At 71.9% G+C, this 56,990-nt stretch carries 51 protein-coding genes and 1 pseudogene (1 of these 52 cut by a window edge); 39 read left to right on the forward strand and 13 right to left on the reverse strand.

Annotated features, from left to right (window positions below):
• A protein-coding gene (locus tag O7614_RS12870; RefSeq protein WP_278138687.1) for an FAD-dependent monooxygenase crosses the window boundary here: on the forward strand, positions 1 to 311 show its final stretch. Its footprint begins 1,102 nt before the window's first position; only the last 311 of its 1,413 coding nucleotides appear in the window; the start codon falls outside the window, past its left edge; it ends in the stop codon at positions 309 to 311.
• A 109-nt stretch (positions 312 to 420) separates the two neighbouring features.
• Complete coding sequence (locus tag O7614_RS12875) at positions 421 to 2,610, forward strand: FUSC family protein (protein ID WP_278138688.1); 2,190 nt, start codon at positions 421 to 423, stop codon at positions 2,608 to 2,610.
• A 55-nt stretch (positions 2,611 to 2,665) separates the two neighbouring features.
• Here the strand turns inward: O7614_RS12875 and O7614_RS12880 are convergent, their stop codons facing one another.
• On the reverse strand, positions 2,666 to 3,037 hold the full coding sequence (locus tag O7614_RS12880) for an SDR family NAD(P)-dependent oxidoreductase (protein WP_278138689.1): 372 nt from the start codon (positions 3,035 to 3,037) through the stop codon (positions 2,666 to 2,668).
• A 192-nt stretch (positions 3,038 to 3,229) separates the two neighbouring features.
• Between O7614_RS12880 and O7614_RS12885 the strand changes: the two genes are divergently transcribed.
• Positions 3,230 to 4,267: an aminotransferase class V-fold PLP-dependent enzyme gene (locus O7614_RS12885; protein ID WP_278138690.1), complete on the forward strand. Its 1,038-nt coding sequence runs from the start codon at positions 3,230 to 3,232 to the stop codon at positions 4,265 to 4,267.
• 61 nt (positions 4,268 to 4,328) lie between these two features.
• Here the strand turns inward: O7614_RS12885 and O7614_RS12890 are convergent, their stop codons facing one another.
• A complete protein-coding gene (locus O7614_RS12890; protein WP_278138691.1) occupies positions 4,329 to 5,501 on the reverse strand; it encodes an acyl-CoA dehydrogenase family protein in 1,173 nt (390 codons plus the stop codon).
• A gap of 97 nt (positions 5,502 to 5,598) precedes the next feature.
• Here O7614_RS12890 and O7614_RS12895 point away from each other — a divergent pair, with 97 nt between their 5' ends.
• The 3 genes from O7614_RS12895 to O7614_RS12905 all read left to right on the forward strand — a co-directional run bounded on the left by O7614_RS12895 (position 5,599) and on the right by O7614_RS12905 (position 8,944).
• Positions 5,599 to 6,282 carry a TetR/AcrR family transcriptional regulator C-terminal domain-containing protein gene (locus O7614_RS12895; RefSeq protein ID WP_278138692.1) on the forward strand — a complete coding sequence of 228 codons (684 nt, stop codon included), beginning with the start codon at positions 5,599 to 5,601 and terminating at the stop codon, positions 6,280 to 6,282.
• An 80-nt stretch (positions 6,283 to 6,362) separates the two neighbouring features.
• Positions 6,363 to 7,817 carry an aldehyde dehydrogenase family protein gene (locus O7614_RS12900; protein WP_278138693.1) on the forward strand — a complete coding sequence of 485 codons (1,455 nt, stop codon included), beginning with the start codon at positions 6,363 to 6,365 and terminating at the stop codon, positions 7,815 to 7,817.
• Complete coding sequence (locus O7614_RS12905) at positions 7,814 to 8,944, forward strand: zinc-binding dehydrogenase (protein WP_278138694.1); 1,131 nt, start codon at positions 7,814 to 7,816, stop codon at positions 8,942 to 8,944. Before O7614_RS12900 ends, O7614_RS12905 begins: the two co-directional genes overlap by 4 nt.
• 91 nt (positions 8,945 to 9,035) lie before the next feature.
• Here the strand turns inward: O7614_RS12905 and O7614_RS12910 are convergent, their stop codons facing one another.
• Together O7614_RS12910 and O7614_RS12915 are read right to left on the reverse strand one after the other, a co-directional pair.
• Positions 9,036 to 9,785, reverse strand: a complete 750-nt coding sequence (locus O7614_RS12910; RefSeq protein WP_278138695.1) for an SDR family oxidoreductase — start codon at positions 9,783 to 9,785, stop codon at positions 9,036 to 9,038.
• 23 nt (positions 9,786 to 9,808) lie between these two features.
• Complete coding sequence (locus O7614_RS12915) at positions 9,809 to 10,570, reverse strand: SDR family NAD(P)-dependent oxidoreductase (RefSeq protein ID WP_278138696.1); 762 nt, start codon at positions 10,568 to 10,570, stop codon at positions 9,809 to 9,811.
• Positions 10,571 to 10,697: 127 nt separating this feature from the next.
• Here O7614_RS12915 and O7614_RS12920 point away from each other — a divergent pair, with 127 nt between their 5' ends.
• Both O7614_RS12920 and O7614_RS12925 read left to right on the forward strand, forming a co-directional pair.
• On the forward strand, positions 10,698 to 11,285 hold the full coding sequence (locus O7614_RS12920; RefSeq protein WP_278138697.1) for a CGNR zinc finger domain-containing protein: 588 nt from the start codon (positions 10,698 to 10,700) through the stop codon (positions 11,283 to 11,285).
• A 152-nt stretch (positions 11,286 to 11,437) separates the two neighbouring features.
• Positions 11,438 to 11,977: a GNAT family protein gene (locus O7614_RS12925; RefSeq protein WP_278138698.1), complete on the forward strand. Its 540-nt coding sequence runs from the start codon at positions 11,438 to 11,440 to the stop codon at positions 11,975 to 11,977.
• A gap of 39 nt (positions 11,978 to 12,016) precedes the next feature.
• Here the strand turns inward: O7614_RS12925 and O7614_RS12930 are convergent, their stop codons facing one another.
• Positions 12,017 to 12,874, reverse strand: coding sequence for an SPFH domain-containing protein (locus O7614_RS12930; protein WP_278138699.1), 858 nt, complete (start codon positions 12,872 to 12,874; stop codon positions 12,017 to 12,019).
• A 224-nt stretch (positions 12,875 to 13,098) separates the two neighbouring features.
• Here O7614_RS12930 and O7614_RS12935 point away from each other — a divergent pair, with 224 nt between their 5' ends.
• From O7614_RS12935 to O7614_RS12970, 8 genes are all read left to right on the forward strand, one after another.
• A complete protein-coding gene (locus O7614_RS12935) occupies positions 13,099 to 13,860 on the forward strand; it encodes an ABC transporter ATP-binding protein (RefSeq protein WP_278138700.1) in 762 nt (253 codons plus the stop codon).
• Positions 13,847 to 14,539, forward strand: coding sequence for an ABC transporter ATP-binding protein (locus O7614_RS12940; protein WP_278138701.1), 693 nt, complete (start codon positions 13,847 to 13,849; stop codon positions 14,537 to 14,539). Before O7614_RS12935 ends, O7614_RS12940 begins: the two co-directional genes overlap by 14 nt.
• A 51-nt stretch (positions 14,540 to 14,590) precedes the next feature.
• Positions 14,591 to 15,841: an ABC transporter substrate-binding protein gene (locus O7614_RS12945; RefSeq protein WP_278138702.1), complete on the forward strand. Its 1,251-nt coding sequence runs from the start codon at positions 14,591 to 14,593 to the stop codon at positions 15,839 to 15,841.
• A 12-nt stretch (positions 15,842 to 15,853) separates the two neighbouring features.
• The gene (locus tag O7614_RS12950; protein ID WP_278138703.1) at positions 15,854 to 16,735 is read left to right on the forward strand and encodes a branched-chain amino acid ABC transporter permease; all 882 of its coding nucleotides are present in this window, start codon (positions 15,854 to 15,856) and stop codon (positions 16,733 to 16,735) included.
• Entirely contained in the window at positions 16,732 to 17,745 is a 1,014-nt protein-coding gene (locus O7614_RS12955) for a branched-chain amino acid ABC transporter permease (RefSeq protein WP_278138704.1), read from the forward strand. The genes O7614_RS12950 and O7614_RS12955 overlap by 4 nt, the downstream gene beginning before the upstream one ends.
• Positions 17,746 to 17,824: 79 nt before the next feature.
• Complete coding sequence (locus O7614_RS12960; protein ID WP_278138705.1) at positions 17,825 to 18,493, forward strand: transcriptional regulator; 669 nt, start codon at positions 17,825 to 17,827, stop codon at positions 18,491 to 18,493.
• An 81-nt stretch (positions 18,494 to 18,574) separates the two neighbouring features.
• The gene (locus O7614_RS12965) at positions 18,575 to 20,143 is read left to right on the forward strand and encodes an MFS transporter (RefSeq protein ID WP_278138706.1); all 1,569 of its coding nucleotides are present in this window, start codon (positions 18,575 to 18,577) and stop codon (positions 20,141 to 20,143) included.
• Positions 20,144 to 20,154: 11 nt separating this feature from the next.
• The gene (locus tag O7614_RS12970; RefSeq protein ID WP_278138707.1) at positions 20,155 to 20,763 is read left to right on the forward strand and encodes a TetR/AcrR family transcriptional regulator; all 609 of its coding nucleotides are present in this window, start codon (positions 20,155 to 20,157) and stop codon (positions 20,761 to 20,763) included.
• Positions 20,764 to 20,882: 119 nt separating this feature from the next.
• Here O7614_RS12970 and O7614_RS12975 read toward each other — a convergent pair whose 3' ends face one another.
• A complete protein-coding gene (locus O7614_RS12975; RefSeq protein ID WP_278138708.1) occupies positions 20,883 to 22,802 on the reverse strand; it encodes a helix-turn-helix domain-containing protein in 1,920 nt (639 codons plus the stop codon).
• A gap of 14 nt (positions 22,803 to 22,816) precedes the next feature.
• Positions 22,817 to 23,599 carry a 3-hydroxybutyrate dehydrogenase gene (locus O7614_RS12980; protein WP_278138709.1) on the reverse strand — a complete coding sequence of 261 codons (783 nt, stop codon included), beginning with the start codon at positions 23,597 to 23,599 and terminating at the stop codon, positions 22,817 to 22,819.
• A gap of 238 nt (positions 23,600 to 23,837) precedes the next feature.
• On the opposite strand from O7614_RS12980, the gene ruvC reads away from it, so the two are divergent.
• The 8 genes from ruvC (at position 23,838) to O7614_RS13020 (ending at position 33,318) form a co-directional block, all read left to right on the forward strand.
• A complete protein-coding gene (gene ruvC / locus O7614_RS12985; RefSeq protein ID WP_278138710.1) occupies positions 23,838 to 24,365 on the forward strand; it encodes a crossover junction endodeoxyribonuclease RuvC in 528 nt (175 codons plus the stop codon).
• Positions 24,362 to 24,964 (forward strand): Holliday junction branch migration protein RuvA, encoded by a 603-nt coding sequence (gene ruvA / locus O7614_RS12990; protein ID WP_278138711.1) that lies wholly within the window; start codon positions 24,362 to 24,364, stop codon positions 24,962 to 24,964. The genes ruvC and ruvA overlap by 4 nt, the downstream gene beginning before the upstream one ends.
• A 43-nt stretch (positions 24,965 to 25,007) precedes the next feature.
• Positions 25,008 to 26,075, forward strand: a complete 1,068-nt coding sequence (gene ruvB, locus O7614_RS12995) for a Holliday junction branch migration DNA helicase RuvB (RefSeq protein WP_278138712.1) — start codon at positions 25,008 to 25,010, stop codon at positions 26,073 to 26,075.
• A gap of 122 nt (positions 26,076 to 26,197) precedes the next feature.
• Positions 26,198 to 26,554 carry a preprotein translocase subunit YajC gene (yajC, locus tag O7614_RS13000; protein ID WP_278138713.1) on the forward strand — a complete coding sequence of 119 codons (357 nt, stop codon included), beginning with the start codon at positions 26,198 to 26,200 and terminating at the stop codon, positions 26,552 to 26,554.
• Between the two features lie 278 nt (positions 26,555 to 26,832).
• The gene (gene secD / locus O7614_RS13005) at positions 26,833 to 28,746 is read left to right on the forward strand and encodes a protein translocase subunit SecD (RefSeq protein ID WP_278138714.1); all 1,914 of its coding nucleotides are present in this window, start codon (positions 26,833 to 26,835) and stop codon (positions 28,744 to 28,746) included.
• Between the two features lies 1 nt (position 28,747).
• Positions 28,748 to 29,941: a protein translocase subunit SecF gene (gene secF / locus O7614_RS13010; RefSeq protein WP_278138715.1), complete on the forward strand. Its 1,194-nt coding sequence runs from the start codon at positions 28,748 to 28,750 to the stop codon at positions 29,939 to 29,941.
• A gap of 92 nt (positions 29,942 to 30,033) precedes the next feature.
• A complete protein-coding gene (locus O7614_RS13015) occupies positions 30,034 to 30,600 on the forward strand; it encodes an adenine phosphoribosyltransferase (protein WP_278138716.1) in 567 nt (188 codons plus the stop codon).
• Positions 30,601 to 30,798: 198 nt separating this feature from the next.
• Positions 30,799 to 33,318 (forward strand): bifunctional (p)ppGpp synthetase/guanosine-3',5'-bis(diphosphate) 3'-pyrophosphohydrolase, encoded by a 2,520-nt coding sequence (locus O7614_RS13020; RefSeq protein WP_278138717.1) that lies wholly within the window; start codon positions 30,799 to 30,801, stop codon positions 33,316 to 33,318.
• Between the two features lie 58 nt (positions 33,319 to 33,376).
• On the opposite strand, the gene O7614_RS13025 is transcribed toward O7614_RS13020, so the two are convergent.
• Positions 33,377 to 34,216 carry a peptidylprolyl isomerase gene (locus O7614_RS13025; protein WP_278138718.1) on the reverse strand — a complete coding sequence of 280 codons (840 nt, stop codon included), beginning with the start codon at positions 34,214 to 34,216 and terminating at the stop codon, positions 33,377 to 33,379.
• Positions 34,217 to 34,276: 60 nt separating this feature from the next.
• Complete coding sequence (locus O7614_RS13030) at positions 34,277 to 35,155, reverse strand: peptidylprolyl isomerase (protein ID WP_278138719.1); 879 nt, start codon at positions 35,153 to 35,155, stop codon at positions 34,277 to 34,279.
• 272 nt (positions 35,156 to 35,427) lie between these two features.
• On the opposite strand from O7614_RS13030, the gene O7614_RS13035 reads away from it, so the two are divergent.
• The 3 genes from O7614_RS13035 to O7614_RS13045 all read left to right on the forward strand — a co-directional run bounded on the left by O7614_RS13035 (position 35,428) and on the right by O7614_RS13045 (position 38,560).
• Positions 35,428 to 36,147: an MBL fold metallo-hydrolase gene (locus O7614_RS13035; protein WP_278138720.1), complete on the forward strand. Its 720-nt coding sequence runs from the start codon at positions 35,428 to 35,430 to the stop codon at positions 36,145 to 36,147.
• Between the two features lie 71 nt (positions 36,148 to 36,218).
• Positions 36,219 to 37,547, forward strand: a complete 1,329-nt coding sequence (gene hisS / locus O7614_RS13040) for a histidine--tRNA ligase (protein WP_278138721.1) — start codon at positions 36,219 to 36,221, stop codon at positions 37,545 to 37,547.
• Positions 37,548 to 37,618: 71 nt separating this feature from the next.
• Entirely contained in the window at positions 37,619 to 38,560 is a 942-nt protein-coding gene (locus tag O7614_RS13045; RefSeq protein WP_278138722.1) for an acyl-ACP desaturase, read from the forward strand.
• A 131-nt stretch (positions 38,561 to 38,691) separates the two neighbouring features.
• Here O7614_RS13045 and O7614_RS13050 read toward each other — a convergent pair whose 3' ends face one another.
• A complete protein-coding gene (locus O7614_RS13050) occupies positions 38,692 to 39,198 on the reverse strand; it encodes a PaaI family thioesterase (RefSeq protein WP_278138723.1) in 507 nt (168 codons plus the stop codon).
• 55 nt (positions 39,199 to 39,253) lie between these two features.
• Between O7614_RS13050 and O7614_RS13055 the strand changes: the two genes are divergently transcribed.
• Positions 39,254 to 39,730, forward strand: coding sequence for a helix-turn-helix domain-containing protein (locus O7614_RS13055; RefSeq protein ID WP_278138724.1), 477 nt, complete (start codon positions 39,254 to 39,256; stop codon positions 39,728 to 39,730).
• Positions 39,731 to 40,075: 345 nt separating this feature from the next.
• On the forward strand, positions 40,076 to 41,122 hold the full coding sequence (locus tag O7614_RS13060; protein WP_278138725.1) for a S1 family peptidase: 1,047 nt from the start codon (positions 40,076 to 40,078) through the stop codon (positions 41,120 to 41,122).
• Between the two features lie 87 nt (positions 41,123 to 41,209).
• Here the strand turns inward: O7614_RS13060 and O7614_RS13065 are convergent, their stop codons facing one another.
• Complete coding sequence (locus tag O7614_RS13065) at positions 41,210 to 41,833, reverse strand: DUF998 domain-containing protein (protein WP_278138726.1); 624 nt, start codon at positions 41,831 to 41,833, stop codon at positions 41,210 to 41,212.
• Positions 41,834 to 41,953: 120 nt separating this feature from the next.
• Entirely contained in the window at positions 41,954 to 42,688 is a 735-nt protein-coding gene (locus tag O7614_RS13070; RefSeq protein WP_278138727.1) for a DUF998 domain-containing protein, read from the reverse strand.
• A gap of 154 nt (positions 42,689 to 42,842) precedes the next feature.
• Between O7614_RS13070 and aspS the strand changes: the two genes are divergently transcribed.
• The 4 genes and pseudogenes from aspS (at position 42,843) to O7614_RS13090 (ending at position 47,532) form a co-directional block, all read left to right on the forward strand.
• Entirely contained in the window at positions 42,843 to 44,648 is a 1,806-nt protein-coding gene (gene aspS, locus O7614_RS13075; RefSeq protein ID WP_278138728.1) for an aspartate--tRNA ligase, read from the forward strand.
• Between the two features lie 107 nt (positions 44,649 to 44,755).
• Positions 44,756 to 45,566, forward strand: a pseudogene (locus tag O7614_RS13080) (sugar nucleotide-binding protein).
• A 65-nt stretch (positions 45,567 to 45,631) separates the two neighbouring features.
• Positions 45,632 to 46,249 carry a helix-turn-helix domain-containing protein gene (locus O7614_RS13085; protein ID WP_278138729.1) on the forward strand — a complete coding sequence of 206 codons (618 nt, stop codon included), beginning with the start codon at positions 45,632 to 45,634 and terminating at the stop codon, positions 46,247 to 46,249.
• Positions 46,246 to 47,532: an MFS transporter gene (locus O7614_RS13090; RefSeq protein WP_278138730.1), complete on the forward strand. Its 1,287-nt coding sequence runs from the start codon at positions 46,246 to 46,248 to the stop codon at positions 47,530 to 47,532. The genes O7614_RS13085 and O7614_RS13090 overlap by 4 nt, the downstream gene beginning before the upstream one ends.
• 34 nt (positions 47,533 to 47,566) lie before the next feature.
• Here the strand turns inward: O7614_RS13090 and O7614_RS13095 are convergent, their stop codons facing one another.
• On the reverse strand, positions 47,567 to 48,307 hold the full coding sequence (locus O7614_RS13095) for a GNAT family N-acetyltransferase (RefSeq protein WP_278138731.1): 741 nt from the start codon (positions 48,305 to 48,307) through the stop codon (positions 47,567 to 47,569).
• Positions 48,308 to 48,446: 139 nt separating this feature from the next.
• Here O7614_RS13095 and O7614_RS13100 point away from each other — a divergent pair, with 139 nt between their 5' ends.
• From O7614_RS13100 to alaS, 6 genes are all read left to right on the forward strand, one after another.
• The gene (locus O7614_RS13100) at positions 48,447 to 48,659 is read left to right on the forward strand and encodes a hypothetical protein (protein ID WP_030488373.1); all 213 of its coding nucleotides are present in this window, start codon (positions 48,447 to 48,449) and stop codon (positions 48,657 to 48,659) included.
• 74 nt (positions 48,660 to 48,733) lie between these two features.
• Positions 48,734 to 50,272: a replication-associated recombination protein A gene (locus tag O7614_RS13105; RefSeq protein WP_347404348.1), complete on the forward strand. Its 1,539-nt coding sequence runs from the start codon at positions 48,734 to 48,736 to the stop codon at positions 50,270 to 50,272.
• Positions 50,273 to 52,599: 2,327 nt separating this feature from the next.
• A complete protein-coding gene (locus tag O7614_RS13110) occupies positions 52,600 to 53,307 on the forward strand; it encodes a hypothetical protein (RefSeq protein WP_278142242.1) in 708 nt (235 codons plus the stop codon).
• Between the two features lie 149 nt (positions 53,308 to 53,456).
• Positions 53,457 to 53,921, forward strand: a complete 465-nt coding sequence (locus O7614_RS13115) for a DUF948 domain-containing protein (RefSeq protein WP_278138732.1) — start codon at positions 53,457 to 53,459, stop codon at positions 53,919 to 53,921.
• Positions 53,922 to 53,951: 30 nt separating this feature from the next.
• Complete coding sequence (locus O7614_RS13120) at positions 53,952 to 54,257, forward strand: hypothetical protein (protein WP_145783809.1); 306 nt, start codon at positions 53,952 to 53,954, stop codon at positions 54,255 to 54,257.
• Entirely contained in the window at positions 54,254 to 56,932 is a 2,679-nt protein-coding gene (gene alaS / locus O7614_RS13125; RefSeq protein WP_278138733.1) for an alanine--tRNA ligase, read from the forward strand. Before O7614_RS13120 ends, alaS begins: the two co-directional genes overlap by 4 nt.
• Positions 56,933 to 56,990 lie beyond the last annotated feature (58 nt).

Here is a 56,990-nt window from a genome sequence, read left to right on the forward strand (position 1 = left end):
CCGGCCCGAAGCCGCACGACGAGCCGGCGCGGGCGTACTTCGACCAGGTCCGGGTGGTCGTCGACGCCGCCTGGCAAGTCTCCACCACCGCCGACATCGAGCTTCCGCACGTCGACGGGCCGTACCCGCCGGGGTACCGGGTCACCAAGTGGTTCGGTGACCTGCTCTTCCGGGCCTCGCTGACCGATCCGGTGCTCAACGCCCGGCTGGGTCGGGTCACCACCATGCTCGACCATCCGGCGACCCTTGGCCGCCCCGGCACCCTGCTCCGTGCGCTCCGGCTCGGACTGCTCCGCAGCGTTCGACGCTGACTCGTCGGCTCCCGGCGTCGATTCGTCGCGAAACCCGGCGTTCCCGGCAGGCTCCGGGGAGAATCGGTGGCCGGGGGAGGGCTGTCGCGACGGACCCGGGGGAGCAGGCGTGCTCGCAACCAGCCTCCTCGGCCGACTTCGCCGCCGTGACCCGGGGCACGCCGTCCTGCGACGCGCGGCCCGGCTGACGCTCGTCGCGTCCCTCGTCTTCTACGGCTGCCGCTATGGCGCGGGCAGTTCGGTGCTCGCCACGTACGGTCTGTTCGGCACGATCGCCGCCGGGTCGTTCGCACAGCTGCCCGGTCCCGCGCCGCAACGGGCACGGATCCTGGTCACCTCCCTGCCAGCGATCTGGGCGCTGGTCGCGGCGGGTTCACTGTTGGCCTGGAGCACGTGGGCGGCGGCGGGCGGAATGCTGGTCATCGGGTTCGCCGTGGCGTTCGCCGGGGTCGTCAACCCGCGACTGGTGGGGTGGGCCAGCGCGTTCCACCTCTTCTACATCCTGGCGTCCTTCCCGCCGTACCAGCCGGGCACCCTGCCGGAACGTCTCGGCGGCGTCACCCTCGCCATCGTGCTCCTCGCCGCGGCGGAGGTGCTCCTCTGGCCCGACCCGACGCCGGTCTCCTACCGGCAGCGACTCGCCGAGGCAGCCGACGGCGTCGCGGCATTCCTCGACACCGCCGCCCGCGCGCTGACCGAGCCGCACTCCGGCGACGCCGACCGGGACGCGCGACGCGGGCGGGCGTACGACGTGGTCGGCCCACTCGATCTGGGTCGCAACCCTCCGGCGTGGGCACCCACCGCGGCCGGTGCCCAGGACCGTGCGTTGCGGATCTGCGCGGCGGCGTTGCGGGACGTGCTGGCCGAGGCGGACCGGCTGGCGGCGGACGCCCCACCGGAGCCGATCCCGGACCTGGCGGCCGCGCGACTGCTACGCGTCGGCGCGGACACGACCCGGGCCGCCGGCCGCAGCCTGACACCGGGCGGCGCACCCGTGCACCTCGGTGGTCTGGACGCCGCGATCGGGCGGGCCGAGGCGACGTACCCCGCCGGCGAGGGCGACGGCCCCGACGCGGCGGACGTACCCCGGTTGTGCCGGGACGCCGCCGCGCTGGGCCTCGCCGACCAGGTGCGGGTCTTCGCCGTCGGCGCCCGGCTGGCCACCGGGTCCCGGCTGGACGGCGAGGACGCCTCCTCGGGGCTTTTCGAGTACGCCCGACACAGCCCGTGGAGGCTGTACTGGTGGCAGTTCCGCTCGCACCTGGCGCCGCGCTCCGCCCACCTGCACAGCTCGCTGCGGCTGGCCGTGGCGCTCGCCGTCGCCCGGGTGGCGGCCGGAGTGTTGCAGCTGACCCACGGCTTCTGGGTGCTGCTGGCCACGCTCACGGTCCTGCGTACCTCGGCCGCCGACACCCGCACCGCGCTGCGGCCGGCCGTGCTGGGCACGATCGTCGGTGCGGTCGTCAGCGGCGGGGTGATGCTGGTGGTCGACCAGCCGATCGTCTACGCCGTCGTCCTGCCGGCCACGTTGATCCTGGCCTTCGGCGTCGGGCGGCTGCTCGGGCCGGTCTGGCAACAGGCGCTGTTCACCGTGCTGCTGACGGTCGTCTTCGCCCAGCTCCACCCGGAAGGGTGGCGGCTCGCCGAGGCGCGCCTCGTCGATGTACTGCTCGGCGCGGTGATCGGGGTGCTCGCCGGTGTGGCCATGTGGCCGCGCGGCGCGAGCCACGACCTGCGGCACAACGCTGCCCGTTACCTTGCGGCCAGCGCGGACGCGGTCGAGCAGACCGTCGAGGCGGTGCTCGACGGCGCGTCGGCTCCCGACCGCGCCCTCGACCGGGTCCGGCGGCGGATGGTCCTGATCGACTCGTCCTACTGCCAGTACCACTCCGAGCGGCACGACCCGAACCGACGGCAGGTCGACTGGGACGCCGTCCTGAGCGCCGGGCACCACGTGGTGCCCGGCGCCGGGTCGCTGCTGCGGCGCAACCCGCCCGGCTGCCTCGCCGGCTGGCCCGCGGCGGCGGCGCTGTTGCGGGACACCGCCGGGCACCTGCGCTCGGCGTACGACGATCTGGCCGAGGAGGTGGCGGACGGGCGGCCTTCCGGCCCGCCGCCTGCCGCGACCACCTGTGCCGAGGAGTTGGACCGGATCCGTCCGCTGCTGCGTGAGGCAGACCCTCAGCTGGTCCGGCACCTGGTCGAAGTCGACAGGTGGCTCGCCGGTCTCGCCGACAGTGTCGCCAGGATCCGCCGGCCGGCTGGTGGCGGGCCGACCGTTCGCCGCGACAGGCCGTGACGAGCCACGTCGTCGCCGCTCGCCGCTTTGCAGCAAGGTCAGGGTCTGACCGCAATCACCACGGCACCGGACCGTTGTCGTCGAAGAAGCCGCCGGTCTCCCCGTCGTCGTCGACGGTGGCCCAGTAAACGGAGGCGCGCGCGCCCTCGTCGGTGGTCTTCACGCCCTTGAAGTCGTTCAGGTCGGTGGCGACGTAGCCCGGTGTCACCGAATTGATCTTCACGTGCGCCAGTTCGGGGTCGTCGAGGAAGGCGTTGGCGTACTTCACGGTCAGCATGTTCACCGCGGTCTTGGTGGCGGAGTAGGCGAACGACTCGTGCGAGCGGGCGAACATCGAGCCCTTTTCAGTAGCCTTCGCGAAGATCGCCGAGTCGCTGGCGAGGTTGACGATTCGCGCTGACGGTGACTTACGCAGAAGGGGCAACATGGCATGGATCCTGCGCATGATCTCCGGCGTCAGCACCGTCTCGTACGTCGACGACGCCCAGCGCGAACGCGTCCTCGGGCTGACTATCGACGGACTGCGAGCGACACCTGCCAGGTGAGCTTGGCAGGGCTGAGGCCGCCGGTCGCCGATTGGCCGTGCCGGTTGCACACCGGCCCGCCTACCGTCGACGACATGGAGATCGAGCAGGCGCAGCAGTTGTGGAAGCCGGAGCCCGGTTGGTTGAACACCGCCTCCTACGGGTTGCCGCCCGAGCCGGCGTGGACGGTGTTGCAGGAGGCGCTCGCCCAGTGGCGGGTCGGCAGCACCTCGTGGGAGGGCTGGGGCGACTCGGTGCGGCGCTCCCGTGCCGCGTTCGCCGGCCTGATCGGCGTGCCGGAGGGTGACGTGGCGGTCGGCGCCTCCGTCTCGCAGATGCTCGCGCCGGTGGCGGCGGCGTTGCCCGCCGGGGCGACAGTGGTGGTCCCGGACGTCGAGTTCACCTCCAACCTGTTTCCCTGGCTCGTTCAGGAGGAGCGGGGCATCTCCGTACGCGTGGTGCCGTCGGAGTCGCTGGTCGACGCCATCGACGCCGACACCGACCTGGTGGCGTTCAGCCTGGTGCAGTCGGCCGACGGCGCGGTCGCCGCGTACGACGACATCGTGGCCGCGGCCCGCGCGCACGACGCGTTGGTGGTGGTGGACGCGACCCAGGCGTGCGGCTGGCTGCCGTTCGACGGGCGCCTGGCCGACGTGGTGGCGGTGGGCGGCTACAAGTGGTTGATGAATCCGCGCGGGACCGCCTTCTCCTACCTGGCCCCGGAGCTGCGCGAACGACTGCGCCCCGACGCCGCCGGCTGGTACGCGGGCCGCGACCCGCACGCCTCCTACTACGGCCTGCCGTTGCGACTGGCCGACGACGCCCGCCGGTTCGACATCTCACCGGCCTGGTTCAGCTGGGTGGGGGCGGCACCCGCCCTGGAGGTCGTCAGCCAGATCGGCGTGCCGGCGATCCAGGCGCACAACGTGGCGCTGGCCAACCGCTTCCTGACCGGGCTGGGCCAGCCGCCGGGACAGAGCGCCATCGTCACCGTGGACGTGCCCGACGCGGAACAGCGCCTCGCGGCGGCCGGCATCCGGGCGGCGGTACGCGCCGGACGGGTCCGGGCCTCCTTCCACGTCTACTCCACGGAGGCCGATGTGGACGCCGCGCTGACGGCGTTGACCGGCTGACCCGGGTGCCGAGGACGGCGGGCGCGCCGCCGGCCGTCCTCGGCGCCGTCCGGCACCCGGCTCAGGCCAGGTGGCCGCCGATCTTCGTGTAGCCGCGCAGCAGGTCCCGGGAGATGATCAGGCGCTGCATCTCGTCGGTGCCCTCGAAGATCCGGTAGAGCCGGACCTGTCGGTACCAGCGCTCGATGGGCAGCTCACGGGTGTAGCCCATGCCGCCGTGGATCTGGAGCACCCGGTCGACCACCCGGTTGACCATTCCGGCGCCGTAGAGCTTGCCCATCGACGACGCGTGCCGCGGGTCGAGGCCCTGGTCGACCGTCCACGCGGAACGCAGCACCAGCCAGCGGGCCGCCTCCAGCTCGGTCTCCGAGTCGGCGATCATCCACTGGATGGCCTGGTTCGAGCCGATCTTCGTGCCGAAGGTCTCCCGGGTGTTGGCGTAGTCGATCGCCATCTGCAGCACCCGTTCGGCGATGCCGATGGCGTGCGACGGGATGGTGTAGCGGCCCTTGCCGATCCACTCCATGCCGAGGGTGAAGCCCTGCCCGATCTCGCCGAGGATGTTGCGGTGCGGCACGCGTACGCCGTCGAAGATGAGCGACGCCGGCCCGCCCTCGCCCATGGTCTGGATGAACTCCGAGCGCCAGCCCATCGACCGGTCCACCAGGAACGCGGTGGCCCCGCCGTTGCGGGCACCCTTCTCCCGGTCGGTCACCGCGACCACGATGGCGAAGTCGGCGTCGTGCCCACCGGTGATGAAGGTCTTCTCGCCGTCGAGGATCCAGTCGTCTCCGTCGCGGCGGGCGGACAGCCGGATGTTCGCGGCGTCCGACCCGGCACCGGGCTCGGTGATCGCGAAACAGGATCGCCGCTCGCCCTCGATGGTCGGGATGAGGAACTCCTGCTTCTGCTCCTCGGTGGCGTGGAACAGGATGTTGTCCGCCTCGCCGCCGAAGCGGAACGGCACGAACGTGTGGCCCAGCTCCGTCCAGATCAACGACTGGAGCACCGCCGGCAGGTCCATCCCGCCGTACTCTTCCGGGGTGGCCAGGCCCCAGAAGCCGAACTTGCGCGCCTTGAGTTGTAGCTCGCGCACCTCGGAGTGGTCCAGGCCCGGTTGGTGTGCCCGTTCCCGGCGGAGCACCTCCGCCTCCAGCGGCATCACCTCACGGCGGATGAACGATCGGACGGTGTCCCGTACCGCCCGCTCCTCGTCGGTCAGCGAAAAGTCCACGGTGGTCCTCCTGGCGTCGGCGCAGCCGGTCACCTTTAAACTAGCGGTGCAAGTTTTCCCGCGTCCAGACCTGACGGCCGAGACCTCAAGGAGCGCAGTGCCCCGACCCCGCCAGCCCCGGCTCACCCGGCAGCTGATCGTCGAGACCGCCACCGCGCTCATCGACGCCGAGGGCCTGCCCGCCTTCTCCACCCGCCGGCTCGCCGCCGAGCTGGGCGTCCGCGGCCCGTCGCTCTACAACCATTTCGGCACGAAGGACGAGATCCTCGACGCGGTCGCCGACACGGTCACCGGGGCCGTCGACACCGGAGGCTTCGCCAGCCGGGACTGGGTCGCGGCGCTGCGCGACTGGGCCTGGTCGTACCGGCGGGCGCTCACCGCGCACCCGAACATCGTGCCGTACCTGGCGCAGGGTCCCGGTCGTCGACCGGCCGCCCTGGCCATGGCCGACGCGGTCTACGGCGGGCTGGTCCGCGCCGGCTGGCCGCCGGCCCGGGCCACCCACATCGGCGCGGCCCTGCGTTACTTCGTGGCCGGGTCGGCCCTCGGCTCGTTCGCCCGCGGCTTCGTGGAGGACCCGGAGCTGTACGCCGCGCACTACCCGCACCTGCGCGACGCGCACCGCCTCGCCGAGCACCAGCAGAGCGTGGACGAGGGCGCCTTCGCCCTCGGCCTGGACGCACTGCTGCACGGGCTGGCCGCCGAGTACGCCCGCACCGTCGGCACGGCCGACCATGCCCGCACCGTCGGCACGGTGGAGTCCGTCCGGCCCAAGGGGTAGCGTCCAAACTCCCAGCGCTAGTTTCATCGCCCATCGCGACCCCGTCGCCATCGCCCATCGCCCACCCCCGAAGGGACGACATGGACCTCGCCGCGCCGCCGTCGCAGTTACCCGACGCCCTGCGCCTCCGGCGCCACCTGCACCTCGGCGGTGAGTGGACGTCGCCCGCCGGCACCGATCTGATCGACGTGGAGAATCCGAGCACCGGAGAGCTGGTCGGTCAGGTGCCCGCCGGCACGGCCGCGGACGTGGACCGCGCGGTCGCCGCGGCCCGTGCCGCGTTTCCCGGCTGGTCGGCCACCGTCCCCGCCGAGCGGTCCGCCCACCTGGACCGGCTGCACGCCGCGCTCGCCGCGCGCGCCGACGACCTCGCCCGCACCATCGCCGTCGAGCTGGGCGCACCGCTCAAGCTCGCCACCCGGGTGCAGGTCGGGTTGCCGCTGACCGTCCTGCGCGACCATGTCACGCTCGCCGCCCGCCCACCGGTCGAGGAGAGCATCGGCAACTCCCTCGTCGTCCGCGAGCCGATCGGCGTGGTCGGCGCGATCACCCCGTGGAACTACCCCCTGCACCAGGTGATGGCCAAGTTGGCCCCCGCGCTGGCCGCCGGCTGCACGGTGGTGCTCAAGCCCAGTGAGTTGACCCCGCTGACCGCGTACCTGCTCTTCGACGCGGTCACCGAGGCCGGGTTACCGCCGGGGGTGCTCAACCTGGTCACCGGCACCGGGCCGGTGGTCGGCGAGGCCCTGGCCGGGCATCCCGACGTCGACCTGGTGTCGTTCACCGGCTCCACCGCCACCGGCGCCCGGATCATGCGGCTCGCCGCCGACCGGATCGCCCGGGTGTCCCTGGAGCTGGGCGGCAAGTCCGCCAACGTGATCCTCGCCGACGCCGACCTGGCCACCGCGGTCAAGGTGGGCGTCGGCAACGCCCTGCTCAACTCCGGGCAGACCTGTACCGCGTGGACCCGGATGCTGGTGCACCGCGACCGGTACGACGAAGCGCTCGACCTGATCGCCACGGCGGTGGCCGGCTACCGCCTCGGTGACCCGTTCGACCCGGCCACCCGCCTCGGCCCACTGGTCTCCGCAGCCCAGGCGCAACGGGTCCGTGGCCACGTCGACCAGGCCCTGGCCGACGGTGCCCGGCTGGTCGCCGGCGGCCCGGACGCTTCGGTGCCGTCGCAGGGGCACTTCGTCGCGCCGACCGTCTTCGCCGACGTGCACCCGGACAGCGCACTCGCCCAGGAGGAGGTCTTCGGCCCGGTGCTCGCCGTTCTCCCGTTCGCCGACACCGACGAGGCGGTCGCCGTCGCCAACAACTCGCGCTACGGGCTGGCCGGCGCGGTCTGGTCCGCCGACACCGACGCGGCGCTCGCGGTGGCCCGCCGGCTGCGTACCGGAGCGGTGGACATCAACGGTGCGCCGTTCAACCCGCTCGCCCCGTTCGGCGGTTACAAGCAGTCCGGACTCGGCCGCGAGTTGGGTGTGCACGGTCTCGCGGAGTTCTGCGAGCTGAAGGCGATCCAGCGATGAGCGTCCCGGAGGAGTCCCCGGCCGTGCCGACCGGGGGCCCCGGGCCGGTCACCGTCCGCGCGCTGGTCGCGCGGGGGTCCGGCGCCGCGCTGCGGATCGAGCGGGTACGCCTGCCCGCTCCCGGCCCCGGCGAGGTGCGGGTGACGATCACGGCGGCCGGTGTCTGCCACTCCGACCTGTCGATGGTCAACGGCACCATCGCCGCGAGGTTCCCGCTGGTGCTCGGGCACGAGGCGACCGGCGTGGTGGCCGAGGTCGGGCCGGGCAGCCGGCTGGCCGTCGGCACCCCGGTGGTGCTCAACTGGGCGCCGGCCTGCCGGGCCTGCTGGTGGTGCCGGCGCGGCGAGCCGTGGCTCTGCGCCGACACCACGGCTCCGACGGTGCCGCGCGGCGAGACCGACGACGGCCTACCGCTGCACCTGACCCTCGGCCTCGGTGCGCTCGCCGAGGCGGTGGTCGTGCCCGAGAACGCCGTCATCCCCGTCCCCGCCGGTCTGCCGCCCGAGCGCGCCGCGCTGCTCGGCTGCGCGGTGCTCACCGGTGTCGGCGCGGTCCACAACACCGCCCGTGTGGCCGCCGGCGAGTCGGTCGCGGTGGTCGGCCTCGGCGGGGTCGGCCTCGCCGTGCTGGCCGCCGCTCGCCGGGCCGGCGCCACGACGATCCTGGCCGTCGACGTCGCCGAGGCCAAGCGGGATCTCGCCCTCGCCGCCGGTGCGACCGACTTCCTGCTCGCCGACGACCGGCTCTCCAAGGAGGTACGGGCGCGCACCGAGGGTCGGGGCGTCGACCACGCCTTCGAGTGCGTCGGTCGCGCCACCACCATCCGGGCGGCCTGGCGGCTCACCCGGCGCGGGGGAGCGGTGACCGTGGTCGGCATGGGTGCCAAGGACGACATGGTCAGCCTCGGCGCGCTGGACATCTTCCACTCCGCGCGGACGCTGCGCTCCTCGGTGTACGGCTCGTCCGACCCGGAGCGTGAGGTGCCGGAGCTGGCTGCCGAACTCGCCGCCGGTGCGCTGGATCTGGGCGTGCTGGTCAGCGGCACCGTCTCGTTGGACGAGGCACCCACGGCGTTCGATCGGCTGGCCCGGGGCGAGGGCGCCCGCTGGGTGGTCACCCTGGATTGACCCCGGGGTGCTGGTCGGCGGACATCGCCCGATCAGGGCACTTGACCAAGGTGCCCAGGGTCGACATCCGCGTCGACCCTGGGCAGTTGGGCTACGAGAGCCGTGCGACGGCGCGGTCCGGCAGGTGCCGGAGAATCGACGTCAGTGGCCGCCACGGGATGTTCGGCACGAACGCTTTCGCCGGTTCTCGTTCGATGGCGGCGGCGAGGAGTCGGGTGCCGCGCTCCTCGTCGATGATGAAGGGCAGATTCTCCACGCCCTCGTTCATCTCCGTCCGGATATAGCCGGGATGGAGAGTGGTCACGGTGATCGGCTGGTCGAGCACGTCGATCCGCATCGCTTCACCGAGCGATGCCACCGCCGACTTGGAGGCGGCGTAGGCGGCCATGTTGCCGGGTGCCCCCCGGAACGCGGCAGCCGAGGACATGAGCACCAGGTGGCCGTGTCCCTGTCTGCGCATGGCGCGCATGGCGCTTTCGCATTGGGCGAGAGCCCCCAGCACGTTCGTCCGCAGGACGGCGGCGTTCGCGGCGAAGTTGCCGTCGCCGATGCGGCTGCCGAAGCCCACGCCGGCATTGACGATGACCCGGTCGAGTGCGCCGAGCTCGTCGGCGACCTGGACGAACTCGCGTTCGACCGCTTCGGCGTCGGTGACATCGAGGGCTCGGATGAGGACCGTGACGTTCGGAAACCGCCGGGACAGGTCGTCGCGGATGTCCTTCAGCCGGTCGGTACGTCGGGCGAACAACGCAAGGTTCCGACCACGAGCGGCGAACTCGTAGGCCAGGCCACGCCCGAGGCCTGAACTGGCACCGGTGATGATGGTGTTGTGCCGGGTCATCCGTGCGCCCGGTGTGTGGGCGCTCACCACTGACTTCCGTCGGGTCGGACCAACAGCTCGCTCACGACCACGCGCGCCTGCCGAGTCACGACGAAGGTGATCGTGTCCGCGATGTCCTCGGCGTGCAGGAGTGTCGCGTCCGCCCACGAGTCCCTGCTCGCCTCGAGCACTTCCGGCCGGATATGGGTGAACAGATCGGTGGCAACCGGGCCTGGCTCGATCACCGAGACCCGCACGTGTCGGCCGCTGACTTCCTGGCGCAGCGCCTCACTGAAGGCACCGACGCCCTGCTTGGTCAGGCTGTAGACGGCCGATCCGGCCACGGGGAAGCGGCCCGCGAGCGAGCTGACGTTGACGATGTCGGCGGTGCCGCGAGTGCCTTCGGCGGCGGTGAGCAGGTGCGGCAGTGCGGCGTGGGTCGTGTAGAGCAGACCCTGCAGGTTGATGGCGATCATGCGGTCCCATTCCTCGACCGGGGCGCTCTCGGCGGGGCCGAGCAGCATGATGCCGGCGTTGTTGACGAGGGTGTCCACTCCGCCGAAGGTCCCGACCGTCTGCTCCACCGCGGCGGTGGCCTGGAGTCGGTCGGTGATGTCCGCCTCGATCGCGATCGCGGTGCCGCCAGTGGCCCGGATGCGCTCCACGAGGTCGTCGAGGCGGTCCTTACGTCGAGCTACCAGCGCGACGTTCGCCCCCTGGGAGGCGAGCGCCAGCGCGGTGGCCGCGCCGATGCCACCACTGGCTCCGGTGATGAGGGCGGTTCTGTCGGTCAACGACACGTTCATTGGGTTTCTCCGTTGCTTGTTCGTTCACGGCCACGCCAGCCTGACACCACCGTAGTCGCTTTGACTATGTCGTGTGACATTGCCATCATGGTTACGGTGGTGTCGTTTTCGGCGTTACGATTGCTCCGTGACGGCTGAAGACACCTCAGGCAGCACGCGACGCCTCGGAGTGGCACTGGCTCCTGGCGGTCTGTGCGTGGTCCAGGATCTGTTGAACTCCACGGGCGTACCGGTCGCGCCGACGCTCGAGCTGCTCGATGACGAGACCGTCGCGCAGAGCTGGCTCGATGATTCGTTGCGAACCTGGGGTGAGCAGACCGGTCAGCCCCCGCCTCGGATCTCGCTTGCCCGCGAGGACCTCGCGCCGCTTCGCGCCCTCCGCGACCACGTCCGTAGCTGGTTGACGAACGATGCCGACGATCAGACACGGCATCCGCTGGTCGCCGACGTCTCGTACTGCAACGGCCGTTTGACGTACGCACCCGGTGGCGGCGGCGCGAAAGCCGTCGCCTCGCTGGTCTACCTCGAAGCGGTGCTCGCCTCGCACACCGGCACGTTGGCTCGGCTCAAGACGTGCATGAACCCGGACTGCGGCGCGGCGTTCTACGACATGTCGCGCAACAGCACCCGCGTCTGGCACGACATGAGGACCTGCGGCAACACGATGAATCTGCGCGCTTCCCGGGCCCGCAGGCGCGCCACCCCGGCATCCTGACCCTCCGTGCCAGCGTGCGCCCTCGTGCACGGAACCGGTGGTGCCGCTCCCATCGATGCCCGGCCACGGTACGTCTCCACCGATTGCGCGCCCGCCAGCGTCCCGGCCGAAACCGGGTCGTGGGTCTGCGTGGCGGCTGTTAGCGTCGCGGGATGTTCGCCACCGAGCGGGTCCGACTGCGCCCGCCCACTCCCGATGACGCGCCGAACATGTTCCGGCTGTACGGGGATCCCGAGTTGCACCTGATTACCGACGGCGAGCCGTTCGTGCCGTGCCACGTCGGCCAGATCCGGGCCCGGCTGGAAAAGAGGGTGACCGACCCGCCCGACGGGCAGACCAGTGTGTCGCTGGTGGCCGAAGCGGTGGCCGACGGCACGTTCCTCGGTGCCAGCGTGCTGTGGGGGATCAACTCGTTCAACCAGTACGCCCACCTCGGCATCTCACTGCTCCCCGAGGCACGTGGCCAGGGGTACGGGAGCGAGGTGATCCGGCTGCTCTGTCGGTACGGCTTCCGCAATCGCAACCTGCGCCGTCTGGAGTTGGAGACGCTGGCCAGCAACACGGCCATGCGGCGGACCGCGGAGGCATGCGGCTTCACGCACGAAGGCACCCAGCGGGAGCGCGAGTACGACGGCGACGGCTTCGTGGACATGGTGATCTACGGTCTGCTCCGGCGCGACTGGACGCCGTAGCCGGCCGGCTACGGCGTCCAGTCGCATCAGGCTCCCAGGTCACTTGCCGGTGACGATGCCCGGGTTGATGCACAGACCCGGGTTCGCGCCGTTCTTCTCCGCGATCTCCAGGCAGCGTGTCACCTTGTCGACCTTCGCGTTGGTCTCGGTGATCTGCTTGGAGATCTCGGCGTTCTTGCGGTCCTGCTCCAGGTTGCGGGTCTGGGCCAGCTTGTCCTGGAACGCCTTGATGTTGCCCTCGGTCTTGTCGTCGTGGTTCACCCGCGTGATGGTCACCGAGAGGATGTCCACGTCGGTGGCGAGCCGGGTCTCCGCGCTGGTCTTGATGTTCGCGGCGAACGGTTTCAGGTCGACGTTGAGGTCACCGGTCCGGTCGTCGATCTTTTCGAGGGGGTTGTACGCGGCGAACGCGTCGTTGACGGCGCTGTCGAGCTGCACACCCACCCGTTGACCCCGGAAGCTGTCGAAGTCTCCCTTGTAGTCCATGAACTGCTTCGGCGCGTTCTCCGGCTTGACCTGCCACTCCACGAGCACCTCGACGCAGGCGTCGGCGAGGGTGCCGGTGCGCACCCGTACGCAGTTGTCGCCGCCGATGTGGTCGTACTTCTGCCGGCCCGCGTCCCACTCGCCGACCTTCTGCCACGGCGCCACCCACTTCAGGCCCGAGCCGGTCACCTCGCCGGTGGGCTTGCCGAAGCTGGTGACGATGCCGACCGAGCGGATGGGCACCGAGTGGGCGCTGGTGGTGACACCGACCAGCAGGGTGAGGGTGAGGAAGACGAGCGCCGCGAGGGCGGCCATCCGCTTCAACGGTCGCGCGGGGGTGACCAGAGCCAGGACGGCGCTGACCGCCAGGGCGACGGCGAAGACGATCGCCATGGTGAAGCCGACGGGCATGGGGTGGGGACCTTCCGCTGGGCTGTGTGGATCATCAACCTAGGAGACCCGGTCAAGCTGGCGGCGCGCGGGAGTGGAGTCCGCGCACGTCCTCCGCCCGCCGAATGTGGAGGCCATCGACATGGCTCGACGCGCGCGGCCCCCCGTAGGTTTCGTCCACGCGACGGGCCTGTGACCACGGTCACCGCACCGACCGTCGCCGCGACCCTGCGGAGGATGAGGCGATGGCCGGGCAAGCGCTCCTGTCGGCCCGCGGGCTGACCCGCGACTTCCGCGGCTTCCGCGCGGTCGACGATGTCGACCTCGACGTCGCACCGGAGAGCGTGCACGCGCTCGTCGGCCCGAACGGTGCGGGCAAGACCACCCTGTTCAACCTGCTCACCGGCTTCCTGCCACCCAGCGGCGGCCGGATCGAGTTGGCCGGGCGGGACGTCACCGGGCTGCCCCCGGAGCGGGTGGCCCGGCTCGGTGTGGCCCGCTCGTTCCAGATCACCAGCCTTTTCCCGCAGTTGTCCGCCCGGGAGCACGTCGCGCTGGCGTTGCAGTCGTCCAGTGGGTTGGGCTGGCGGTTCTGGCGTTCGGCGACGCTGATGGACCGCTACACCGAGCGGGCTGACGAGTTGCTGGCCATGGTGGGGCTGGCCGACTTGGCGCAGGCCCCGTCGGCGGCCCTCGCGTACGGCCGGAAGCGGGCCCTGGAGTTGGCCATCGCCCTGGCACTGGACCCGAAGGTGCTGCTGCTCGACGAGCCGACCGCCGGGATGGGCCTGGAGGACGTCGACCGCACCGTCGAGCTGATCGGCCGGGTCCGCCAGGGCCGGACCGTGGTGATGGTCGAGCACAACATGAGCGTGGTCGGCCGTCTCGCCGACACCGTCACCGTGCTCCAGGCCGGCAGGGTTCTCGTCGAGGGCCCCTACGAGCAGGTTCGCGCCGACGAGCGTGTGATCACCGCCTACCTGGGAGCCACCGATGCTGAGCGTTGAGAACCTGTCCGCCTTCTACGGCGAGGCGCAGGTGCTGCGGGACGTCAGCCTGCAGGTCTCCGCCGGTGAGGTGGTCACCCTGGTGGGGCGCAACGGCGCCGGCAAGTCCACCCTGCTGCGCTGCCTGATGGGGTTGCACCCCGGCCAGCGGGGCACGGTCGAGCTGGACGGTCGCGACATCACCAGGTTGCCCGCGCACAGGCGGGCCCGCCTGGGGCTGGGCTGGGTGCCGGACGACCGGGGCAGCTACGCCACCCTGACCGTCACCGAGAACCTCACCCTGCCACCGACGGTCGGCCCCGACCCGTGGTCGCTGGAGCGGGTGTACGAGGCGTTTCCCGCCCTGCACACCCGGCGCGACTCGGCGGCCACGATGCTCTCCGGCGGCGAGCAGCAGATGCTCGCGCTGGCCCGGGTGCTGCGGATGGGCGCCCGGCTGTTGCTCTGCGACGAGCCCACCGAAGGGCTGTCGCCACTGCTGGTGCAGCAGGTCGGCGACCTGCTGCGCGAGGCCAAGCGGCACGGGGTGACGGTGCTGCTGGTGGAGCAGAACCTGCACTTCGCCACGGGTGTCGCCGACCGGCACTACCTGCTGGCCGAGGGACGTGTCGCCGAGGCGATGGACAACTCCGAGGTGCGCTCGCGCGAACGCGAACTGCTCGCGTACCTCGGAATCTGAATGTTCTCAACGACGACCCGCGCGACGACGCGTGGGATGGATGGAGTGGGCATGCGCAGGACGGTGGGTGTGGCCGTGGCGTCAGCCGCGGTGGTGCTGGTCGCCGGTTGTGGCGGCGGTGGCCCCCAGTCGGGTGGCGACGAGAAGCTGACCGGCGACAAGATCGTGCTGGGCGTGCTCAACGACCAGTCCGGGGCGTACTCGGAGTTGTCCGGGAAGAACTCGGTGGCGGCGGTGGAGATGGCCATCGCCGACTTCACCGCGAAGTACGGCGACAAGGCGGTGACCAAGAACATCACAGTGGAGACCGCCGACCACCAGAACAAGCCGGACGTGGCCAACTCGAAGGCCCAGGAGATGTACGACCGCAAGGGCGTCGACCTGATCCTGGACGTGCCCACCTCGTCGGCGGCGCTGAAGGTCGCCGACGTGGCGAAGGAGAAGAAGAAGCTCTACTTCAACATCGGCGCGGCGACCACCGACCTGACCGGAAAGAGCTGCAACAAGTACACCTTCCACTACGCGTACGACACGTACATGCTGGCCAACGGCACCGGGAAGACCACCACCGAGCAGATCGGCAAGAACTGGTACATCCTCTACCCGAACTACGCCTTCGGTCAGGACATGGAGAAGAGCTTCTCCACCGCGATCACGGCGGCCGGCGGCACGGTGGTCGGCAGGGACGGCGCGCCGTTCCCGAACACCAGCGGCGACTTCTCCACCTTCCTGCTCAAGGCGCCGAACCTGAACCCGAAGCCGGACGTGCTGGGCACCATGCAGGCCGGCGCGGAACTGGTCAACGTGGTGAAGCAGTACAACGAGTTCAAGCTGCGCGACAAGGGCGTCGGCCTCGCGGTGGGGCTGATGTTCCTCACCGACATCCACTCGCTCACTCCGGCCGCGCTGGCCGGCACCACGTACACCGACGCCTGGTACTGGAACTTCGACGCCAAGAACCGGGAGTTCGCCGACCGGTTCCAGCAGAAGGCCGGCACCCGCCCGACGTTCGCGCACGCCGCCAACTACTCGGCCGCGTTGCAGTACCTGGAGGCGGTGCAGGCCGCCGGCACCGACGACGCGGACGCGGTGGTGAAGGGCCTGGAGGGCAAGACGGTCGAGGACGTCTTCCTGCGCAACGGCAAGATCCGCGCCGAGGACCACCGGGTGGTGCACGACGCGTACCTGGCGCAGGTGAAGCCGCAGTCCGAGGTCACCGAACCGTGGGACTACGTGAAGGTGCTCAAGACGATCCCGGCTGCGGAGGCGTTCCGCGCGCCCTCGGCGGACTGCAAGCTGTGAGCGTGTGACGCGGTGAGCGGATTCGCGCAGAACACGTTCAACGGGTTGGTGAGCGGGGCGTTCTACGCCCTGCTCGCCCTCGGGCTCGCGGTCATCTTCGGCATGCTGCGGGTGGTCAACTTCGCGCACGGCGCGTTCTACATGCTCGGCGCGTTCGGGGCGTACGTGCTGCTCACCGAGGCGGGGGTGCCGTTCTGGGCGGCACTGGTGATCATGCCGGTGGGGCTGGGGCTGCTCGGCATGGCGCTGGAACGCGCGGTGATCCACCGGCTGACCAGGCTGGACCCGCTCTACAACTTCCTGCTCACCTTCGGGCTGACACTGATCCTGCAGGACCTGGTGAAGCTGCGCTACGGCGTGCAGTCCAGCCCGTACCAGACCCCGTCGCTGTTGAGCGGGTCGGTGAACTTCGGGATCTTCGACTTCCCGACGTACCGCGTGTTCATCCTCGGCTTCGCGGTGCTGCTCTGCGTCGTGGTGTGGTGGGTGCTGACCCGGACCCGGATCGGCATGGTGGTCCGGGCGTCCACCGAGCGACCCGATCTGACCCGCGCCTTCGGCATCGACGTCGGGCGTTGGGTGACGCCGGTCTTCGGCTTCGGGATCGGGCTGGCCGGCCTCGCCGGCGTGCTGGCCGCGCCGATGCGAGCGGTCAACCCGCTGATGGGGGCCGACCTGATCATCGTGGTGTTCGCGGTGGTGGTGATCGGTGGACTGGGCTCGATCTTCGGTTCGGTGGCCGCCGGCTTCGGCATCGGCCTGGTGCAGGCGTGGGGTGAGGCGTACCTGTCCGCCTTCCCCATCGTCTCCCAGACCATCGTCTTCGTGGTGATGGCCGGCGTACTGCTCTGGCGTCCGGCCGGCCTGTTCGGTCGTGAGGAGGCTCCCGCATGACCAGCACCGTCGACACTCCCGCCGACGCGTCCCACCCGGCTCCGCCGTCCGGGCTGACCGCCGTGGCCCGGGCCCCCGCCTGGGCGCGGTACGCCCTGCTCGCCGTCGGGCTGGTCGTGGCCCTGTGGCTGCCCAACGGCCTCTACCCGGCGGTCGCGGTGGACATCCTCTGCTGGGCGTTGTTCGCCGTCGCGGTGGACCTGCTGCTCGGCTTCACCGGGCTGATGTCCTTCGGGCACGCCGCGTTCTGGGGCACCTCGGCGTACGTCACCGGGTTGGTGGCCATCCACGCGGGCCTGCCGTTTCCGCTGGCCGTGCTGGCCGGGGCGCTCGCCGCGGCGGCGCTGGCGGTGCCGATCGGCTACCTGGCGGTCAAGCGGACCGGCATCTACTTCGCCATGGTGACCCTGGCCTTCGCGCAGATGGTCTACTACGTCGCCAACGAGTGGCGGTCGGTGACGCAGGGTGAGAACGGGTTGCAGGGGGTGCCCCGTTCGTTCTTCGGCCTGGATCTGACCGACGACTACTACTTCTACTACGCGATCCTGCCGATCGTGCTGCTCGGGTTGGCCGCCGCCTGGCGGATCGTGCACTCGCCGTTCGGGCGGGTGTTGGTCGGCATCCGGGACAACCCGGCCCGGGCCCGGGCGCTGGGCTACCCGGTGCATCGCTACAAGCTCACCGCGTTCGTGCTCTCCGGCTTCATCGCCGGCCTCGGCGGTGGGCTCTTCGCGGTCGGCCACCGGTTCGTCTCGTTGGACGTGCTGCACTGGACCACCTCCGGCAAGGCCGTCATCGTGGTGGTGCTCGGCGGGATCGGCACCCTCTGGGGTGGGGTGCTCGGTGCCGGCATCGTGGTCCGGCTGGAGGACTGGCTGTCGTTCTCCGGCTTCGAGGCGATCGGGCTGGTGACCGGCGGCATCTTCGTCCTGGTGGTGGTGCTGTTCCGCCGGGGCATCTGGGGCAGCGTCGCCGCGCTGGTCCAGCGGCTGGCGGTTCGCCGCCGGTAAATCCCGCGGCGGCGCATCCGCCGCGCGCCCTTCCAGCGAATCCCCGGGTGGAGAAACCATCTACCCGGGGGTACGTCTGGTGCTGACCGATCCGATGCCCGTCGAGGCTGTGGAGATCGCGCACAAGCAGGTGTCGTTGGCGGCCGAGGACCTGGACAGCAACGGTGTGGCCTCCTTGCTGCTGGAGTTGGCCGAGGCGTGGGGCGTGCCGGCGTTCTGGGAGCAGGTCTGCCGTCCGCTGCTGGCCCGGCTGTCGGGGCGTAGCGCCGCCGAGGTCGTCGTCGAGCACGCCCTCTGCGAGGGGATCCGGGTCGGGTTGGACGTCTACCGCCGGGAACCGGGTCGATCACTGCCCAGCGGGGTGCTGCTGGCCGGCGCCGAGAAGGAGGCGCACAGCCTCGGCCTCCAGGCGTTGGCCGCCGCGCTGCGCGAGCAGGGCCGCGGCTGTCTGAATCTCGGCCCGGCGCTGCCCTGGCCGGCGCTGACCAGCGCGGTGCACCGGGCACGGCCGCACACCGTCGTGCTCTGGTCGCAGACGCCGGTCACCGGCCGCGCGTACCGCCTGGTGCGCTTCGCCAGGGACTTCCCGCGCCTGCGGGTGTACGGCGCGGGGCCGGGCTGGATCGAGCCGTTCGCCACGCCGTCGGCGCGTCTCGACTCGCTGTCGGACGCGGTCGCCGCCTGTCTGGCAGTGCCACCGAGGCGTGATGCCCACCACATACGATACGGATCGGTGCCGTATCGTTAATGCGGGTCGTAGGCTGACCCACGTTACGAGTCTGACCCGTATCGTATTGCGTCGCGGGTGAAGCGTGGGGGGAAACCAGGCATGGAGCTGCACAACAACACGGGCCACCCGAGGAGGTGGGCGATCCTGGGGGTGCTGGTGATCAGCCTCCTCGTGGTCGTCCTCGACAACACGATCCTCAACGTGGCCCTGCGCACCCTGGCCGACCCGGTGCACGGCCTCGGTGCCAGCCAGGGCGAGCTGGAGTGGGCCATCAACTCCTACACGCTGGTCTTCGCCGGGCTGCTGTTCACCTTCGGAGTTCTCGGCGACCGCGCCGGCCGTAAGCGCTTCCTGATGATCGGTCTGGCGCTGTTCGGCCTGGCGTCGCTGCTCTCCGCGTACGCCCAGAGCCCTGGCCAGCTCATCGCGGCCCGCGCCCTGATGGGCGTCGGCGGCGCGGCCATCATGCCGGTGACGCTGTCGATCATCTCCAACGTCTTCGACCCGCGCGAGCGTGGTCGGGCCATCGGTGTCTGGGCCGGCGCGGTCGGTCTCGCCGTGGCCATCGGCCCGATCCTCGGCGGAGCGCTGCTGGAGCACTTCTGGTGGGGCTCGGTCTTCCTGATCAACGTGCCGGTGGTCGTCGCCGGCGTGGTCCTGGTGGCCCTGCTGGTCCCCGAGTCACGCGACCCGCGGCCGGGCCGGGTCGACCTGCTCGGCGTCCTGCTCTCCGTGGTCGGCCTGGTCGCCCTGTCCTACGGCATCATCGACGGCGGCGAGCACGGCTTCGACCGCCCGCTGGCCTGGGGCTCGATCCTCGGCGGCATCGCGGTGCTGGCCTGGTTCGTGCAGCACGAGCGGCGTAGCGACCACCCGTCGCTGGACGTCCGGCTGTTCAAGGTGCCCCGGTTCGCCGCGCCGGTCGCCATCGTCGGCCTGGTGTTCTTCGCCGCGATGGGCTCGATGTTCTTCGGATCGTTCTACCTTCAACTGGTGCGCGGCTACAGCCCGCTGCAGACCGGTCTGCTCTTCCTGCCCTTCGCCGGCGCTCAGCTGATCTTCGCGCCGCGCAGCGCCGCGATGGTCCGCCGCTACGGCGGCCGTGCCGTCGCCACCGTGGGGCTGGCGCTGACCGTGATCTCGCTCGCCGCGTTCGTCTTCATCGGCGCCTCCACACCGATCTGGATCGTGCTGCTCGTCTTCCTGATCCAGGGGGCCGGGATGGCCAACATCATGCCGCCGGCCACCGAGTCGATCATGTCGGCGCTACCCCGCGAGAAGGCCGGCGTCGGCTCCGCGGTCAGCAACACCATCCGTCAGGTGGCCGGCGCGCTCGGCGTCGCGGTCCTCGGCTCGGTGCTCTCCGCGGTCTACCGCAGCGACATCGGCGACGCGTTGACCGGCCTGCCCACGCCGGCCCGCGACGCGGCCAACGAGTCGATCTCCGGGGCGTACGCGGCGGCGGGCCAGCTCGGCCCGGCGGCGCCGGCGCTGATCTCGGCGGCCAACGATGCCTTCGTCACCGCCATGCACTGGGCGGCCGGGCTCTCCGGGGTCATCGCCGCACTCGGAATCATCGTGGTGCTGCGCTGGATGCCCGGCAAGGAGGACACCGGCCTCGCCCCGGCGGCCCCCGTTGCCGAGCCCGAGTTGGCCGGCACGGCATAGGTTCGGGGAGAATGTCGGACATGACGTCCACTGCCGATGCTCCGCGGTCGCCCGGGCGACCGCGGAGCATCCGCGCCGACGAGGCGATCATCGAGGCCACCCTGGACCTGCTTGCCGAGGGCAGCACCATCGAGGCGCTCTCGATCGAGGCCATCGCCTCCCGTGCCGGGGTCGGCAAGGCCACCATCTACCGCCGCTGGGCCGGCAAGGACGCGCTGCTGGTCGACGCGCTGCGCCGGCTCAAGGGCGTCCTGGCCCAGCCGGCCGGTCACTCCGTCCGCGACGACCTGGTGTTGCTGGTCGGCGCGATCGGCAAGAACGTCGACCCGCGCGCCGAGAAGATCATGCCGTGCCTGGCGTCCGCCGTGAACCGCAGCGCCGACCAGTTCCAGCTCTACCAGAACATCATCTCGCCCCGACGGAAGCTGATGCGCGAGGTGCTGCGACGCGGTATCGACGAGGGCGTGCTCCGCGCCGACATCGACGTGGAGGTGACGATGGCACTGCTCACCGGGCCCATGCTGATCCAGCGGGTGCTGCAGTGGAATCCGGACCTGGACGAACACACGCTGCCCGAGCGGGTCGTCGACGCCGTGCTGGAGGGCATCCGCGCCCGCTGACCCCGGCGTACCGGGCCGGGCGCGGCCTTCCACGTCCGGCCCGGGGCTTCGGCGTGGTCCGCCGGGTGTGGCGGCCACGTGTCGGGCGCGCAGGCTCGGCGGCCTGGGCCGGGCCCCGGTCAGCCGGCCGGGGCGCGCAGCCGGTGCAGGCGCAGCGCGAGCTGCACCTCCAGCGCCCGCTCGGGCCGTTGCCAGTCGGTGCCGAGCAGCTGCCCCACCCGCTCCAACCGCTGGGTCACCGTGTTGACGTGCACGTGCAGTTGCTCGGCGGCCCGGGCCAAGCTGCCACCCACCCCGAAGTACGCCTCCAGCGTCTTCACCAGAGCCGTGCCCCGTCGGGCGTCGTAGTCGACCACCGGCCCGACCGTCGCGCTGAGGAACTGGGCCACGTCCTTCTCGCCCCGATCACCGACCGTCCCCAGCAGCAGCCCGACGAAGCCCAGCTCCACGGTGCTCGCGCCCTGACCGGCGCGGCCCAGCGCGCCCAGCGCGGTCAGACACCGGTCCGCCTCGTGGAACGTGGCGGCCAGCGCCCCCGGCCCGTTCGACGGGCCACTCGCCCCGGCGGTCACCGGTCGTCCGGTCACCCGGGACAGATCCCGTGCGACCGAGCGAGCGCTGCCGCCCGCATCCGACCCCGGCAGCATCAGCACCACCCGACCGTCGCGCGCCGCGGCCAGCCCGCCGCGCGCCGACGCGTACGTGGTGGCCCACGACAGCACCCGCTGCCGAGCCGAGCCGGTCGCGGCGATCGCGTCGTCGCCCACCGCCACCAGCACGTGCGGCGCGTCCAGGTCCACCCCGAGCCGGCGGGCCCGGCTGCGTAACGCGTCGGTGTCCCGCAGCGGGCGGGCGATCAGGTCGTCCAGCAGCTCACCACGGACCCGCCCCTCCGCCTCCGCCACCGTCCGGCGGAACAGCAGCAACAGCGCGGTCACCAGCGCGGCGCGCTCCAGGATCCGCTGATCGGCGTCGACCAGCTCGTCGTCCGGGCGCAGCACGAGCGCACCCAGATTCTCCGCGCCCGCCACCACCGCCGCGTACCAGAGCGGGCCGCGGCGCACGCTGCGTCCCTCGGTGCGCGACGCCGCCACCGCCTCGACGATGTCCGCCCGCTCCGGCTCGTCGATCTCGCCAACCCGGGCCAGCAGACGACCCTCGGCGTCCAGCGCCAGCAGCGCTCCACCCAGCACCTCGGTCACCGCGGCCGCCACGTCCTCCACACCGCCGCCGCGCAGCACCAGCGCCGTCATCCGGTCGTGGGCCGCCGCGGCCCGCTCCACCGAGCTGCTGTGCGCCCGGATGGTGGTGTTCGCCGCCGACAGCTCGGCCAACGCCGAGCGGGTCTCGGTCAGCAGCCGGGCGGTGTCGATCGCCACCGCGGCGTGCGCGGCGAGGGAGACCAGCAGCGCCACCTCCTCCCGGACGAATGGCCGGGCCGAACGGTTCGCCGCGTAGAGCACACCGATCGAGGTGGAGCCGAGCCGTAGCGGCACCCCGAGGATCGCCACGAGCCCCTCCTCGCCGACCCCGGCGTCGATCTCGCCGGTGTGGTGGAAGCGCGCGTCCTCGCCGTAGTTGGCGGTGACGTACGGAGCGCCGGACTGGGCCACCAGACCACCGAGGCCGGCGCCCATCGGCAGGCGGAGCCGCTGGAAGCGGGCCGAGACCGACCCGTCGGTCACCCGCATGTAGGTGTCACCGCGCTCGTCGTCGTTCAACGTCATGTACGCCACGTCCGCGCCGAGCAGATTGCGGGCCCGGTGCACGATCGCCCGCAGCACGTCGTCCAGGTCGCGTAGCCCGGCCAGGTCGCTGACCGTGTCGTACAGGCCGGACAACTCGGTCTCCCGGCGGCGCCGACGCTCCAACAACGCGCGAACCCGCAACGCCACCGACTTGGCCTGCTCCAGCTCGGCCAGCCGGTCCGGTGGCAGCCCGGCGGCGCGCGCGGCCACCAACGGTCCCTCGAACTCGACCGCCGCGGCCTCCCGAGCGAGCAGTTCCAGGAACTCCACCGGCGATGACATGGTCGACATTGTGCTCGGGGCCACTAGTTGGCCGTCCAGCCCCCGTCGAGGGCGATCGACGCGCCGGTGATGAACGCCGCCGGCGGCGAGCAGAGGTACGCCAGCAGCTCGGCCACCTCCTCCGGTTCGATCAGTCGCTTGATCGCCGCCCGGGCCAGCATGATCTTCTCGATCACCTCGGTCTCGTCGATGCCGTGGCTGACCGCCTGGTCGGCGATCTGGCTCTCCACCAGGGCCGTGCGCACGTACGCCGGGTTGATGCAGTTGGCCGTCACCCCGTGCGCGGCGCCCTCCAGCGCGACCACCTTCGACAGCCCTTCCAGGGCGTGCTTGGCCGAGACGTAGGCCGCCTTGTACGGCGACGCGCGCAACCCGTGCACCGAGGAGATGTTGACGACGCGACCCCACCCCCTGGCGTACATGTGCGGCAGCGCCCGGCGGATCAGCAGGAACGGTGCCTCCACCATCACCCGCTGGATGTACTCGAAGCGTTCGACGGGAAAATCCTGCAGCGGCGCGACGTGCTGTAGCCCGGCGTTGTTGACCACGATGTCGACGTCAACGTCGAGACGGTCCACCGCCGCGGCGTCGGACAGGTCCACACCCTCGGCCCGGCCGCCCGCCTCGGCGGCCACCGCCTTCGCCGCCTCCAGGTTGCGGTCCACCACGAGGACCTTCGCACCGGCCGCACCCAGCCGCAGGGCACACGCTCGCCCGATGCCGCTGCCACCCCCGGTGACCAGGGCGGTCCGACCGGCGAGGTCGACGTGTACGACGTGGGGGACCGCCACGGGTTCTGCCGTCATGGCGCAAGAAGTTACGAGCTGTGTCCTCCCCGGCACATGGGCCGGCGACACATACTCCAGGCCGAAGCTGTGTGGCCCACCCGTGGGCCGGGGGCGTGGGGCGTGGGGCGTGGGGCGTGGGGCGTGGGGCAGCGGGCGTGAGGCGTGGGGCGTGCGGGGCGTGTCCCGTGCGATCGTCGTGGGCGCGACGGCTAGGGTGTCGAACACACGTACTGCTGACGGCTGGGGAGGGGGCGGCGTGCGCGTGCTCGGTGTCGACCCGGGGTTGACCCGGTGCGGTGTGGGCGTGGTCGAGGGTGTGCCGGGACGGCCCTGCACTCTGATCGCGTACTACGTGGTCTACACCGATCCGGCTGACGAGCTGCCACTGCGCCTGCTGCACCTGGACCGGTCGCTGAACAAGTTGGTCGCCGAGCACCAACCGGAGAGCGTGGCCGTCGAGCGGGTGTTCAGTCAGCACAACGTGCGGACGGTGATGGGCACCGCGCAGGCCAGCGGCGTCGCCGTGTTGGCCGGGGCGCGCGCCGGGCTGCCCGTGCAGACGTACACCCCGAGTGAGGTGAAGGCGGCCGTGACCGGGTCCGGTCAGGCCGACAAGGCGCAGATGACCGCCATGGTGACCCGGTTGCTGCGGCTGGCCGAGCCACCGAAACCGGCCGACGCCGCCGACGCGCTGGCGCTGGCGATCTGCCATGTCTGGCGCGGCGGGACCCGCTCCAAGTTGGCGGCGGCGGCCGATCGGGCACGACGAGGAGGAGCACGATGATCGCCAGCGTGCGCGGCACGGTGACCGCGACGGGTCCGGACCAGGCCGTGATCGAGGTCGGCGGTGTCGGTCTGGCCGTGCACTGCGCCCCGGGCACCCTCGCCGAGCTGCGGGTCGGCCAGGTCGCCCGCCTCGCCACCAGCCTCATCGTGCGGGAAGACTCGCTGACCCTCTACGGCTTCGCCGACGACGACGCCAAGTCGCTGTTCGAGTTGCTCCAGACCGCCAGCGGGGTGGGCCCGCGCCTGGCCCAGGCGGTGCTGGCCGTGCACACCCCCGACGCGGTACGCAAGGCGATCGCCAACGCCGACACGGCGGCGCTGACCCGCGTACCCGGGATTGGCAAGAAGGGCGCGGAACGTCTGGTGCTGGAGTTGCGTGACCGGATCGGCCCGGTGCCGATCGGTGCCGACGGTGCGGCCGGCGTGACCGGCGGCGCCTGGCCGGAGCAGGTCCGGCAGGCACTCGTCGGGCTGGGCTGGACGGCCGGTCAGGCCGACCAGGCGGTGGCCGCCGTGGCGGAGACCATCGACGGTCCGACGCCGCCGGTGCCGGTCCTGCTCAAGCAGGCCATCCGCCTGCTGGGTCGTACCCGATGAGCCCTCGGCCGCGACGCACGGCGGCGCGAACGGAGAGGGCGCGATGAGCGAGACCGACGGGCTCGTCTCGGCGTACGTCAACGATGCCGACCGGGACGCGGAGGCCACGGTCCGGCCGAGGCGGCTGGCCGAGTTCATCGCCCAGGATCGGGTGCGCGACCAGCTCGACCTGTTGTTGCAGGGCGCGATGCGGCGGGGTTCGCCGCCGGATCACATTCTGCTCTCCGGCCCTCCGGGGCTGGGCAAGACGAGCCTGGCCAACATCGTCGCCGCCGAGTTGGGTGCGGGCATCCGGGTGACCAGCGGCCCGGCGATCGAGCGTTCCGGTGATCTGGCGGCCATCCTGACCAGCCTGGCCGAGGGCGACGTGCTCTTCATCGACGAGATCCACCGCATCGCGCGGCCGGCCGAGGAGTTGCTCTACAGCGCGATGGAGGACTTCCGGGTCGACGTGGTGGTCGGCAAGGGCCCGGGGGCGACGGCGATCCCGCTCGACGTCGAGCCGTTCACCCTGGTCGGTGCGACGACCCGCTCGGGTCTGTTGACCGGGCCGATGCGGGACCGCTTCGGTTTCGTCGCGCACCTGGACTTCTACGCCCCGGCGGATCTGGAGACGCTGCTGCACCGTTCGGCGCGGATTCTGGGTGTGCCGATCACGGCCGACGGTGCGTCCGAGATCGCCGGGCGGTCCCGGGGCACCCCCCGGATCGCCAACCGGCTGCTGCGCCGGGTCCGCGACTACGCCGAGGTCCGGGCCGACGGCGTGGTCACCCTGGGCACCGCCCGGAAGGCCCTGACGGTGTACGACGTGGACGCGCTGGGGCTGGACCGGCTGGACCGGGCGGTGCTGACCGCGCTGGTCGACTCGTTCCGAGGCGGCCCGGTGGGGTTGTCGACGCTCGCCGTGGCGGTGGGGGAGCAGCCGGACACGGTGGAGGAGGTCTGCGAGCCGTTCCTGGTCCGGGCCGGTCTGCTGGCGCGTACGCCCCGGGGGCGGGTGGCCACCGAGGCGGCTTGGCGGCATCTGGGGCGAACTCCGCCGAATGGTACATTTGGCGCAGATAGTCCGCCGGTGCCCGATCTGTTCTCGTTGGATGCCGATCAGCCGTGATGTGAACGTGATCTGTGCCGCATTCGGTGTTCTCAGGTGCAGGGTTTAGACTTCGCCGCGGTCTGTACAGGACGTGAGAATCCGCCTCCGCTCCGGCACCCCCGGTGCCGGGACGGCGGCCAATGGGAAGGTCAGTAACCGTGCATTACGCAGCAGCGGGTGGCGGGGCCGGCGGTATCACGCCGATCCTGATGATCGCCCTGCTCTTCGGTGTCATGTACTTCATGATGATCCGGCCCCAGCAGAAGCGCCGCAAGGAAGCGGAGGCGATGCAGTCCGGCCTCGGCCCCGGCGACGAGGTCGTGACCATCGGTGGGCTCTACGGCACGGTCACCGGCATCGAGGACGACACCGTCCTGATCGAGGTCGCACCGGGCGTGCAGACCCGCTACGCCCGTCCGGCCATCGCCCGGGTCGTCACCCGCGCGGAGCTGCCGAGCGAGCCGGTCGCCGAGGACGCGGACACCGCCAAGGACTGACCGCCTCCTTCCGGTGTGCGGGGTCCGGCGTACGGCCGGCCCACCCGGCCTCCGGGCCGCTGTGCCCGGACGGGGCAGCGGACGAGACGTGAAAACTGGATAGTTGGGTCGACGCCGGGCGTCGGCACGATCCCGTTACCGTCGGCGGTTCGCGCCGGGGTGCCCGGTCCTCGTGTCGGCATCTCGTCGACTCAAGGCAGACCCGTCGGGCGGATCACCGGCCCGACACCGCCGTCGCTGCGTAGAGCGGCGCGACCGTACAGGGAGACAGGACAGCCGTGGCACCACCTCAGGGACAGATGCGCCCCGGGCGGCAGCTCGCCGTGCTCGGGTTCATCTTCGTCGTCCTCTATCTTTTGGTGTTCTTCTCGGGTGCCAGCGGCAGCCTGAAGGACCGGCTCGAGCCCCGGCTCGGTCTGGACCTCATCGGCGGGACCCGGGTGACGCTGGAGGCGACCAACACCGTCGACGGCAAGCCTCCGACGGCGGAGAACCTCGAGGAGGCCCGCCAGATCATCGAGAGCCGCGTCAACGCGTTCGGCGTGGCCGAGGCCGAGGTGGTCACCGAGGGCAACCGGAACATCGTCATCTCCCTGCCCGGTGAGAACCGGGACCTGACCGACGTGGGCAGCGCCGCCGAGTTGCGCTTCCGCAAGGTGCTCAAGGCCGCCGACGGCAGCGGGACGGCCGCCGTGCCGCCGCCGGCCGCCACGCCGGTTCCGTCCGGCAGCGCCGTGCCGACCCCGTCCGGCAGCGTGGCCCCGACCCCGTCGGGCAGCGGAGCGCCGAAGGCGACCTCCTCGCCCAGCGGCGGTCAGGGCGGGATGGCCCCGGCCTCGCCGAGCGCCACGCCGACCCCGTCGGCGTCCGCCTCACCGACTGCCGCCGCCACCCCCACGGCGAGCGCCAGCACCGAGCCGGTGCCGGCCAGCATCGAGGAGCAGCGCAAGGCCGTCGAGCAGAAGGTGGGCGCGGCGTCCTGGCAGGCCGCCAACGGTCTGCAGGCCCCGGCCGACCTCGCGTCGGACCCGTCGCTGGCCGACAAGCTCAAGCCGTTCGGCACGCTGACGCCGCAAGAGGTGGCCGTGCTGCCGGCGCAGATGCAGTTCAACGTGCCGACGATCGGCTGCGAGCAGCTCGACAAGCGCCCCCCGGCGTCGATCTCCGACCCGAAGCAGCAGGTGGTCTCCTGTGAGGACGGCGCGTCGAAGTACCTGCTCGACCAGGCCAAGGTGCTCGGCACCGACGTGTCCGACGCCGACGCGGTGCTCGACCAGACCAACGCCTGGGTGGTCAGCCTGGACTTCACGGGCGATGGCCAGGGCAAGTGGACCGCGCTGACCCGTGAGGCGTTCAACAACGAGGGCCAGGCCTGCGACGCGACCGCCCTGGGCCAGGAGGGCAAGTGCCGGGTGGCCGTCGTGCTGGACAACGAGATCGTCTCCTCCCCGGAGATCCAGGGCGTGCTGACCAGCAACTCCCAGATCACCGGCACCTTCACCCAGAAGGACGCCAGCACCCTTGCCGGTCAGCTCCGCTACGGCGCGCTGCCGGTGACCTTCGAGCAGCAGGAGGCGCAGAACGTCACCGCCACGCTGGGCGCCAGCCACCTGCGCGCTGGTCTGCTCGCGGCCGGTATCGGCATGCTGCTGGTCATCGTCTACGCGTTCTTCTACTACCGGCTGCTCGGCTCGGTGATCTTCCTGAGCCTCATCCTCTCCGCGCTGCTGGTCTTCGGCGCGCTGGTGGTACTGGGCCGGCAGATCGGCTTCACCCTCACCCTCGCCGGCATCGCCGGCATGATCGTCTCACTCGGTGTGGCGGCGGACTCGTTCGTCATCTACTTCGAACGACTGAAAGACGAGATCCGGGAGGGGCGTAGCCCACGCAGCGCGGTCCCCCGCGCCTGGATCCGGGCGCGCCGCACGATCATCTCGGCCAACGCGATCACCCTGCTCTCCGCGGTGGTGCTCTACGTGGTCTCGGTGGGCACGGTCAAGGGCTTCGCGTTCGCGCTCGGCCTGGCCACCGTGCTGGACCTCGTGGTGGTCTTCCTCTTCCGGCACCCGATCATGACGATGTTCGCCCGGACCCGGGCGTTCCTGTCCCCGCGGGTCAGCGGTCTGGGCCGGGCACTTCCGGCCCGCAACCAGCCGACTCAGCCCCGCAACCCGCGCGCCAAGGAGGCCTGAGATGGCTCAAAACGGTCTGGCGAGCCGCCTCTACAACGGCGAGGCCGGTCTCAACATCGTCGGCCGGCGCAAGCTCTGGTTCGGCGTCGCCGGGGTCCTGGTCCTCATCGCGATCCTCAGTGTCTCGATTCGTGGATTCAGCCTGGGCATCGAGTTCGCCGGTGGCAACTCGTTCCAGGTACCGGCCAGCGTCGGCACCCTGGACGACGCCGAGCGGGAGGTCAACTCGGCCCTCGCCGCCCAGAACACCGGCGTCGAGGTGGCCACTACCCAGAGGGTCGGCGGCACCGGTGGTGACACCTACGAGCTGCGCACGCCGCAGCTCACCGTCGAGCAGGCCAACTCGGTCAAGGCCCAGATCGCCGAGGACCTCGGCATCAACGCCGACGAGATCAGCAGCAACCAGGTCAGCGAGGCGTGGGGCAGCCAGGTCACCGAGCGGGCCGTGCTCGGTCTGGTGATCTTCATCGCGCTGGTGATGGTCTACCTGATCCTGCGCTTCGAGTGGCGGATGGCCGTGGCTGCGGTCGCGTCGCTGATCACGAACCTGATCCTGACCGCCGGCATCTACTCGCTGGTCGGCTTCGAGGTCACCCCGTCGACGATCATCGGCTTCCTCACGATCCTGGGCTTCGCGCTCTACGACGTGGTGGTGGTCTTCGACAAGGTTCAGGAGAACACCCGAGGCATCACCGCGAACAACAACCAGACGTACGGCGAGGCGGCCAACCTGGCCGTCAACCAGAGCCTGATGCGGTCGTTGAACACCTCGGTGGTCGCCCTGCTGCCGGTCGGCGGTCTGCTCTTCATCGGTGCCGGCCTGCTCGGCGCCGGCACGCTGAAGGACCTCGGTCTGGTGCTGTTCGTCGGTATGGCGGTGGCGTTCCTGACCTCCATCCTGGTGGCCACGCCGCTGCTGGCGCTGCTGAAGAACTACGACCCGCGGATCCAGGCGCACAACAAGCGCGTCCTGGTCCGACGGGGCTCGATCGCCCGGGGCGATGTCACCGGCAAGGGCGCCGCGAGCCCGGCCCAGTCCGACGCGGCCGACGAGCCGCTCGACCCGGATGCCGCCGCGCTGGCGGGCGCCGCCCCGAAGGTGGGCGCACGGCCGGCGGGCAAGCGGCCAACCGGAGCCCGGGGCGGTCGACCTGGTGGCGGCGGCAACCGGCCGGGTGGCGCCAAGCGGCGCTGACCTGAACGGAAACACCCGAACGGCGTCCGGCATGCTGTGCAAGCGAGCAGCACTGCCGGACGCCGTCGTCATTGAAGGAGAGCGAAACAGCCGTGACGGAGACCCACAGCACCGAGGCGCGCGGGGACAGCGGCCCGGAGACCGCCCGACTGGTCGCCAGCCGGGTGCTGGACGTGCCCGACTTCCCGAAGCCCGGCGTCCTGTTCAAGGACCTGATGCCGCTGTTCGCCGACGGGAAGGTCTTCCGTGAGGTGGTCGACGGGATCGTCGCCTACCACGGGCGGGACGCCTTCGACGTGGTGGTCGGCATCGAGGCGCGCGGCTTCGTCGTCGCCGCGGCCGTCGCGTACGCGGCCGGCGTCGGCGTGGTGCCGGTACGTAAGGCGGGCAAGCTGCCCCGACCGGCCCACTCGGTCTCCTACTCGTTGGAGTACGGCGAGGCCACCCTGGAGGTGCACGAGGACGCCTTCACGGCCGGGCACCGGGTGCTGGTCGTGGACGACGTGCTGGCCACCGGCGGCACCGCCGAGGCGACGCTGGATCTGGTCGAGCGGGCCGGCGGAACCGTCACGGGCTTCACCGTGCTGTTGGAACTCGGATTCCTGGGTGGGCGGGAGCGGCTGGCGCAGCGTCCCGTCCATGCCCTGCTGACCGTTTGAGCCTCTCGACACGCCGGTGACCGTTTGATGCCAGCTCCGTCGAGGTGGAGCTGGTGCCGACCGTCCGGCGGAGCGGCAGGGGGCCGTCCGTGCGGGTAGCATTGCCCTTTGCTGAGCCCGGCGGCGTACGTCCGGCGAGGCGAGACCAGACCGGCCGATGTTCGGTCGGTGCGTTTCCGGCGAGCGGTGAGGAGGCCGGTGTCCCACGATGTCGTCCCTCCGGCGGAGGGCACGGTGCACCCGACAGGCGACGCTGACGGCTCGGTGACCGACCGGACAGGCGAGGTGCCGGCCCGGGTGACGGGCAGCGGCAACGGCTCCAGGGCTGTGGGCGAGAGCACGGCCCGTCCGATCAGCGCCCCGCCCAGTGCCGAGGCGTCGCCCGGCGCCGACGGTGTGGTGGTGCCGTTCCCGACGGACGCGGGCATCGACCCGTCGCCGAGCGGGGGCTTCGGGCTGTCCAACGCACCCACCGGCCGGCGGGTCCGGGCCCGGCTGGCCCGGTTCAACGCGCCGTGGCAGACCTCGCAGGTCAGTGAGGTGCTGGAGCCGCTCATCGCGAGCCACCGGGACAACCACCCCAAGGCCGACGCCCGGCTGCTCCAGCGCGCCTTCGACACGGCCGCGCGGTGGCACTCGGGGCAGTACCGCAAGTCCGGCGACCCGTACATCACCCACCCCCTCGCCGTGGCGACCATCCTCGGCAACCTGGGGATGGACACCACCACGTTGGTCGCCGCGCTGCTGCACGACACCATCGAGGACACCGAATACACCCTCGACCAGATGCGCGCCGACTTCGGCGGCGAGGTCGCCCTGCTGGTCGACGGCGTCACGAAGCTCGACAAGGTCAAGTTGGGTGACGCGGCCAAGGCCGAGACGATCCGCAAGATGGTCGTGGCGATGGCCAAGGACCCCCGGGTGCTGGTGATCAAGCTGGCCGACCGGCTGCACAACATGCGTACCCTGACCTTCCTGCCCCGCCCCAAGCAGGAGCAGAAGGCCAAGGAGACGCTGGAGATCCTGGCGCCGCTCGCCCACCGGCTCGGCATGAACACGATCAAGTGGGAGCTGGAGGACCTCTCCTTCGGCACGCTGTTCCCGAAGCGCTACGAGGAGATCAACCGGCTGATCGGGGAGCACCAGCCGCAGCGCGAGGCGCTGCTGCGACAGGTGACGCAGAAGGTGCAGACCGACCTGAAGGCCGCCAAGATCAAGGCGGAGACCACCGGTCGGCCGAAGCACCTCTACTCGATCTACCAGAAGATGATCGTGCGGGGTCGCGACTTCAACGACATCTACGACCTGGTCGGCGTACGGATCCTGGTCGACACGGTTCGCGACTGCTACGCGGCGCTGGGTGTGATCCACGCCAACTGGCAGCCGGTGCCGGGCCGGTTCAAGGACTACATCGCGATGCCCAAGTTCAACATGTACCAGTCGTTGCACACGACGGTCATCGGGCCCACCGGCAAGCCGGTGGAGATGCAGATCCGCACGTACGCGATGCACCGCACCGCCGAGTTCGGCATCGCCGCGCACTGGAAGTACAAGGAGCACAAGGGCACCCAGATCGTCGGCCCGCCGGCGCACATCGACGAGATGACCTGGCTGCGGCAGCTGCTCGACTGGCAGCGTGAGGCGGCCGACCCGAGCGAGTTCCTGGACGCGCTGCGCTTCGACCTGTCCAGCCAGGAGGTGTACGTCTTCACCCCGAAGGGTGACGTCATCCCGCTGCCGACCGGCTCGACGCCGGTGGACTTCGCGTACGCGGTGCACACCGAGGTCGGGCACAAGTGCATCGGCGCGCGGGTCAACGGCAAGCTGGTGCCCCTGGAGTCGACGCTGTCCAACGGCGACGTGATCGAGATCTTCACCTCCAAGTCGGAGACCGCCGGCCCGACCCAGGACTGGCTCGGCTTCGTCAAGAGCCCGCGCGCGCGTACGAAGATCCGGCAGTACTTCAACAAGGAGCGGCGCGAGGAGGCGATCGAGGCCGGCAAGGACGCGATCGTCAAGGCGATGCGCAAGCAGGGCATGCCCCTGCAGCGGATGCTCACCTCCGACGCGTTGATGTCGATCGCCCGGGACCTGCACCTGGCCGACGTGGCGTCGCTGTACGCGGCGGTCGGCGACAGTCAGGTCTCCGCGCAGTCGGTGGTGCAGAAGCTGATGGCCGCGTACGGGGGCGAGGAGGGCGCGGCGGAGGACATCGCCGAGACCGCCGTCGCCACCCGGCCGCCGCGCAGCCGGCAGAGCAGCAGCGACCCGGGTGTCGTGGTCCGCGGCGTCAGCGACGTCTGGATCAAGTTGGCCCGCTGCTGCACCCCGGTCCCACCGGACTCGGTGTTCGGTTTCGTCACCCGCTCCGGCGGGGTGAGCGTGCACCGCGACGACTGCGCCAACGCCGAGGACCTGCGGGCGCAGGCCGAGCGGGTGGTCGAGGTGAGTTGGAAGCTCACCTCCGCCTCGACGTTCCTGGTCGCGATCCAGGTCGAGGCGTTGGACCGGCACAAGCTGCTGGCCGACGTCACCCGGGTGCTCTCCGACGAGCGGGTCAACATCCTCTCCGCCACCGTCACCACGACCCGCGACCGGGTGGCGGTGAGCCGGTTCAGCTTCGAGATGGCCGACCCGAAGCACCTGGGCCACCTGCTGGCCACGGTCCGCAAGGTCGACGGTGTCTTCGACGCGTACCGGGTGACCTCCGGCGCCTGACGCGTAAACGGAAGCGCCCGCCGGCTCAGCCGGCGGGCGCTTCGTCGTGGCGCGGGTGTCAGCCCTGCGGGTTGCTCATCGTGAGGTCCTTGATGATGACCTCCTTCTTCGGGTGACCACCGCCGGCCTGCTGGGCGAACGCCCCGTCGTCACCGGCCTTGGCCACGTCCTTGACGATGTCCAGACCACCGGTGATGGTGCCGAGCACCGTGTACGCCGGGTCCAGCGGGGAGTCGCCGTAGACGATGAAGAACTGGCTGCCGGTGCTGCCCGGCTGGCCGGAGTTGGCCATCGCGATGACACCCTCCGGGTACGGAGGGCGCTTGTCGGTGGGCAGGTTCTCCTCGGGCATGCGGTAGCTCGGGCCGCCCTGGCCGTCGGTCTCCCGCCAGCCGTTGCCGGTGGCGCTGGGGTCGCCGCACTGCAACACCTTGATGCCCTCGGTCACCAGGCGGTGGCACTTGGTGTTGTCGAAGAAGTTCTTCTCCGCGAGGTAGGTGAAGCTGCCCGCCGTGCACGGCACCAGCGAACGGTCGACCTTGGCGGTGATCGGACCGAGGTTGGTGTCGATCGTCATGGTCTGCACACCGGTGCCGGACTGCTCGTTGCTCGGCACCCCGACGTCCTTGATCTGCGGCGGCCGCTGCTCCGTGGGAAGTGCGTTGAACACACACTCGGACGCCCCGGGCGCGGCGGTGTCGGTGGCGGGCTTGTCGTCGTCACCGCCCAGGCTCACCGCCAGCCAGACGGTGCCGGCGACCACGAGCACCAGCGCGACACCGGCGCTGATGATCGCCTGCGTCTGCCGGCGCTTGCGGGCCTTGGCCGAGCGCTCGGCCATCTCCTTCTCGAGCCGGGCGCGTGCCGCCGCGCGCTGCCGCTCTCTGGTGGACGTCACGCCTGGATCCTCCTGGCTGTCTGCTGCTGAGTGCCGAGTGGGGTGGGTGGTGGCGACCGGTCAGCCGGCGCTCGGGCTGCTGACCGGAGCGCCGCTGGCCGGCGGTGCCGCACCGGTGACCGGCTCACCGACCGTGAGGCTCTGGATCGTCACGTCGGTGCTGGGCTTGACCTTGGCCCCGGTCCCATTGTCCACGGTCGGGAGGGCGCCGATCTTCTCCACCACGTCCAGCCCGCCCGTCACCCGGCCGATCACCGGGAACTTCGGGTCGGTGGTGGTGAAGTCCTTGAAGAAGAGCAGGAACTGGCTGCCGTTGCTGCCCGGCGGGTTGGAGATCATCGCCACGGTGCCCTTCGGGTACGTCGGCGGTTGGTCGGGGGCCGGGCTGGCCGACGGGGACGCCGACGGCACGGTCGGCAGTTCCTCGTCGTAGAACGAGTAGGTCGGCCCACCGAGGCCGGTGCCGCTGGGGTCGCCGCAGCGCAACGCGCCCTCCGCGGTGATCTCGTGGCACTTGGTGTTGTCGTAGAACGACCGGCTCGCCAGGTGGGCGATGCTCGCCGCCGCGCACGGGGAGTTGGTCAGGCTCAGCTCGGCGGTGATCGGCGCGCCCTGGTTGGTCGTCACGGTCATCGTCCGGGTGCCGTCGGTGGGCAGGTCCTTGGTCGGCGGCGTGCCGACGTCCTTGAGGTTGGCGTTGGCCGTCGCGTCCTGCGGCGTCCAGATGCAGGTCTCCGCCGCGGCGGTGTTCTGCTCCGGCTCGGAGTCGAACGCCCCGAGCGCCCAGGCCGAGCCGGCCACGACCAGCACGAGGATCAGAGCGGCCCCGACTCCGGCCTGGATCTGCCGACGGCGCCGCGTGGCGGCGGCCCGGCGAGCCAACTGCCGGTCGAGCTTGGCCCGCGCCAGTTTGCGCTGCCGGTCCCTGCTGGAAGCCACCCGTGCTCCCCTTTCCTCTACCTGGTCGTCGCCGGCGGCCGGGCGTCCCGGCCCGTCCGGGCGTCACGTGTGTCGCGCCACACGCCCGCCAGAGTGTACGGCTAGCGACTGGGAATGTGGTGTACGAGGTTCCACCCCATCCCGAGCAGCGCTTACCGGGAGTTGTCACTGTGCCCGGCGGGGCCCCTGGGGCGGACGCCGACAAAGTCCATCGCCATGCCCGTTAGGCTGCTGGGCAGGACGACGACTGCTCGACGGAGAGGACAGCGCCCGTGCTCGTGGCCGGCTTTCCCGCGGACGCCTTCGGCACCAACTGCTACGTGGTCGCCACCGCGCCGGGGGAGCAGTGCGTGGTGGTCGACCCCGGCATCGGGGTGCTCGACCAGCTCGACGCGCTGCTCGCCGAGCACCGCCTGCACCCGGCCGCCGTGCTGCTCACCCACGGCCACCTCGACCACACCTTCTCGGTCGCGCCGGTCTGCGGCGCGCGGGGCATCACCGCCTACGTGCACCCCGGTGACCGGGAGATGCTGGCCGACCCGGCCAAGGGGCTCTCCAGCGACCTGACGTCGCTCTTCGGTGGCCGGCTGAGCTACACCGACCCGGAGGACGTGGCGGAGCTGACCGACGGCGCCACCCTCACCCTCGCCGGTCTGGAGATCGCCGTCGACCATGCCCCGGGCCATACCGGCGGGTCGGTGCTGTTCCGGCTACCGGGCGCCGGGTCGGGCTGGGAGGCTGACGAGTTGTGCCTCTCCGGTGACGTCCTCTTCGCCGGGTCGATCGGCCGCACCGACCTGCCGGGCGGAAGCATGCCAGCCATGCTCACCAGCCTGCGCGACAAGATCCTTCCGCTGGCCGACGACACGGTCGTGCTGCCCGGCCACGGGCCCGCCACCACCATCGGCCGCGAGCGCGTCAGCAACCCGTACCTCGTCGAGGTGGCGCAGGTCGGCGGCGGCCGACCGGCGGCGCCCACCCGGGGCCTCTAGACCTTCTCCGCGCCGCGCGCGGACCCACGACACCACCGCGCCGCGGGCGCGGCACCGCAAGGAGTACGCCGATGAGCAAGCCCACGCCCATCTCCGGGTTCCCGGAGTGGACCCCCGGCCAGCGGATGATCGAGCAGTTCGTGCTGGACCGGATCCGGGCCACCTTCGAGCTGTACGGCTTCGCGCCGCTGGAGACCCGCGCGGTGGAGCCGCTGGACCAGTTGCTGCGCAAGGGCGAGACCTCGAAGGAGGTCTACGTGATCCGGCGGTTGCACGCCGACGCGGAGGGCGCGGGCGGCGACGACCAGCTCGGCCTGCACTTCGACCTGACCGTGCCGTTCGCCCGGTACGTGCTGGAGAACGCCGGCAAGCTGGCCTTCCCGTTCCGTCGCTACCAGATCCAGAAGGTGTGGCGGGGTGAGCGGCCGCAGGAGGGCCGCTACCGGGAGTTCGTCCAGGCCGACATCGACATCGTCGACCGGGACACCCTGGCCCCGCACCACGAGGCGGAGATGCCCCTGGTCATCGGGGACGCGCTGCGGTCGTTGCCGATCCCGCCGGTGACGATCCAGGTGAACAACCGCAAGATCTGCGAGGGCTTCTACCGGGGCATCGGGCTGACCGACCCGGAGGCGGCGCTGCGCGCGGTCGACAAGCTCGACAAGATCGGCCCGGCGAAGGTGGCCGAGCTGTTGGCGCAGACAGCCGGGGCGAGCGAGGCGCAGGCCAAGGCGTGCCTGGCGCTGGCCGAGATCTCCGCTCCGGACGCCTCGTTCGCGGACGCCGTGCGCGCCCTCGGCGTGAGCGACCCGCTGCTCGACGAGGGCATCGACGAGCTGGTCCGGGTGGTGGAGACCGCCGCCGAGCACTCGCCCGGCCTCTGCGTCGCGGACCTGCGCATCGCCCGTGGTCTGGACTACTACACCGGCACCGTCTACGAGACGCAGCTGCGCGGCTACGAGCGGTTCGGCTCGATCTGCTCCGGCGGCCGGTACGACAACCTGGCCAGCGCGGGCGCCGTCTCGTACCCCGGGGTGGGGATCTCGATCGGGGTGACCCGGCTGCTCGGGCTGCTCTTCGGCGCGGGGGAGCTGTCGGTCTCCCGGGAGGTGCCGACCGCCGTGCTCGTCGCGGTGACCAACGAGGAGCAGCGGACGGCCAGCAACCGGGTCGCCGAGGCGTTGCGGCGGCGCGGCGTGCCGACCGAGGTGTCGCCGAGCGCCGCGAAGTTCGGTAAGCAGATCCGCTACGCCGAGCGGCGCGGCATCCCGTACGTCTGGTTCCCCGGTGTCGACTCAGCGCCCGACGAGGTGAAGGACATCCGCTCGGGTGAGCAGGTCACGGCCGGTGCGCAGGAGTGGATGCCACCTCTGGAGGACCTGAAGCCGACGGTCGGCTGAGTGTCTCCACTGGCGCTAACGGCCGCGGGGACCTACGGTAGCGTAAGTTACGCCACCGTAGGGAGTTTCTCGTGACCGTCAGCACCACACTGAGTCAGACCGCACTGCTCGTCGAGTTGGAGCCGGTGGTTGCCCGCAACCTGGACCGGCACCTCTCGCTGGCCAAGGAGTGGTTCCCGCACGAGTACGTGCCGTGGAGCGAGGGGCGCACCTTCGACGGGCCGCTCGGCGGCGAGGCGTGGTCACCGACCGACTCGACGATCCCGGACGTGGCCCGCACCGCGCTGATCGTGAACCTGCTGACCGAGGACAACCTGCCCTCGTACCACCACGAGATCGCCACCCTGTTCGGCCGTGACGGCGCGTGGGGCACCTGGGTGCACCGGTGGACCGCGGAGGAGGGCCGGCACGGGGTCGCGATCCGCGACTACCTGACCGTCACCCGCGCCGTCGACCCGGTGGCGTTGGAGCGGGCCCGGATGACGCACATGTCGGAGGGCTACACCAACGCCCACGGCGACGAGGTGCTGCACTCGCTGGCGTACGTCTCGTTCCAGGAGTTGGCCACCCGGATCTCGCACCGCAACACCGGCAAGGCCACCGGCGATCCCGCCTGCGAGGCGTTGTTGGCCCGGGTGGCCGCCGACGAGAACCTGCACATGGTCTTCTACCGCAACCTGCTCGCCGCCGCGTTCGAGCTGGCTCCGAGTCAGGCCATGCGCGCCGTCGCCGACGTGGTGGCCGACTTCCAGATGCCGGGCAGCGGCATCGACGGCTTCGCCCGCAAGTCCGTGGCGATCGCCCTGGCCGGCATCTACGACCTGCGCCAGCACCGCGACGAGGTGTTGCAGCCGGTGCTGCGTCAGTGGGACGTCTTCAACGTGACCGGCCTCGACGCCGACGGTGAAGCCGCCCGCGAGCAGCTCGCCGCCCAGCTGGCGAACCTGGACCGCGCCGCGAGCCGCTTCGAGGAGAAGCGCGACGCCCGAGCCTCCCGCCTAGCCCTCCGCTAACCCCAACCCCGCCCCCACCCCCACCCCCGGTCCCGCCCCGTTGATCATGAAGTTATTGCCACTCGCGTCGGCGTGTCATGGCGATAACTTCATGATCAACGCGTTTCCGGGGTGGGGTGGGGTGGGGTGGGTCAGGTTTGGGGGAGGAGGAGGCAGGTGCTGGTGGCGTGGGCTATCAGGCGGGCGTTCGCGTCGGTGATGCGGGCCTCGGCCAGAGCCGTGCGCCGGCCGCGTTGCAACACCGTTCCCTCGCAGCGCAGCGTGCCGCTCTCGACGGTGACCGGGCGCAGGAACTTCACGTTGAGATCCAGCGAGGTGTAGCCGACGCCGGCGGGCAGGGTGGTGTGCACGGCGCACCCGGCGGCGGTGTCCAGCAGGGTCGAGAGCACGCCGCCGTGGACGGTGCCGAGTGGGTTGTAGTGGAACTCCTGCGGGGTCAGCTCGACGACTACCCGACCCTCGTCGGCCTCCATCCGGGTCATGTCCAGAAGGTGCATCACCGGCGGCGCGGCCAGTTCGCCGGCGATCATCGCCCGGAGCATGTCGAGGCCGCCGCGTCGGCCGACCTGGGCCGCGTTGACCGACGGGTCCGCCCAGGTGAAGGTACGGCTGCGCGCTGGTTCCTGCGTCTGCGTCATGGACGCAGACTGGCAGCCGGTTGCTGAGTCTGTCAACGAGATCTAGCCTGGTCCGATGCGACCTCCGGCTCTGGACTGGTCAGTGGAGAACTGCACCATCGCCCGCGCGATGGAGGTCCTCGGTGAGCGGTGGACGCTCGTGGTCCTCCGCGAGGTGTTCACCGGCGTACGCCGCTTCGACGACATGCGGGTACGCACCGGCATTCCGCGCCAGGTGCTGACCAACCGGCTCGCCAGCCTGGTGGAGCAGGGCGTGCTGAGTCGCGAGCCGTACCGGGAGCCCGGCAGTCGGCTGCGTCACGAGTACCGGCTGACGGAGAAGGGGCTGGATCTGTGGCCCGTGCTGGTCGCCGTCCTGGGATGGGGTGACCGGTACCTCGCCGACGCGGAGGGCCCGCCGCTCAGCGTCACCCACCGCGACTGCGGGGCCGAGGTCCGCGCCGAGCTGCGCTGCGCCGACGGGCACGATGTCGCCCGGCCACGCGACGTGATGCCCAGCCCGGGTCCCGGCGCCCGTCGCCGCGTCCCCTGACGCCGCGCCCCGCACCCCTGGCCTAGGTAGGCCGTCCGTCGGCGGCGCTCATCGTCGGGCGCGCGGCGCGCGCGACCCCCGGCGCGGTTTCGCATCGATGACCGTGCGCGCCAAAGCAGACCGGATGTCGGTTGGGTGTGACGGTGCCTGTTCGCCAGCATGTCGGGGGTGTTGCGGCCAGGTGGCCGATCAAGGTCGGTGAATCCAGGCGAATTCAAGCCTTGTTAATGATCTTAAGTATGTGAATACTTCAGTCTCAGTCGGCCGGTTTCCCCAGATCGGCCGGGTTGCCCTCGGGTCAGCCGCCCCCGGCCAGACCCGCTCCCCCGCCCAGGAGGTTGTTACATGCGACCCACGAGGTCCTCATTCCGTGTTGCGGCTACAGTCGCCGTTTCCGGAACGCTGGTCGTCGGCACGCTCATCGGCGCGCCGGCTCAAGCCGCTCCCGCCGCGTCGCCCGACACCGCCGCCGCGATCTCCGCGGAACTCGGCGACCGCTCCGCCGGCTCGTACATCGATGCCAGCGGCAAGTCCGTCGTCACGGTGACCGACGCCGCCGCCGCCAGCAAGGCGAGCAAGGCCGGCGCCGTCGTCCGTTACGTCACCCGCGGCGCCGCCGAGCTCAACCGGGCCACCGCCGACCTGGAGCGCTCCGCCAAGATCCCGGGCACCGCCTGGTGGAGCGACCCGGTCACCAACCAGGTCGTCGTCTCCGTCGACAGCACCGTCACCGGTGCCAAGCTGGAGCGGGTCAAGGCCGCCGCCGCGCGGGCCAACGGCGCGGTCCGGGTCGAGGCCGAGGCCGGCGTGCTGAGCACCCGGATCTCCGGCGGCCAGGCCATCTACGCCGGCGGGGGCGGGCGCTGCTCGCTCGGCTTCAACGTGCGCAGTGGCAGCACCTACTACTTCCTGACGGCCGGGCACTGCACCAACATCTCGGCCAGCTGGTACTCGAACTCCGCCCAGACCGCGCTGCTCGGCACCCGTGCCGGCACCAGCTTCCCGGGCAACGACTACGGCATCGTGCGGCACAACAACTCGGCCAACGCCGCCGGCAACGTCTACCTCTACAACGGCAGCTACCGGGACATCACCGGCGCCGGCAACGCCTCCGTCGGCCAGTCGGTGCAGCGCTCCGGCAGCACCACCGGCCTGCGCAGCGGCTCGGTGAACGCGACCAACGCCACGGTGAACTACGCCGAGGGCTCGGTCTCCGGTCTGATCCGCACCAACGTCTGCGCCGAACCGGGCGACAGCGGCGGCTCGCTCTTCGCCGGCAGCACCGCGCTGGGCCTGACCTCCGGTGGTAGTGGCAACTGCCGCACCGGTGGCACTACCTACTTCCAGCCGGTCACCGAGGCGCTCAGCCGCTACGGCGTCAGCGTCTTCTGATCCACGCACCGCTCGCGGGCCGCCGGAACACTCCGGCGGCCCGCGTCGCGTTGACGGCCACCGAACCCCGCCGACACCGGACGACGGTCAGCCGGGCCCGGACGGCCCCGGTCGTCGCCGGGACACCAGCACGGCGGCCAGCGGTACGCCCGCCTCGGCGGCCGCCGCCAGCCGCTCGGTCAGCCCGATCCATGGACCGTCGGTGAAGAACTCGACGGCGAACCAGCCGACCAGCCCGAGGAGGACCACCGCCACCGCGAGCGCCAGCCCGCGTACGAGTGCCGGCGGGTGGCGGCGCTCCCGGTCGAGGGACGGCCTCGCGCGACGGGGAACCGCCAGGGCCGGCCAGACGGCCAACGCCCCGAACGCCACACCGGCGGCCACGGCGTGCGTCGTCGAGTCACCGTCCGGGTTCTGCGGGAACGCGACCAGGACCAGTGTCGCCAGCCCACCCAGCGCGAGCAGCGCTCGGCCCGCCGGCGCGGCGCTGACCAGGCCGAGAGCGGTCGTGAGGTGACAGAGACCCAGGCCGGCCAGCCCGAGCGTCATGATCCAGCGATGGTCCGCACCCGTGGCGGCCAGCGCGCTGATGGTCTGCCGCACCGGATCGAACCCGTCGGACCGGGCGGCCTGCGCCACTGTCCAGCCGCCGACGAGGAACAGCGGCGCGCCACCGGCCGACAGCAGGGTCCAACGGGGAACGGCGGGCATCGGGCGATCGTAGCGATGCGACCGGCGCGGTCCCCGGGACCCGCGCTCGGGCCGACCGGCCGTGTGCGGGGCCGCCCAGCGGAAGGCGGCGGCGACGAGGAGATCAGGCGGGGCGACGACTCACGGCAGCCGGTCGGGCCGCCCGGGAGCCGGCCCGTCGGGTGGCCCGAGCGGATCCGGGGGTACGACGCCGATCGTCGGCAGGTCCGGGCCGACGCGGACGGCGCCGCCGGTCGACCAGGCGAGGTGCGCCCGCCGGGCGGAGAGGACCGCCAGCAGCGGCCAGAGGGAGACCGCGACCGCCGTGACCCGCTCGGCCAGCCCGGTGCGGGATCCGCTGGTCACCTCGAACGCGCACCAGCCGAAGAGCGCGAGCAGCACGAGCGTGGCGCTCAGCCCCACCCCCCGGCGGAACGCCCAGGGCGGCTCCGGTCGGGTGGGGTGCCCGGCGTGGTGGCCGCGCGGCAGTCGCAGTGCCGAGCCGGCCGGCCAGAGCACCAGGGCGAGGACGGCCACCGTCGCCGCGATGCCGTGGCTGAGCGAGCCGCCGACCGGTGGCCGGGGAAAGGCGACCAGCGCGATGGTGGCCACCCCACCGATCGCGAGCAGGAAGCGGCTGGGCAGCCCGGCGGCGTGCAGGACGACGGCGACCGACAGGTAACAACAGCCGAGCAGCACCAGGGCCACCACCATGATCCAGGCGTCGGTGGCGTCCTGCCCGGCCAGCTCGCTGATGGTGTCCCGGACCGGGTCGTACCCGACGGGCTGCCGGGCCTCCGCCACCGTCCAACCGGCCACCAGCAGCACGGGTGCCGCCGCCGCCGTGGCGACGGCCCAGTTCGGTACGGGCCGCATTTCGCCACGTTAACCGGCGCGGCTGCCGGAGGGGTCCGGTTCGCCGGTCCACCCCACCAGCGAATCGTGCCGGCCTGCCGGGTGCCCGGAGGTGGGGCGGCCACCCCTGACAGAATGCCGGTGAGGACTGTTCCACGATGAGGAGTTGCCAGCCGTGATCCGTACCCACAATGCCGGAAGCCTGCGCGCCGCGGACGCCGGCTCGACGGTGACGCTCGCCGGCTGGGTGGCCCGCCGGCGCGACCACGGCGGGGTCATCTTCGTCGACCTGCGCGACGGTTCCGGTGTTGTCCAGGTGGTGTTCCGCGAGGAGGATGCGCACGCGCTGCGCAACGAGTTCTGCGTGAAGGTCGTCGGCGAGGTGACCCGCCGGCCGGACGGCAACGAGAACCCGGAGCTGCCCACCGGTGAGGTCGAGGTGACCGCCGCCGAGTTGGAGGTGCTCTCCGAGGCGGCTCCGCTGCCGCTGCCGGTGGACGACCAGATCGAGGCCGGCGACGACATCCGGCTCCGGTACCGCTACCTGGACCTGCGCCGCAGCGGCCCGGCGAACGCGCTGCGACTGCGCTCGCGGGCCAGCCAGCTCGCCCGGGGCGTGCTGCACGAGCGGGACTTCCTGGAGATCGAGACGCCGACGCTGACCCGCTCGACGCCCGAGGGTGCCCGCGACTTCCTGGTCCCGGTGCGACTCCAGCCAGGCAGCTGGTACGCGCTGCCGCAGTCGCCGCAGCTGTTCAAGCAGCTCCTGATGGTCGGCGGCATGGAGCGGTACTACCAGATCGCCCGCTGCTACCGCGACGAGGACTTCCGCGCCGACCGGCAGCCCGAGTTCACCCAGCTCGACATCGAGATGTCGTTCGTCACCGAGGACGACGTGATCGACCTCGGTGAGGCGATCGTCTCGGCGCTCTGGAAGGACCTGGCCGGTCACGAGATCAGCCAGCCGATCCCACGGATCACCTGGCACGACGCGATGGCCCGGTACGGCTCGGACAAGCCGGACCTGCGCTACGGCGTCGAGCTGACCGAGCTGACCGACTACCTGCGGGGCACCGAGTTCCGGGTCTTCGCCGGGGCGATCGACGCGGGCGGCTACGTCGGCGCGGTGGTGATGCCGGGCGGCGCGGCGCAGAGCCGCAAGGAGCTGGACGGCTGGCAGGACTGGGCCAAGGCGCGGGGCGCCCGGGGCCTGGCGTACGTGGTGCTGGACGCCGAGACCGGCGAGGCGCGCGGCCCGGTGGCGAAGAACCTGTCCGCCGAGCACCTGGGCGGGCTCGCCGACGCGGTCGGCGCCAAGCCGGGCGACGCGGTCTTCTTCGCCGCGAGCGCCACCACCCGCGAGGCGCAGGAGCTGCTCGGGGCGGCCCGCGTCGAGATCGCCAAGCGGGCCGGGCTTGTCGACGAGAGCGCCTGGGCGTTCTGCTGGGTGGTCGACGCGCCGATGTTCGAGCGCACCGACGAGGGCGGCTGGACGGCCGTGCACCACCCGTTCACCTCGCCGAACGCGGAGTGGGTGGACCGGTTCGAGGAGGCTCCGGACCGGGCCCTGGCGTACGCGTACGACATCGTTTGCAACGGCAACGAGATCGGCGGCGGGTCGATCCGTATCCACCGGGGCGACGTGCAGAAGCGGGTCTTCGACCTGCTCGGCATCACGCCCGAGGAGGCGCAGGACAAGTTCGGCTTCCTGCTGGAGGCGTTCAAGTACGGCGCCCCGCCGCACGGCGGCATCGCCTTCGGCTGGGACCGGGTCTGCATGCTGCTCGCCGGTGCGGACTCGATCCGCGAGGTCATCGCGTTCCCGAAGACCCGTGGTGGCTTCGACCCGCTGACCAGCGCCCCGACCCCGATCACCGCCCAGCAGCGGGCCGAGGCCGGCATCGACGCCAAGCCCAAGCCGGCGGCGGCGGCCCACACCGGCACCGCGGGCCCGGCCGCCCCGGTAGCCGACCCGGTCTGACCCGCAGCTCTCCCCTCTCGCCTTGTTGATCATGGGGTTGGCGGGCCCACGCGTTCGCGTGTCGCTCGTTAACCTCATGATCGACCTAGGCGGGGGAGTGGGCCGGGATGCGGGTGCTTGTTGTCGGGGGTAGTGGGTTTCTGGGGCGGGCGGCGTGTCGGCGGGGCGTTCGCGCTGGGTTCTCCATGGTCGGGACGTTTCACTCCGGTGAGCTCTCCGTGCGGGGCGTCGACGCGCGCCGGCTGGACGTGACCGACCGCGCCGCGGTGCGCGCCCTGGTCGCCGAGGTGCGCCCGGACGCCGTGGTCGCGACCCCCTACAGGTACGGGGACTGGGCGGTCACCGCCGACGGGGCCGCCAACGTGGCGGTCGCCGCCGCCGAGACGGGTGCCCGGCTGGTGCACGTGTCCAGTGACGCGCTGCACGCCGGCCGGCCCACGCCCTACGCCGACGACGATCCGCCCACTCCGGTGCACGCGTACGGTGCCGCGAAGGCCGCAGCCGAGACCGCCGTGCGGGCGATCGACCCCGGCGCGGCAGTGGTACGCACCTCGCTGATCCTGGGCGAGGGCAGCAAACAGATCCAGCTCTGCCGGGACGCGCTCGCCGGCCGGGCGGTCCTCTTCTCCGACGAGCTACGCTGCCCGGTCGACGTCATCGACCTCGCCGACGCCGTACTGGAGTTGGTCGTCTCCTCGTACGCCGGGCTGCTCAACGTGGCCGGTCCCGACGCGGTGAGCCGGGCCGAGCTGGGTCTGCTGGTCGCTGAGCGGTTCGGCCTGGACGCAGCCGGGCTCACGACCACCACCGGGGCCTCCACGGGACTGTCGCGCCCCCTCGACGTACGCCTGGACTCCGCGCGCGGCGGGCCTGCTGCGGACGCGTCTGCGTGGAGTGCGCGAACTACTGGCATCGTGAACCGCATGCACACTTCCTGTGCATAACTCTTGTGCATGAGAAGTGTGCAGAGATAGTGTGCAGTCATGGCGAACGACGAAGCGACCCTGCGGCCGACGCCGCGTGAGGTGCGGATCGACAAACGGCAGGTTCGGGTGCTGGCGCATCCGCTGCGGATGCGGCTGGTCGGGGCTCTGCGGGTGAACGGCCCCGCCACCGCCACCACCCTGGCGGAGCTGCTCGGCACCAACACCGGCGCGACCAGCTACCACCTGCGCCAACTCGCCGAGGTCGGGCTGGTCGTCGAGGATCCGGACCGGGGCAGCGGCCGGCAGCGCTGGTGGCGGGCCGCACACGACGTCACCAGCTGGGAGCCGAGCGACTTCGACGACGACCCCGATGCCCGGGCCGCGATCGAGTGGATCCAGGGCGCCCAGGTCCGCCTTCTGGTCGAACACGCCGACCGCTGGTTCGCCACCCAGCACGAGTGGTCCCCCGCGTGGCGGGACGCCTTCGGTATGGGCGACATCTTCATGACCATCCCGCCGGCCCGGCTGGAAGCCCTCAAGGCCGAGGTGTGGCAGGTGCTGGAGCGGTACCACCGGGAGGCCGAGCCGGTCGACACAGCCGAGCCCGCCGACCCGCAGGCCCGCCCGGTGCAGGTGTTCCTGGCGGCCTACCCGCTGCTGGACGGCCCCCGATGAGCGCGCTGACCGTACGCCAGGTGCGGCATCGCTACCTCACCCTCTACGGCCTGCGCTGGTTGCCCACGGGTCTGATGATCCCGGTCATGATCCTGCTGATGCAGGAGCGCGGCCTGTCGCTGCCGCAGATCGGCTTGGTCTTCACCGCACAGGGCCTGCTGGTCCTGGCGCTGGAACTGCCCACCGGCGGTTTCGCCGACGCCCTCGGTCGCCGTCCGGTGCTGATCGTCGCCGGGGCGCTCAGCCTGGTCTCGTTGTCGTTGTTCGCGGTGGCCGACTCGTTCTGGATGTTCTTCCTGGTCTACGCCGTGCAGGGCGTCTACCGGGCGCTGGACAGCGGCCCGCTGGAGTCCTGGTACGTCGATGCCACGCTGGCCGCCGACCCGACCGCCGAGTACGAGCGGGGCCTCGGGCACGCGGGCGCCGTCTCCGGCGCGGCGATCGGTGGCGGCGCGCTGCTCAGCGGTGGCCTGGTCGCACTGGGCCCGATGGGGCCGATCAGCGCGCTCACCGTGCCCGTGCTGGCCGCGATCGTCGCGCAGGCGGCCGCGCTGCTCACGTTGCTCGCCCTGCTTGTCGAGCAGCGGCCGGCCACCGGGTTCGCGGCCGTACGGGCCTCGGTGGTGCAGGCGCCCCGGATGATCGGCCAGGCCGTCGGGCTGCTGCGTCGTTCCCGGGTGCTGCTGGCGCTGGTGGCCGTCGAGCTGTTCTGGGGCTTCGGCATGGTCACCTTCGAGTCGCTGCTGCCGGTACGACTCGCCGAGGTGATCGGCGACCCGGAACGTGCCGCCGCGCTGCTCGGACCGGCGAACTCGGCCGCCTGGCTCGCCTCGGCCGCCGGCGCGGCGCTGACCCCGCTGCTGCTGCGCTGGTTCGGCGCGGCACCCAGTGCGGCCCTGCTGCGCATTCTCCAGGGCGTGACGGTGGTCGGGATGGGACTGTTCGCCGGGCCGGTCGGCGTGCTGGTGGCGTACCTGGCCTGCTACGCCGTGCACGGCGCGTCCAACCCGCTGCACACTGGCCTGCTGCACCGGCAGGTCGACGGCCCGTACCGGACCAGTGTGCTCTCGCTGAACTCGATGATGGCGCAGCCGGCCGCCGCGCTCGGCGGGGTGGTGCTGACCGCGCTGGCCGCCGCCATCAGCGTCAGTGCCGCGATGGTGGTCGGCGCGGTGGTGCTGGCCGTCGCCGCGCCGCTCTACCTACCCGCCTGGCTAGCTGGCCGTCGGGCCGCCCCGGCCGTCGAGCCGACAGCGGTTCCGGTTCCGGCCGCCGACCGTTAGCGAAGACCCCTCGCCTGACCGGCCGGACCGCCGGTCAGGCGAGGCGGATCGAGCTGAGTGGGAGGGTGCTGGTGAAGCCGAGCCGACGATAGAGCCGCGCCGCACCGACGTTGTGCGTGTAGACACCGAGGCCCACTGTGTCGTGGCGCGCCAGCAGCGCCCGGGTCATTCCGGCGGTCAGGGACGCGCCCAGCCCCCGCCCCCGCTGGTCGGGGGCGACGGTCAGCCCGGCGAGGAAACCGATGTCGCCCTGGCTGCGGTCCGCGCCGCAGGCCACCAACCGGTCGCCGGCCCGGATGCCGTACCAGTCGACCACCCGGGGGTCGCCGGGGCGGGAGGTGCTGCTGGGGAACGACTCCCGCACCAGCGCCGCCAGCGCCGGCTGGTCGGCGTCGGTGAGGCGCTCCACCGGCTGCTCGTCCGGCTGGACCGGCGGCGGCTCGTCGGTCCAGTGGAAGTCCCAGTCGCTCTGCTCGGCCACCACCAGCCGGTCGACCAGCAGACCGCGACCGTGCCGGGGCAGGTGCAGCCGGTGCCCCGGGCGCAGCGTGCCGTCGGCGAGGAGAGCCGCGCAGATCTCCAGCGCCGGTTCGGCCGGGCCGATCGCGCAGCCGGCCGGTCCGTGCTCGGGCGGCACCAGCCACAGCACGGCACCACCGCGCTGGTATCCGCGCGCCGGCGCGGCCCGGCCGAGCGCGTGCCGGGCGAACGGGTGGTGGCCGACAGCGGCCAGGATGGCGCCTCGTCCCAGGAGCACCTGGTCGTCGATGATCATCGGGTCAGCCTAGGAGCCGGTGGCGGAACGCCCACGCCGGCCTGGGGCGAAGCGGGCCATATCCATCGTGGAGATTGGCGAGCCGACCGATTGGGTACATCACGCGCCGACCTACTGGGAACCCCCACCGGAGGACCACATGCTCGCCATTCTTGCGGCCATCGTCTTTGGCTTCGCCCTGCTGCTCGACCTGCTCAACACAGACTTCGGAGCACCGGACCTGTTCAACTGGAACACTCTCGTGCTCATCGGGCTCCTCCTGCTCTCGCTCTACCTGGGCGGCGTGGGCAGCGGCCCGCGCGGCGGTGGCGGCGGCCGCTGGTACCGGGGCCGGCGCCCCGGTCGTGGCTGACCGGAACCGATCACCGATGGCGGGCCCCCGGCGCGATTCCGGCGTCGTGGGCCCGGCCCGGTACTGTCTTCGTGATGGAGTCCGACGCCCTCTTCTCCCTCGGTGAACCCGCCGGGTCGCGCAGCGCGCCCGACGGTCCCGCCGGTGTCGACGGCTTCACCGCGGTGGCCGACGACTCCCCCCTGCCCGTCCGGATGCGCCCGGCGAGCCTCGACGAGCTGGTCGGGCAGGAGCACCTGCTCGCCCCCGGCGCACCCCTGCGGCAACTCGTCTCCGGCGGAGCTCCGATGTCGGTGATCCTCTGGGGCCCGCCGGGCAGCGGCAAGACCACCATCGCGCATCTGGTGGCCGGGGCCACCGACCGTCGCTTCGTCGCCATGTCGGCGCTCTCCGCCGGCGTGAAGGACGTGCGGGCGGTGATCGAGACGGCCCGCCGCCAGCGTCGCTCGGGCGGCCCGCAGACCGTGCTCTTCATCGACGAGGCGCACCGGTTCAGCAAGACCCAACAGGATTCGCTGCTCGCCGCCGTCGAGGACCGTACGGTCACGTTGCTGGCGGCCACCACCGAGAACCCGTACTTCTCGGTCATCTCTCCGCTGCTGTCGCGGTGCGTGCTGCTCACCCTGCAACCGTTGGACGACGAGGCGGTGCGCGGCCTGCTGCGTCGCGCGGTCGCCGACAAGCGCGGCCTCGACGCCGCGCTCACCCTGACCATCGAGGCCGAGGACCACCTCGTCCGGCTCGCCGCCGGTGACGTCCGCAAGGCGCTCACCGCGCTGGAGGCCGCGGCGGCCTCCGCCACGGCCCTCGGCACCGGCCGGATCGACCTGGCCACGGCCGAGCAGGCGGTCGACGTGGCCGCGGTGCGCTACGACCGCGACGGCGACGCCCACTACGACGTCGTCAGTGCCTTCATCAAGAGCATGCGTGGCTCGGACGTCGACGCCGCCGTGCACTGGTTGGCGCGCATGCTGGTCGCCGGCGAGGACGCCCGGTTCATCGCCCGCCGCCTGGTCATCTTCGCCAGCGAGGACGTGGGCATGGCCGACCCCGGGGCGTTGAGCGTCGCCACCGCCGCCGCGCACGCGGTCGAGTACGTCGGGCTGCCCGAAGCGCAGCTCAACCTGGCTCAGGCGGTGATCCACCTGGCCACCGCCCCCAAGTCGAACTCGGCCACCACCGCCATCGGGGCCGCGATCGCCGACGTCCGGGCCGGTCGTGGTGGCTCAGTGCCACGAGGGCTGCGCGACGCGCACTACGCCGGAGCCCGGGGGTTGGGTCACGGGACCGGCTACCGCTACCCGCACGACGACCAGCGCGGCGTGGTCACCCAGCAGTACGTCCCGGACGACCTGGTGGGCACCGACTACTACCAGCCCAGCCCACACGGCGCGGAGCGGGCGGTGGCCGGCCGGCTGCCCCTGCTGCGCCGGATCGTGCGTGGTCTGCCGGCCCCGGCCACCCGTGCGGACACTCCGACAGCCGAGCCGCCTGTAACGGCACAGACCGCGTCGGCGCTTCCCGCCGAGACCGGTCGCCCGGCGACCGACACGGGCACCCCCGGCACGACGCAGGACAGCGGCACCGACGCCGCAGGAGAGGGTCAACAGTGAAATCGCGTGGTGGGGACCGCCCGGACGAGGGCCCGGACGAGCGGCGCGAACCCCGCGCCAAGGCTCGTCGCTGGGGTCGGGGTCGGGCGGCGGAGACCGAGCCGGAGGAGCCGGTCGCCGGCGAGGAGTTCGGCTGGATCGACGACCTGCGCTCGGCCAAGCAGCAACGCACCGAGCTGGGCCCGGACGGTGCCCCGGCAGAGCCGAACCGCCCCACCGGGGGTGCGCGCGCCGGCGTGCCGGCGCTGCCGGAGGTTCCGGCACCGCCCGCGCCCCGGCAGAGCGACACGGGCGGTGCCGGCCCGCGTCGACCCGTCGACGGCCCCTGGCCGGGGGAGACGCCGCCGACCGGCCGCCGCCCGGACGACCGGCCCAGCCCCGGCGCTCCCGCCTCGGGCCAACCGACACGTCGCGGTGTGCAGCCGGCTACCGGTGCGCGCGCCGCCGTACCCCCGTCACCACCCACCGCCCGACCGGCCGGCGGTGACCCGGGCGTGCACCCGACTCCCGACGGGCCCGGCGGCCGTGCTCGCCCCGCAGCGACTCCGCCTGGCCCCCCCGTGGGCCATCCGACCTCCGGCGCCCCGACCGGCCGCCGCGCCGAAGCCGCCGCGCCGGGTGGTCGTCGTCCAGACCCCGCCGCGCCAGGGGGCCGTCCGGACGCCGTGCCCCCGCTGCGCCGTCCGGACGCCGTCCCACCGGGCCGCCGGCCGGGCCCCGAGTCCGTCGAGCCCGGCCGTGTACGCCCGCCGACCGACGGCACCCCCACCGGTCGCCGTCCCGGCCCGGCACCCGATCCGGCGCGTCCGGCTGGTCCGCCCGCCGCCGGCGTGGCGCGGTTCGACGGCGCGCCGGCCGGCGTCGTCCCACCGGCCGCGGACGGCCTGCGGCCCGACCCCGCCGTCGAGCATGACGCCCGTACCGCGCGGCGTCGGCCAGGCCCGGTCGACCCCGGGGCGCCCGAGCCGACCGGCCGCCGTGCCGCCGAGCCCGCCCGCCCGGCGGGCGGCGGCCGGCGCCGTGCCGCCGAGCCCGACGAGCCGGTGGTGCCCCGCTCGGGCAACGCGCCGTCGGTGCCCGCGGCCTCCGGGGGCCACAGTGGCGCGACGCCCACGGTCGTCCCGGCCGACGGCACCGGTCGCCGCCGCCGGGCCGCCTCCGACGAGCCGGAGCGGCGTACGCCGGCCGGCGGCGAATCTCGGGCGGACCGCCCGGAGCGGCCCGCCGACTGGCTGCGCCAGGCCGGCCGCCTACCGCACACCGACCCGGGTCTGCCGGTCGTCAACCGCCGAGCGGCCACCTCGCCGCCCTCGGGTCGGCGACCCGAGGCGCCGACCGGCACCGGGGACATCGTCGACCAGTCGTCCGGTCGGCTCGGCGTACCGGACCCGGCCGCGGAGCGACCCGCCGGCCGCCGGTCCGCCGGCCCGCCGGCCGACCCGGGGGCGGAGGCGACGACCGGCCGTCGTGCCGTTCGCCCGGAATCGTCAGGTTCCACCGGCGAACAGGCGCTGCCCTATCCGCCGTCGCCCGGCGACCGACCCGGCCGGGGTCGAGGTGCCGCGGCGTCCCCACCGGATCTGACCGGCCGGCGTGGTCGTGCGGCCGCCGGGCCCGGTCCGGACGGGGCGCCCGCGCCGGATCCGATCGCCCGGCGTCGTCGTCCGTCGGCCGAGTCCGGCCCCGACGGCCCGGCTGGTCCGGGTCGACCCGGACCTCGCGGCGACGAACCGTACGCCGCTGGACGACCCACACCCGGCGGCGGTCCCGCCGCACCGGGTCGGGGCGCTGCCCGCTCCACCCCACCCGGACGGGTCCGGCCCGGCCCGGGGGAGGCGCCGGCCCCGGGTGCCGGGCGTGGCGGCACCGATGGCCCACCCCGCCCCGGCGCGGAGGCTCGCGGCGCGGCCCGTCCGGAGGGTCCGGCTCGTGCCGCGGTGCCTCCGGGTGTGGACGGCCCGCCGGGTCCGCGTCCCGAGGGCTCTGCTCGTGGCGCGGTGCCGCCCGGTGTGGACCGCTCACCGCGTCCGCGTCCGGAGGGTCCGGCGCGTGCCGCCGTCCGCCCGCCGGGCGCCGCTCAGCCGCCCCTCGCCGACGACCGGGGCAGTGGTGCGCCGATCGGCCGACCCGCCCCCTCCGACCGGGCCGCCGGGCGCGCCCTGCCACCGAATCGGGAGCCCGGCCGCGCCGAGCCGAGCGGCGTCGCCCCGGTGCCGCCACCGGGCCGCCCGGGCGATCCCGTCGGGGTAGCCCGTGCCGCCGCCGTGGTGCCGTCCCCGTCCGGGCCGGCGGAACGGCCCGCATCGGAGCCGGTCGGCGGCCCCGCGCTGCGTCCTGGCGACCAGGGCTCGCCCGGTGACGCCGACGCGGCGGGCGCCCGGTCCGAGGCACGCCGGGAGTCGCGGGAACGGCGGCGCCTGCGGGCGGCGGTGCTGGCGCTGGTCAGCGTCGTGCTGCTCGGTGCGGTGCCGCTCTTCTTCGGCATCCGCACGTTGAGCCGTGATCCGGTCTTCGACAACCTGGACAAGCTCGACGTGCCGGGTTGGGCGGCCGCGAAGACGGTCGACGACGTCAGCGGCAGCCGGTGGTGTCTGCTCGACTGCCGGCTGCGGGAACGCACCGTCACCTCGGATAAGGCACCGGCGGAGACGGCACAGGCCTACGAGAACGCGTTGCGGCAGGACGGCTGGCAGCCGTGGAAGGTGAGCCGTTGCCCGGAGCAGGAGACGAAGGGCAGCTACACCTGTTGGCGGCGCGACGAGTTGACGCTCGACCTGTGGGTCCGCGAGCCGACCTGCGTGCCGCCGCCGGTCGACGGCGAGCCGGCCGTCGTGCCGTCTGTCGATCCGTCGGCCGATCCGTCGGCCGCTGCGACCGAGTGCACCGGCTCGTTGGTGTCGGTGAAGGTGCGTAACGCGATCGACGACGAGCGGACCAGGCCACAGCCGACCACCGACCCGTCACTGACCGGAGAGGATCCGTTCCCGACGGTCAGCGGCGATCCGCTGGGTGAGCTGACACCCTCACCGTCGTGAGCCGGGCTCCATCACGGACGGTAGGGTCTGGGGCTGGCGGGCACGCCCGCTACCGATGACCGCCGACGGCGTGGCGGCCGGTACGGGTGCGATGGTTGTGCGTTCCGGGGACGTCGGGTCCTGCGGAACTTTGCTTGAGGAGGACAGGCGTGGGCGACTTTGGAGCGATCGCGGCGCTGATCGCGGCATCCGCGTTCGCGGTGCTGGTGCTCATCCTGACGCTGCCCATCCTGCGGCTGCGGCACACGGTTGACGCCACCACCCGGATGATCAACGACCTCAACGATCGGACCGCGCCGCTGCTCGGCGACGTGAACACGACGGTGAAGAACGTCAACACGGCGCTGGAGCAGGTGCAGACCTCGCTCGACGGCGTGAACCTCCAGTTGGCGAAGGTCGACACGATGACCAGCCACGCGCAGAACGTCACCGCCAACATCGCCAACCTGGCCACCGTCGTCTCCGCCGCGGCCGCGAACCCGCTGGTCAAGGTGGCCGCCTTCGGCTACGGCATGCGCAAGGCCGCCGCCGGCCGGCGGCACGCCGAGACCGAGCGTGAGGTCCGCGACACCATCAAGCAGCAGCGACGGGCCGCGCGGCGCGGCAACCGCTGACCGGCCGAGGCACCAGGAAGGTAGCGAGACATGAGGCGTCTGTTCTGGCTCGGTATCGGGGTGGCCGTCGGTGTGATCGTGGTCCGCAAGGCGACCCGGACCGCCCAGGCGTACACACCGGCCGGCATCGCCAGCTCGCTGACGGAATCCGCTGGCGGGCTGGTCGAGTCGCTGCGTAACTTCGTGGAGGACGTCCGGGTCGGGATGGCCGAACGCGAGCAGGAGATCCACCAGGCGTTCGCCCAGGGCGAGGCGTTCGACGATCAGTTCGCCGAGCTGCGGGAAGACCCGCGGATCGGCGATCGAAACATCTTTCCGGAGGAACATCAGCGATGAAGACGGCGGAGATCAAGCGGCGGTACCTCGCGCATTTCGAGGCGAATGGCCACACTGTGGTGCCGTCCGCTCCGCTGCCCGCCATCAGTGACCCGAACCTGCTGTTCGTCAACGCCGGCATGGTGCAGTTCGTGCCGTATTTCCTGGGTCAGCAGACGCCTGCGTACCGGCGGGCGGTGAGTGTGCAGAAGTGCATCCGCACCCCGGACATCGACGAGGTCGGTAAGACCAGCCGGCACGGCACGTTCTTCCAGATGAACGGCAACTTCTCCTTCGGCGACTATTTCAAGGCCGGGGCGATTCCGTTGGCGTGGGAGTTGTCGACGAAGCCGATCTCCGAGGGTGGTTACGGGCTGGATCCCGAGCGGATCTGGCCGACGATCTACCTGGATGACGACGAGGCGTTCGAGATCTGGCGGTCGGTGGGTGTGCCGGCGGAGCGGATCGTGCGTCGGGGTAAGGCGGACAATTTCTGGTCGATGGGCATTCCGGGGCCGTGTGGTCCGTCGTCGGAGTTGTTCTACGACCGGGGTCCGGAGTACGGCCGTGAGGGTGGTCCGGCGGTCGACGAGGACCGGTACATGGAGTACTGGAACCTGGTCTTCATGCAGTTCGAGCGGGGTCCGGGCACCACCAAGGAGGACTACCCGATCCTGGGTGACCTGCCGGCGAAGAACATCGACACCGGCATGGGCCTGGAGCGGATGGCGTCGATCCTGCAGGGTGTGGACAACCTGTACGAGATCGACGAGGTCCGGCCGATCCTGGCCCGGGCGGCGGAGCTGACGGGTAAGCGGTACGGCGCGCACTCCGGGCACGTGGCCAGCGAGTCGCACCCGGACGACGTGCGGCTGCGGGTGATCGCCGACCACGTGCGGACCGCGCTGATGCTGATCGGCGACGGAGTGACGCCGAGCAACGAGGGCCGTGGGTACGTGTTGCGGCGGATCATGCGGCGGGCGATCCGGTCGATCCGGCTGCTGGGTTGGCAGGAGCGGGCGCTGCCCGAGTTGCTGCCGGTGGCGCGGGACTGCATGGCGCCGTCGTATCCGGAGCTGGCGACCGACTTCGATCGGATCGCGGAGTACGCGTACGCGGAGGAGGAGGCGTTCCTGTCGACGCTGCGGGCCGGGACGACGATCCTGGACACGGCGATCGCGGAGACCCGCACGGCGGGCGGCTCGGCGTTGTCCGGGGCGAAGGCGTTCCAGCTGCACGACACGTACGGCTTCCCGATCGACCTGACCCTGGAGATCGCCGCGGAGCAGGGCCTCACCGTCGACGACGAGGGTTTCCGCCGGTTGATGGCCGACCAGCGGACCCGGGCCAAGGCCGACGCGCAGGCCCGCAAGACCGGCCACGTCGACCTGTCCGCGTACCGGTCGGTGCTCGACTCGGGTGGCCCGGTGACGTTCACCGGCTACAGCGAGGTGTCCCGCGAGTCGACGGTGCGGGCGCTGCTCGGTGCCGACGGTCCGCGCCAGGCGGCCACCGAGGGTGACACCATCGAGCTGGTCCTCGACACGACCCCGTTCTACGCCGAGGGCGGTGGGCAGCAGCCCGACCAGGGCATGATCACCGTCGGTGGCGGGCAGGTCGAGGTGCTCGACGTACAGCAGCCGGTCCCCGGCCTGATCGTGCACCGCGCCCGGGTGATCCGGGGTGAGGTGCGTGCCGGCGAGGCCGGTTTCGCGGAGATCGACACGACTCGGCGCAGGGCGATCTCCCGGTCGCACACCGCCACCCACCTGGTGCACCAGACCATGCGGAACTTCCTCGGCGAGTCGGCCACCCAGGCCGGGTCGTTGAACGCGCCCGGCCGGCTCCGGTTCGACTTCAACACGCCGACCGGGGTGTCGCCGAGCGTCCTGCGTGACGTCGAGCAGCAGGTCAACGAGGTGCTGCTGGCCGACCTGGAGGTGCACGCCTTCATCACCTCGCTGGACGAGGCGCGGCGCATCGGTGCGATGGCGCTCTTCGGCGAGAAGTACGGCGAGGAGGTACGGGTCGTCGAGGTGGGTGACTACGCCCGGGAGCTGTGCGGCGGCACGCACGTGGCGCGCTCGGCCCAGCTCGGCCTCGTGAAGATCCTCTCCGAGTCGTCGATCGGTTCCGGTGTCCGCCGGGTCGAGGCGCTGGTCGGCATGGACGCCTTCGGCTTCCTGGCCAAGGAGCACCTGCTGGTCTCCCGGCTCGCCGAGCTGTACCGGGTGCCCAACGACCAGGTCGCCGACCGGGTGGAGCAGACCGTCACCCAGCTTCGGGACGCCGAGAAGGAGCTGGAGAAGCTCCGCGCCCAGCTGGTGCTGGGTGGCGCGGCGGCGCTCGCGGCACAGGCCAAGGACGTGCGCGGGGTCGCGTACGTGGGCACCGAGGCACCGGAGGGCGCGGCCGGCAACGACGTGCGGACCCTGGCTCAGGAGATCCGCGGCAAGATCGACCCGGCGCGGCCGGCGGTGGTCGCGGTGGCGGCCCGGTCGAACGGCAAGGCGTCCCTGGTGGTGGCGGTCAACGCGGCCGCGCGCGGTCGGGGCCTGGCGGCCTCGGATCTGGTGAAGGCGGCGTTCTCCGGGCGTGGCGGCGGCAGCCCCGACCTGGCCCAGGGCGGCGGTCTGCCGGCGGCCGAGGCACCGAACCTGCTGCTCACCGTCGAGAAGGCGATCACTGAGGCGTGATGGACGATCACTGTCGGTCAGGGCGGGCCATTCGGCCCGCCCTGGTTCGTCAGCAACC

The sequence above is a fragment of the Micromonospora sp. WMMD961 genome (genome assembly GCF_029626145.1).
Lineage (GTDB): Bacteria > Actinomycetota > Actinomycetes > Mycobacteriales > Micromonosporaceae > Micromonospora.

Coding starts and splice junctions, on each gene's coding strand:
- O7614_RS12925 (WP_278138698.1), top strand. CDS start 11,438: ATGTTCGCCACCGAGCGGGTCCGACTGCGCCCGCCCACTCCCGATGAC.
- O7614_RS13105 (WP_347404348.1), top strand. CDS start 48,734: ATGGAGTCCGACGCCCTCTTCTCCCTCGGTGAACCCGCCGGGTCGCGC.
- O7614_RS13070 (WP_278138727.1), bottom strand. CDS start 42,688: ATGCGGCCCGTACCGAACTGGGCCGTCGCCACGGCGGCGGCGGCACCC.
- O7614_RS12970 (WP_278138707.1), top strand. CDS start 20,155: ATGTCGGACATGACGTCCACTGCCGATGCTCCGCGGTCGCCCGGGCGA.
- O7614_RS12915 (WP_278138696.1), bottom strand. CDS start 10,570: ATGAACGTGTCGTTGACCGACAGAACCGCCCTCATCACCGGAGCCAGT.
- O7614_RS12900 (WP_278138693.1), top strand. CDS start 6,363: ATGGACCTCGCCGCGCCGCCGTCGCAGTTACCCGACGCCCTGCGCCTC.
- O7614_RS13095 (WP_278138731.1), bottom strand. CDS start 48,307: ATGATCATCGACGACCAGGTGCTCCTGGGACGAGGCGCCATCCTGGCC.
- O7614_RS13085 (WP_278138729.1), top strand. CDS start 45,632: ATGGCGAACGACGAAGCGACCCTGCGGCCGACGCCGCGTGAGGTGCGG.
- O7614_RS12930 (WP_278138699.1), bottom strand. CDS start 12,874: ATGCCCGTCGGCTTCACCATGGCGATCGTCTTCGCCGTCGCCCTGGCG.
- O7614_RS13100 (WP_030488373.1), top strand. CDS start 48,447: ATGCTCGCCATTCTTGCGGCCATCGTCTTTGGCTTCGCCCTGCTGCTC.
- yajC (WP_278138713.1), top strand. CDS start 26,198: ATGGGAAGGTCAGTAACCGTGCATTACGCAGCAGCGGGTGGCGGGGCC.
- O7614_RS12955 (WP_278138704.1), top strand. CDS start 16,732: ATGACCAGCACCGTCGACACTCCCGCCGACGCGTCCCACCCGGCTCCG.
- O7614_RS12975 (WP_278138708.1), bottom strand. CDS start 22,802: ATGTCGACCATGTCATCGCCGGTGGAGTTCCTGGAACTGCTCGCTCGG.
- O7614_RS12880 (WP_278138689.1), bottom strand. CDS start 3,037: ATGTTGCCCCTTCTGCGTAAGTCACCGTCAGCGCGAATCGTCAACCTC.
- O7614_RS12980 (WP_278138709.1), bottom strand. CDS start 23,599: ATGACGGCAGAACCCGTGGCGGTCCCCCACGTCGTACACGTCGACCTC.
- O7614_RS13055 (WP_278138724.1), top strand. CDS start 39,254: ATGCGACCTCCGGCTCTGGACTGGTCAGTGGAGAACTGCACCATCGCC.
- O7614_RS12945 (WP_278138702.1), top strand. CDS start 14,591: ATGCGCAGGACGGTGGGTGTGGCCGTGGCGTCAGCCGCGGTGGTGCTG.
- O7614_RS13120 (WP_145783809.1), top strand. CDS start 53,952: ATGAGGCGTCTGTTCTGGCTCGGTATCGGGGTGGCCGTCGGTGTGATC.
- secF (WP_278138715.1), top strand. CDS start 28,748: ATGGCTCAAAACGGTCTGGCGAGCCGCCTCTACAACGGCGAGGCCGGT.
- O7614_RS12935 (WP_278138700.1), top strand. CDS start 13,099: ATGGCCGGGCAAGCGCTCCTGTCGGCCCGCGGGCTGACCCGCGACTTC.
- alaS (WP_278138733.1), top strand. CDS start 54,254: ATGAAGACGGCGGAGATCAAGCGGCGGTACCTCGCGCATTTCGAGGCG.
- O7614_RS13060 (WP_278138725.1), top strand. CDS start 40,076: ATGCGACCCACGAGGTCCTCATTCCGTGTTGCGGCTACAGTCGCCGTT.
- O7614_RS13090 (WP_278138730.1), top strand. CDS start 46,246: ATGAGCGCGCTGACCGTACGCCAGGTGCGGCATCGCTACCTCACCCTC.
- ruvA (WP_278138711.1), top strand. CDS start 24,362: ATGATCGCCAGCGTGCGCGGCACGGTGACCGCGACGGGTCCGGACCAG.
- O7614_RS12940 (WP_278138701.1), top strand. CDS start 13,847: ATGCTGAGCGTTGAGAACCTGTCCGCCTTCTACGGCGAGGCGCAGGTG.
- O7614_RS13065 (WP_278138726.1), bottom strand. CDS start 41,833: ATGCCCGCCGTTCCCCGTTGGACCCTGCTGTCGGCCGGTGGCGCGCCG.
- O7614_RS12885 (WP_278138690.1), top strand. CDS start 3,230: ATGGAGATCGAGCAGGCGCAGCAGTTGTGGAAGCCGGAGCCCGGTTGG.
- hisS (WP_278138721.1), top strand. CDS start 36,219: ATGAGCAAGCCCACGCCCATCTCCGGGTTCCCGGAGTGGACCCCCGGC.
- O7614_RS12910 (WP_278138695.1), bottom strand. CDS start 9,785: ATGACCCGGCACAACACCATCATCACCGGTGCCAGTTCAGGCCTCGGG.
- ruvB (WP_278138712.1), top strand. CDS start 25,008: ATGAGCGAGACCGACGGGCTCGTCTCGGCGTACGTCAACGATGCCGAC.
- O7614_RS12965 (WP_278138706.1), top strand. CDS start 18,575: ATGGAGCTGCACAACAACACGGGCCACCCGAGGAGGTGGGCGATCCTG.
- O7614_RS13050 (WP_278138723.1), bottom strand. CDS start 39,198: ATGACGCAGACGCAGGAACCAGCGCGCAGCCGTACCTTCACCTGGGCG.
- O7614_RS12905 (WP_278138694.1), top strand. CDS start 7,814: ATGAGCGTCCCGGAGGAGTCCCCGGCCGTGCCGACCGGGGGCCCCGGG.